Genomic DNA, 57671 nt, shown 5'->3' with positions numbered 1-57671 from the left:
GGCAGCGCCGACGACGGGGCCGAACTCCCCTTCGCCGTCGACCCGACCGCCACGCAGCAGGCCGCCACGGAGCAGGCCACCGCGGAACAGGCCGCCACACGGCAGACCGCCTCGCAGCAGGCCGCCCGGATGCCGCACGCCGAGCTGGCGCTGCCCCCGGACCTCACCCGGCAGGTCCACGCGTTCGCCCGGCGGTACGCCTGCACGGCGCACGCGGTGTGGCTCGCCGCGTTCGCGGCCACCTGGAGCGCGGTCACCGGCGCCCGGACGGCCTCCGTGAGCGTTCCCACCGCCAACCGGGCGGCGGAGCGCTACGACCTCACCGTGGGTGCCTTCGTCTCCGCGATGCCCCTCGCCCTGCCCCTGCCCCCCGCGCTGGGCTTCGCCGCGCTGGCCCGGCGGACCGGCGAGCAGCTCCTGACCGGTTCCCGACACCCGACCCTCCCCCTGACCTCCGACGACACCGCCGTGCCCGTACCCGCCGCCGCCTTCGTCCTGACCCACGAGGACAACCGGCCGCGCCCGGCCGGCCCCCTCACGGTCACCCCCCTGCCGGTGCGCGTCCAGGGCGACCAGGGCGCGCTGACCGTGCAGCTCACGGAACACGCCGACACCGCCGCCGTCCGGCTGACCGGCTCCCCGCAGCACTACACCGACGCGGCCCTCGCCCGGCTCGGGCGGGCCTACGGACGCTGCCTCGCCTCCGTGCTCGCCGCCCCCGACGCGCCGCTGGCCGCGCTCGACGCACGCGACCCGGCCGAGCGCGAGACCATCGCGGCCGCCTCCACGGCGCCGCCCGCGGCCGGGGCCCGCCTGCCCTACGACGCCTTCGCGGACTGGGCGCGGCGCACCCCCGAGGCCTTCGCCGTCTGGGACACCGCCGGCGGTCACCTCACCTACCGGGCGCTGCACGAGCGTACCGAGCGCGCGGCGGCCCACCTCGCCCTGGCCGGGGTCGGCCCCGGCTCGGCGGTGGCCCTGGACGTACCGGCGGGCGCCGACTACCCGGCGCTGGTCCTGGCGGTCTGGCGGCTCGGCGGCTGGATCATCGCGCTGCGCCCCGACGACCCCGTGGAACGCCGCCGCGCCCTGCTGCGCAGCGCCCGGGCGGACTTCCTCGTCCGCACGGCCGACGCCCCCGCACACGATGCCGACGGGGAGCATGCCGACGAAGACCGTGCCGACGGCGGCGCGCCGGGGAGGGCACTCCGGACGATCCGGCTCCCCCGAGGGGGCGCGCGCGAGCTCCCGGCCACCGGGGCGGCGGTGCCGCCCGTGGCCCGCACGGGCCCGCAGGACCTTGCCTACGCGGTGTTCACCTCCGGCACGACCGGTACGCCCAAGTGCGTCCCGGTGCCGCTGGGGGCGCTGGCCAACGAGCTCGCCTGGCGCCGCGAGGCGATCGGCCTCGCCGCCCCCGACCGGGTGCTCCAGACCATTCCCCTGGTCTTCGACCCGTCGCTGTGGCAGTGCTTCGGACCGCTGGTCGCCGGGGCCGGCGTGGTCTTCCCCGGCGTCGACCTCGGGGCGCATCCGGCCGCCCTGGTGGAGGCCGCCCTGGAGCACTCCGCGACCGTGGTCGACGTCGTCCCGTCCCTGCTCGCGGCCCTGGACGACGAGGACCTGCGCCGGCTGCCGGCCCGGGTCGTCTTCTGCGGCGGGGAGGCGCTGCCCTCGGCGCAGGCCGACCGCTACCTGCGCGTCGGCCGCGGTGAACTGCGCAACCAGTACGGGCCGTCCGAGACCTGCATCGACGCCACGTCGTACCGGTGCGCGGCGGGGGCCGAGGGCGGCACCGCGCCCGTGGGCCACCCCATCTCCGGCGTGCGCCTGCACGTCCTCGACGGCGCGCTGCGTCCGGTGCCCATCGGGGTCACCGGCGAGCTGTACATCGGCGGCACCGGGGTGGCGCGCGGCTACCGGGGCCGTCCGGCCGAGACGGCGGCCCGGTTCCTGCCCGACCCGGCCGGTCCCCCGGGCTCGCGGATGTACCGCACCGGGGACCGGGTGCGGTGGAACGCCGACGGGAGCGTGCAGTTCGTCGGCCGCAGCGACAACCAGGTCAAGGTGCGCGGCCACCGGGTGGAGCTGGAGGAGGTCGACCGGCACGTCGTGGACGCGCCGGGGGTGCGGGAGGCGGCCACCGTCGTCGTCGGGGAACGCGTCAGCCGCCTGGTGGGCTTCGTCACCGGCGAGCCCGCCCCGGACCCGGCGGCGGTGCGCGCCCATCTGGCCCGTACCCTCCCGCCGTACATGGTGCCCGGCGAGATCCGGGTGCTCCCTCGGCTGCCGGTGACCGCCAACGGCAAGGCGGACCGCCGCGCGCTGCTGGCGATGGTGCGCTCCGCGCGCACGGCGGCGGGCCCCGCCGCCGCCCACGACCGGGTGGCCGCCGCCGTGGTGGAGGCGTTCGCGGCGGCGCTCGACCGGCCGTCGGCCACCCTGGACGACCATCTCTACGACCTCGGCGGGGCGTCGCTGGGGGCGGCCCGGATCGCCTCCGCGCTGAGCCGCCGCCTCGGGGCGGAGGTCCCCGTGCGCACCGTCCTGACGCATCCGCTGGCCGCCGAACTCGCCACCGAGGTCAGGACGTTGCTCGCAGCAGCAGCAGCACCGCCGCCTCCCGCCGACGCCGGAGCCGACGCTTCCCAGACACCCGAACAGCTCCTGGTGGCCCAGCAGGAGCGGGCCCTCGGACACCCCGCTCCCCCGATTCCGCTGCTGCTCGGGCTCGACGCCCCCGTGGATCCGCGGGACGTGGAGCGGGCGGTCCGCGCACTGGTCGCCCGGCACGAGGCCCTGCGGCCGGCGGCCCCGCAGGCCGTGCCCGGGACGACGGAGGCGACACCGGGGGCCGCCGGAACGGGACAGCACGACGCGTGGCAGCCCTGCCCCGTGGCCCCGCTGCCGGACCAGCCCGCCCAGGTCCACTGGGACACCGCACTGATCGAGCGGCCACTGCCCGCAGGATCACCGGGGCTGGAGGTCGTCCTGCTGACCGGAGAGGACGGCACCGTCCGGCACCTGCTGCTGAGGCTGGCCCGCCACCGGGGCGACGGCGCCTCCGTGGGCATCCTCGCCGACGAGCTCCTCGCCCTGCTCGCCGGACGCGACCTGCCCCGGCCGGCCCCGCGCTACAGCGACTACGCCCGCGCCAGGGCCTCCCGCCGCACGGCCCGGCGCGCCGAACTGGAGCGGTACTGGCGCACCAGCCTGGGCCCGGTCCCCCCGGACCCGTTCGCCGAGCGCCGCACCGGCCCGAGGACCTTCCGCAACCACGGGGTGCGGAAGGTCCTCCCCGCCGACGCGTACGCGCGCCTCCAGCGGGCGGGCCGGACGGCGGGCACGACCACCACGGCCGCCTTCCTCGACCTGCTCGGCCGGATCGTCTCCCGGATGTCGGGCGGCACGTCCACGGTGATCGGCATGCCGGTCTCCCACCGCTCGGCGGCCACCGAGGAAACGCTCGTCGGCCGCGCCGTCGACCTGCTGCCGGTGGTGCTCGGCGCCACCGGGGCCGGCCACGCCCACCGGGCGCTGCTGTCGGCCCTGGACCACGCCGACCTGCCGCTGCTGCACATCGCCGAGCTCGCCGATCCGGTCGACCCCGCGCTCCGGCCGCCGGTCTGCGCGGCCGGGCTGGTCGTCCACGGGCAGGAGGAGAACCCGGCCGTGGTGCCGGACGACCCGCCCCACGACACCGTGCCCGAGCACTGGGCGGACCTCGACCTCGTCCTCCACGTGCAACCGGCCCGCTCGGGAGGGTGTTCGGTGCTCCTGACCGGAGCCGTCGGCCTCTTCCCGCAGGCCGAGCTGCGCGGGCACCTCGCCCGGGCCCTGGCGGAGCTCGAACCCGACCAGGGCTGAGGCCCGGCCCCGCCGCAGCCCTACGCACCCCAGCCCTACCCGCCCCAACCGCCCGCTCTCCGACACAAGGGGAAAAGTCATGGACGAAGAGCAGAAGTACCTGTTCGACCTGCGCGGCTACCTGGTCCTGGAGGACATCCTCTCCGCGCAGGAACTCGCCTCCGTCAACGCCGCCCTCGACGGCCACGGCCTGTGGGACGGCGAGAACAAGCTCGACTACCCGCTGCTCAAGCGGTACAACCCGTTCATCGCCAACGCCGGCCCCCTCCACACCACCCCGCGCCCGGTGCGCGACCTGATCAGCCACGAGAAGGTGCTGCCGCACCTGGAGGAGGTGCTCGGCCCCGACCTGCGCTACGACGAGGGGCAGGTGCTCTACGCCCGCAAGGGCGCCGGAGCGCTGATCCTGCACAACGGGAACACCCCGTGGGAGTACCCCCCGCTGACCTACCAGGTCCGCGACGGCCGGATCTACGGCGGACACCTGATCGTCGCGTTCTGCCTCACCGACGCCCTCGCCGACCAGGGCGGCTTCGCGGTGGTCCCCGGCAGCCACAAGTCGGCCTTCGAGATCCCGGAGGACTTCCAGACCTGGCAGAAGGTCGGCGACTGGGTCTCCCGCGTCCCGGTCAGGGCCGGCTCGGTGGTCCTCTTCGCGGACACCGCCACCCACGGCAGCTGGCCCTGGGCCGCCGACTTCGAACGCCGGGTCGTCTTCTGCCGCTACACCGCGGGCATGGTGCAGCACACCGCTCCCGCGCCCGTGCCCGAGGACCTCCCGGGCGAGGAGTGGACCCCGGTCGAACGCCGGCTGCTCCGCCCGCCGTTCGCCTGGCACTTCCACGACCGGGGCAGGGGCTACACGGAGCAGCAGCGCACCTCGGTGCGCACCGCCGAGGGCTGGACGATGAACGACCACTCCCAGCAGATCATCACGCTCGCGGAGGACGCGGAGAAGTCCGCCGAGGGGCGGGGCTAGCCATGGCGAGCATCACCGTGAGTTCGGTCGGCTACGAGGAGTTCGACCAGGAGCTCGGCAGCGACCCCCTGGGGCTGATGACGCGGCTGCGCGACGAGGGGACGGTCAGCTCCGTCCCGCTGGACGACGGCACGCGGCTGATCGTCGCGGCGGAGCCCGCCGTCGCCGCCGCGGCCCTCGCCCACGGCACCCGCAACCACCGCGGGCTGCTGCGCGAACTGGTGGGCAGCGGACTGTTCGTGGTCGCCTCCGGGGAGCAGTGGCGCCATCGCCGCGCCCTGCTGCGCCCGATGTTCTCGGCCCGGGCCGTGGCGGAGTTGCACACCCTGGTGCTGGAGAGCGCGGAGGACTTCGTGCGCCGTCGGCTGCTGCCCGCGGCGGGCCGCGAGTTCGACCTCGGACACACCCTCCAGCAGCTGAGCATCGAGATCATCCTCCGGCTCGTGGACCCGGAGCTGACCGGCGCCGAACTGGCCTCCCTGGCCTCGACGGTGGACACGGCCGTCCACTACCTGGACCGGCGGCTGTTCGCCCCGCAGACCGTCACCGACGCGGACGGCGAGGCGTTCGCGCGGGACAGGGCGGTGCTGGAGGAGTTCATCGCGCACCGGGCGGCCCAGGTACCCGCGGCGGCCACGGCCGACGGGGTCCTGCCGTCGCTCGTCGCCGCCCTGCACCAGCGGGGGGACACGCTCGGAGACCGTCCCGAGGACGTGCTGCGCGAGGAACTGATGTCGATCTTCGTGGCCGGCGTGGAGACCATGGGCACCCTGCTCACCTGGACCTTCCACAACCTGGCCGGCTCGCCCCCGGCCCTCGCCCGCACCCTCGACGAGGTCCGCTCCACCGACCTCGGCGCCCTGCGCGCCGCGCCGTCGATCCCCCAGGGGACCTTGCCGTACACCCTGGCGGTGGTCGAGGAATCCCTGCGGCTGCACCCGCCCGCGTGGGCGCTCTTCCGCCGCATCGACACCCCCGTCGAAGCGGCCGGCGTACGGCTGGAGCCCGGCGACCTCGTCCTGGCCAGCACCTACGCCATCCACCGCGCCCCGGCCCTGTGGGAGGCACCCGAGGAGTTCCGCCCGGATCGCTTCCTGGGCCGGCGCCCGCCCGTCCAGCAGTACTTCCCCTTCGGGGCGGGCCCCCACCAGTGCCTGGGGCGGCAGTTCTCGCTGCTGGAGGCCCAGCTCGCCACGGCGACGATCCTCGCGCACGGCCGGTTCACCCTGCTGGGCGACCGGGCCGCGACCGGGCTCCGACCGGCCATCGCCCTGACGCCGGACCCCAGCCCGCGCGCCGTGTTCACCCCGCACCCCGGCACCGACACCGACACCGACACCACCAACGACACCGACACCGACACCGACACCGACACCGACACCGGCACCGGCACCGCAACCATCGGCCTCAGCAACACCCGCAAGCACCCCTCGGGGGCACGATGACGACCGCGCCGCACGCCCGGATCGAGCAGTGCTTCACCGCCGTCGCCGAGGCGTTCCCCGAGCGCGTGGCGTTGGCCGACCGGTACGGCGAGATCCGCTACGGGGAGCTCCTGACGCGGGCGCGCACCGCGGCGGCGTCGCTGCGGGCGAAGGGCGTCGACTCCGGTACCGCCGTGCTGATCGTCGGGCACGGCGACCGCCGGACCGTCCTCGCCATGCTGGCCGTCCTGATGGCGGGCGGCTGCTACGTGCCGGTGGACCCCCGGTACCCGGCGGACCGCGTCCGGCTCATGGCCGGCACGGCCCGGGCGGCCCTGGCCCTGCACGCCGACGACGGCGGTGACAGCGCCGACAGCGCGACCGTGGCGGACCTGGGCATCCCCGTGCACGGCATCGCCTCCCTCCTCGCGGAGCGGACCACCACGGCGGTGCCGTCCTCACCGGCCGGCCCCGACGCCCTGGCCTACGTCATGTTCACCTCCGGCACCACGGGAGCCCCCAAGGCCGTGGGCGTCACCCACCGGGGGGTCACCGGGCTGGCGCTCGGGGCGGAGTCCCTGCGGCTGGGCCCCGGCGACGGCGTGCTCCTGCACTCCACCCTCGCCTTCGACGCGTCCACGTTCGAGATCTGGTCGCCGCTGCTGGCCGGGGCCCGGATCACGGCTGCGGACCGCCACCCCCTCGCACTCCACGAACTGGCCGCCCTGCTGGCCCGGCCGCAGATCACCACGGCCTGGCTGACGGCCCCGCTCTTCCGCCTCATGGCCACCCACCACGGTCCGGCGCTGGGCACCCTGCGCACCCTCGTCACCGGCGGTGACACCGTCCCGGCCGGCACCGCGCGCTCCTTCACCGCCGCCCACCCCGCCACCCGGCTGGTCAACGGCTACGGCCCGACCGAGAACACCACCTTCAGCACCCTGGGGGACGCCTCCGCGTGGGACCGCGAGCACTCCGCCGCGTTCCCGATCGGCACCGCCGTCGCGGGAACGACGTGCCACGTCCTCGACGAACGGCTGCGGCCCGTCGCCCCGGGCGCGGTGGGCGAGCTCTACCTCGGCGGCCCCCGGCTCGCCCGCGGCTACCTGCACGACCCCGCCGCGACCGCCGCGCGGTTCGTGCCCGACCCCTTCTCCGCGCGGCCCGGTGCCCGCATGTACCGCACCGGTGACCGCGTACGGCACCTCCCCGACGGCGCCCTGGACTTCCTCGGGCGCGCCGACGACGAGGTGAAGGTCCGGGGCTTCCGCACCGATCCGGCGGAGGCGGCGGCGGTCCTCGCCGCCGACCCCGCCGTCGACGACGCCGTGGTCATCGCCGGTACCGGTCCCGACGGCGCCGTCCTGACCGCCTTCCTCACGCCGGCGTCCGTCGACACCGACGCGGTGCGCCGGGGCGCGTGGCAGCGGGCGCCGCGCCATCTGGTGGCCGAGCGGATCATCGCGGTCGACGCCCTTCCGCTGGGGCCCACCGGAAAGGTGGACCGCGCCGCCCTCGCCCGTCTCGCGGACGCCCGGACGCACGACGCGGACGACGCGGACGACGCGAATCCCCGGACGCACGACGCGGACGCCCGGACGCACGACACCGCCGCCCCGGGCCACCCCGCACTCGCCGCGGCCTGGGAGTCCCAGACGGGGCACCACCCGCTGCCCGACTCCGACTTCTTCGCCGACGGCGGCACCTCCCTGGGGCTGATGCGCCTGGTCGAACAGGTGCGCACCCAGCTCGGACCGACCCTCGACTTCGCCCAGCTCTACGCCGCTCCCACGTACGCCGATCTGTGCCGGCTGACCGCCCCGAGCGCCACCCCGGCACCCCCCGGCGACCGAGCCCAGGAGACCGTCGCATGACGCAGGTGATGCAGGATCAGGACAATGATCTGGCCAGAATGGACGGCCTGTGGATCCGGGTGATCGAACCCCAGTCACCCGCCCGGCACGCCCGGGACTTCGCCCAGGTCCACACCTGGCTGCGCCAGTACATCAGCCGGCCCCACGACGAGCTCGGCCGCACCGGGCCGGTCTGCCCCTTCATCCCGCCCGCCCTCAGCGGCAAGGACGCCCAGTTCAGCTTCCGCTACGACGTCACCGGGAAGGACGAGCGGCAGCTGCGCGAGGCCCTGGAGGCGGAGATGTCCACGTTCGCCCTCGGTACCGAACGCAGCCGTACGCACACCGGAGCCTCCCTCGACTGCCGCATCGTGGTGCTGCCGGCCACCGGGCCGGAGGGCTGGCGGGTCCTCGACGAGGCGTACGAAGACCTGAAGAACAACGCGGTCGCCCACGGGCTGATGGTCGGTCAGTTCCACCCGCACTGCGACGAACGGGCCGTGCGCAACCCGCTCTTCCCCGTCTCCGTGGCCCCCGTCGGCCTGTTCGCGATCCGCCGGATGGCGCCCCACGATGTGCTCTTCTTGTACAAGCACCGCGCCTGGTTCAGGATTTACGATCAGAACTTCCGCGCCCACTACGAACGGGGCCGCGTACGCGACCCGCTCCTGCGCGAGTTGTACGTGACCGCTGTGGAACGTCACGGCCTGCCCGAGCTCGCCCCGAAGGCAAAGGAGAACGACGCGCCGTGACCGAGGACCAGTACCGCATCGTCGTCAACCACGAGGAGCAGTACTCGATCTGGCCCACCTACCACGACGTCCCCCAGGGGTGGCGGACGGTGGGCGAGCCGGCGTCCCGCGAGGACTGCCTGCGCAGGATCGAGGAGGAGTGGGACGACATGACCCCGAAGTCCGCCCGGCGCGAGGCGGCCCCCGCCGCACCGGCCCCCGCGGGCCCGGCCGGCTCCCCGGAGTCCCCGTGACCGACACGCTTCCCACGGTCGCCGTCGTCTACGGCAGGGGGTCGGCGGGGCCGGCCGAGATCCTCGGCGCCGCCCGCGGCCTGTGCGACGTGGTCTTCGTCTGCGACCCGGCCGTACCGGGCGTGGCGCCGCTGCTCGCGGGGATGCGCCGGCGGGCACGGGTCTGCGAGATCAGCGGACACGACACCCCCGCCGCCGAACTGCTGCGCGAGCACGGCCCCGCGGGCATCGTCACCTTCAGCGAGTACTGCCTCGCCGGCACCGCGCGGCTGGCCCAGGCCCTCGGCCTGCCCTACCACCGGCCGGACACCGTCCGGCTGCTCACCGACAAGGCCGACCAGCGCGCGGCGTTCGCGGCGGCGGGGGTCGACCACACCCCGAGCGTCGTGGTGCGCTCCGCCGCCGAGGTCGACACCGCCGTGGCCCGCCTGGGCTACCCCGTGGTGCTCAAACCCCGTACCGGGGCGGGCAGCCAGGACACCGTACGGCTGGCGGACCCCGAGCAGCAGCGGCGCGCCCTGGCCGACGTCGGCCTCGCCCCCGGGCCCGGTGACGGGCCGGCGGGCCCGGGCGGCGGCCCGCGCGACTTCGTCGTGGAGAAGTACCTGCCCGGGGACCCCGCGGTGGCCGGACCGGACTGGGGGGACTACGTCTCCGTCGAGGCCGTCGTGCAGCACGCGGAGGTCACGACCCTCTGCGTCACCGGCAAGTTCGCCCTGGCGGACCCGCTGCGGGAGACCGGACTGTTCCTGCCCGCCACCCTCACGCCCGCCGTGGAGAAGGACGTCGCCGAGCTCGCCGCGGCCGCGGTCCGGGCCCTCGGCGTGACGACCGGGGTGACCCACACGGAGGTGAAGCTCACCCCGGACGGCCCCCGCGTCATCGAGGTCAACGGACGCGTCGGCGGGCGCGCCGTGGGCCTGCTGGACCGGGCGCTGGGCATCGATCTGCTCGCCCTCGCCTTCGAGCTGGCCCTGGAGCGCGGCGTCGAGCCCGTCACGGCCCCCCGGCCGGCGGCGGTGACCTTCGAGTACTTCATCGTGCCACCGCGCACGGTCGGCACCGTCCGGGCGATCGACGGCGCCGACGCCGTACGGGCCCTCCCCGGCGTCGGCGAGGTCGACGTGGCGACGGCCCCGGGGCAGCCCGTCGACTGGCGCCACCCCGCACAGCGCCTGGCGTTCGTCCGGGGCGCCGTCGCCACCCATGACGAGCTGCTCCGGCTCGTCACGTCCGTCCATGACAGATTCCACCTGGAGTTCGCACCCCAGTGAAGAGAACGTTCCCCACCACAGACCGGCCGCGCGCGCCCCGCCGAGAGCGTCGAAGAGCAGGTGCCCCGCAGTGTCCCCCAGTCCTTCATCGTGGAAAAGTGCAACAGCAGAGAGGTAGTCGATGCTCGACAAGGTGCGACAGCCGCTGAAACACCGGCCCTTCCGGCGGGTGTGGCTGGGCGAGACCGTCTCCCTGGTGGGGGACTACAGCTTCGAGGTCGCCTTCATCTGGCTGATCCTGAACGAGACGGGATCGACGACCACGCTGGCCACGATCCTGCTCGTCCAGGCCGTCCCCCGGGGCGTGCTGATGCTGGTGGGCGGCGCGGTGACCGACCGGCTCTCCCCGCGCGCCGTCATGTTCTGCTCCCACACGCTCAGGGGGCTCGCCGTCGCCACGCTGGGGCTGGTCGCCCTGACGGACCACGTGAGCACGTGGCACCTCTACGCCCTCGGCGCGCTCACCGGCGTCGCCGAAGCGTTCTTCTGGCCGGCCGCCGGCAGCATCATCCCCTCCCTCCTGCCGCCCGAGCACCTCGCCCGGGGCAACGCACTCGTCGGCTTCGGGGAGCAGGGGGCCCGGCTGCTGGGGCCGATCCTGGGCGGCGCCCTCGTGGCTGCGGTGGGGACGTCGACCACCATCCTGCTCAATGCCTTCACCTTCTTCTTCGCCGCCCTGACGGTCTTCGGCGCACCCCGCAGACAACCGTCCGACCAGGCGGGCGACCAGGCCTCCGACCAGGCGGGCGAGGCCGACGAGGGTGCCAAGTCGTTCACGGCGATCCGGCGGGAGATCGTCGAGGGGCTCCGCTACGCCGGACGCAGCAGGGAGATCCGTACCGTCCTCCTGCTGATCGGCGCGGCGGCCCTCAGCTACAGCGGCCTCTTCAGCGTGGGGCTGCCCGCGCTGGCCAAGACCTTCCCCCAGGGCTCGCTCGCACTGGGCGTCCTGCTGTCCGCCTGGGGACTGGGGCAGCTGATCGGCACCATCGGCGCGGTCTTCACCGGGCTGCCGCGCCGCTGGGGACTGCTCATCATCGGGATGACGCTCTGCGAGGGGACCGCCTTCGTGCTGCTGGGCTTCCTTCCCAGCGTGTGGAGCGCGGCGGTGGTGCTCACCCTGCTGGGGATCGGCGTCGCGTACTCCAGCGACGTCGCGCTGCCGACGTTCATCCAGACCAGGACCCCGACGGACGTGCTGGGCCGGGTCAGCAGCGTGATGGAACTGCCCCGGGCCACGCTGGAACCGCTCTCCATCGCGGCCATGGGCCTGCTGGTCGGCTGGGACATACAGTGGGCGTTCGTGCTCGCCGCGATTCCCATGCTGGCCGTCGGCCTCCACCTGGCCCTCGACCGCGAGGCCCGCGCGCTGAGCACCACGGTCTCGGAGGAGCATCCGGCGGCGAAGGATCCGGATCCCCTCGTCTTATAGGCCCTGTCCGCCGGTGGTGGCCGGCGGCCGGCGTCTCGTCGACCACCTCATAGCCTGGGACCCGTCCATCTGGGACGCGACGGGGCGCCGCCTTGTGCACCCGAGGACGACGTGGGGAGGGGACGGGAGTCGATGAGTCTTCGTCAGTTCGAGTACGCCCTGGCCGTTGCCGAGGAGGGTTCGGTGACGGCCGCGGCGGAGCTGCTGCACGTCGCCCAGCCGTCGGTGTCCCAGCAGATCCGCGCCCTGGAGCGGGAGCTCGGTGTGGAGCTGTTCGCCCGCACGCCGACCGGGCTGGTGCCCACCGTGGTCGGCCGCGCGTTCCTGCGGGAGGCGGAGGCCGCGGTGAGCGCGGCGCGGCGGGCGAGGGCGACGGCGCGGGCCGGCGCCGACGAGCTGGTGGGCGAGCTGACGGTCGCGGTGCAGATGGGCTTCGGCACCCGGCAACTGCCGGGTGCCTTGGGCGCGCTGCGCCGCCGCTTCCCCCGGCTGGAGGTCACCGTCTTCGAGGAGCCGAGCTCCGCCGAGATGGAGCGGCTGGGCCGCCGGGGCACGCTGGACCTCGCCCTGATGGCGGTGTGCGAGCGGAGCCCCGCCGACGCCCACCACCTCGGCGACGAGGAGTTCGTCGTGGTGCTGGGCGCCGGGCACCGGCTGCTCGCCACGGACCGGGTCGAGCTGCGCGACCTGGACGGGGAGCCGTGGGTGCGGTTCGACCGCGACAGCGCGCTCGACGGCGTGCTGCTGGACGTGCTGCTCGAGAACGGGCTGACCCCGGCCACCGTCGCCCGGGTGTCCCAGACGGCGACGGCCGTACGCTGGGCCGCCCACGGGCTGGGGGTGACACTCGTCCCGGCCTCCGCGGTGCCCCACGGCCACGAGCACCTCGCGCGCCCGGTGTCCCCGCCCGTCTCCCATCCCGTCATCGCCGTCGTCCGCCACGCTGCGGGCCCGGCGGAAACGGCCCTGCTCGAACTCCTGCGCCAGGAGACCTGGTCCGAGCCTTTCTTCGCTCCACCGCCTGGGCTCATTCCCGCGATCGGCACACTGGGAATCCACCCAGGCCGGTGATCTCGCATGGCCGCGCTTTCCGGTCGCAACCCCGGATTCCTCGGACAACGCGACAGAATATCGCTGTCGAACCTCCTCCGGAACGGGTGCGGCCACAGCCACCATCGAGCCGGTGGTCGCCCGGGCCAACGGACGCAGCGGCTCACGGGTTCACGATCCCGAGCAGAAGATTCGGGAAAGTAATTTCCGCTGGTCAAAGGAGTGCAGCAAATACCAGAATTGTGAAGTGTGCATGGCATTTGCCCTTGCTTACTTGATTCGCCCAGATCCCTTCCGTTCCCGGAACGAATCTGACAGCATCGTCCGCTATCCGGCGACCGAATGTCGGTGATCACTGCGCCGGTGCGCCCGCGGGTGTCCGTCCACGGCCGATATGTGCCTGGATCGGATCAATGGGGTGGGCCGGGATACTCCCGGGGGGAGAACCTGATGCTCGGCTTCGTCGTGCGCCGACCGCGCGGGCGACCGCCGCTGGCGGCTGCCGCCCCGCTGCTGTCGGCCTTCCCCATCGGACGCCGCCGTCGGGACGTGGCCACCCGGCTGCGCCACGTGGAGGAGCGGTGACCCCCCGGACCGGCACCACCGTACCCACCACCGCGCCCACCACCGGGACCGCCCACCGCCCCGCGCGCTGGGTCCACACCAGGCTGCGGGCGAACCCGCTGGCCGCGCTGCTCATGGCGGCCCTGGCGTTCGTCGCCGTCTTCCTGGCGGCGGCCTTCCCCCGCATCGCGGACCGGGGCGCGGACACGGCGCTCCAGGACTTCGTCGGTCACAAGGGCCTCAACCAGACCAGCCTGCAGACCACGTCCAAGACGCGGGACGACGACAAGGCCGCCGAACTCGACCGGGTGCAGCGGCAGCTCACCGAGCTGGTCGGTCGACAGCTGACGCTGACCCAGTCGGGCCAGGCCTACGGCGCCCGCGCCCTGGGCGACCGCGGCATGGGCAATCCGGAGTACGACCGGTTCGCGGAAAGGAGGACCGACCCGGTCCTCGGCCTGCTCTACCTGCACGACCTGGCCGCCCGGGCCACCCTCACCGACGGCACCTGGCCGACCCCCGGCGCCGTCGGCGGTCCGCTGCCGATCGTGATCAGCGAGAAGGCCGCCGAGAGCATCCACATCAAGCTCGGTGACGTCATCGACAACGGCACCGAGGGCTCGGGCGCCAAGCGGACCACCGTGGTGGTCGGCCTCTACCAGGTCAACGACCCCCAGGACCCGTTCTGGGAGGAGCTCGGCTGCCCGGCCCGCGCCTGTCTGAGGACCGACCCCGAGCACGAGCACTGGATGACCAGCGGATTCGTCGACGGCGACAGCCTGCCCGCGATGGCCCGCTGGGGTTCGAACGCCGAGAACTTCTGGCAGCTGCCCGTCGACGCCGCCTCGCTGCACGCCGACCAGCTCGACCGCACCCGCGGCATCCTCAGCTCCTTCCTGACCGGGCGCGACGCCACCGCCCTGGCAGACGCGACCCGGCGTCCCGACCTGCACACCTCCTCGGGCCTTCCCGAGATCCTCGGCCGGGCGGACGACCGCTACCAGGCCTCGCTGCCGCTCAGCACGATCGGCCCGGCCGCCGTCGCGGGCGTCGCCACCGTGGTGCTGTTCCTGGCCGCCGCCCTCACCACCGACCGGCGCACCGCCGAGATCAGGCTGCTCCAGGCCCGCGGCGGCTCCCGCGCCGGGGTGCTGCGACGGCTGATCGCCGAGGGTGCGGTCACCGTCCTGCCGGCCGCCGTGCTCGGAACGGCCCTCGCCCTGGTGCTGCTGCCCACCCCCCGCTGGGACCGCTCGGTGCTGGCGGCCCTGGCCGCGGCCCTGATCACGCTGCTGGCCTTCCCGGCCCGCGCGGCCCTGCTGTGGGCACGCCGGCGGCCCGCCGGCGGCCGCCGCCGACTGGTCGGCGAACTCGCCGTCCTCGCGGTCACCGCCGCGGCTGTGGCGGAGGTCCGGCACCGGGGCGTCGGCACCGGCTCCGGGCCGGATCCACTGCTGGTGGCCGCCCCGCTCCTGCTCGCCGTCACCGGCGGCCTGCTGCTGGCCCGGATCGAGCCGGTGGTGGTCGGCCGGCTGGCCGCCCTCGTCGGCCGGGGCCGCGGCCTGATCGGCTTCCTCGGCCTGGCCCGCGCCGCCCGCGACGACTCGGGCCGCCACCGGCCCTCCGCACTGCCGCTGCTCGCCCTGGTCATCGCCGTCACCACGACCGGCTTCGGCGCCACCGTGCTCGACACCGTCGATCACGCCCGGACCCGCGCCGCGCGCATCGCCACGGGCGGGGACATCGGCGTCTCCCTCCCGGGCTACGCCACCCTGTCCGAGTCGTTCACCAAGGCCGCCGACGCCCTGCCGGGCGTGCGGGCCTCGACCGCGGCCTGGGTCGAGCCCAACGCCCGCATCGTCGGCGCCGACCAGCGCTACACCGAGGCCTACCTGATCATGGTGGTCGATCCGGCGGCGTACGCCGAGATCGCCCGGACCCTCGGGGCCGGCGAGTTCGATCCGGCGAAGCTGGCCGGGGCGGCCGGCGGCCGGGACACCCCGGTGCCCGCGCTGGTCAGCCGCGACCTGGCCGAACACCTGGCCGCAGGGTCGTCCCAGGTGCGCACGCCCAACGGCAACGACCTGCGCCTCGCCGTCGCCGGGACCGTCGGCGCCACCCCCGCCCTGCCGGACCCGGGCAAGCCGTTCGCCGTCGTTCCCGCCGGCCCCGCCTGGGAGCGGCTGCCGGACGCCAAGCGGGTGAACCAGTGGTTCGCCGTCGGCGAGATCGACCCCGAAGGGGTCAGGACGGCACTGCGGGACAACGGCGGGGTCCGGCCGACCGGCCTGGCCAAGATGATCGCGGACGACGCCGCGGCCGTCGGCAAGGCCGTCCGCGGTCTGCCCGCGGGATACACGGTGCACAGCAGCCGGGAGACCGTCGCCGAGCTCGGCGACGACCCGCTGCAGCACGCCGCCGGGCGGCTGTTCCGGTACTCGGGTGCCGCCAGCGCCGGATTCGCCCTGCTCGCGGTGCTGCTGACGCTGTTCCGGGCCGCGCCCGACCGCACGGCCGTGCTCGCCCGGCTGCGCACCATGGGCCTGCGGCCCCGCCAGGGGCTGGCGCTGATCGTCGCCGAGGCGCTGCCGCAGACCCTGGCGGCCGCCGTCGGCGGCGGGCTGGTCGCGGTGGCGGCGGTCGCCCTGCTGGGCGGCGCGTTCGACATCTCGACCCTGGTCGGTGCCAGGGTCGGGGAGGTCGTCACCCCCGCGCTGATGCCGGTGCTGCTGCCCACCGCGGGCCTGGCCCTGCTGGTCGGCCTCGGGGTGGTGCTGGAGACGCTGGTCGCCGGCCGGCGCCAGATCGCCACCGAACTGCGGGCGGGGGAACAGTCGTGACACCGCGACGGCGGCTCTCCGCGATCACCGGATGACCGGATGACCGGCCCTCGACCCCGTGGTCGAGGGCACGCGGTGGCGCCTCAGTCCTGGTCCAGCTTGGACAGGGCGTCGGTGATCAGGCGGGTGGCGAAGTCGTGGTCGTCGCCGGACACCCGGTTGACGTGCTCCGCGAGCAGGGTGGCCGTGGCTTCCAGGGGGTTCATCTCGGCGTCGGTCCAGGGCCCGTACTGCGCGCGCCACAGGTTGGGGCTCAGGCCGCTGCCCGCGGCGATCACCAGGCCGGCCATGGTGGGGATGACCTCGGGGCGGAAGGTCCTGGGCATCATCCGCATCGTCGCCACGAGGGTGGGCACCACGTGCTCGATGACGTCCTTGTCGTGCTCCTCGCAGGCCGACCGCAGCCAGTTCATGAACAGGTAGATGAGCGTGCACGCGCCGTCCAGCAGCGCGTTGAACTCTTCGGGGCCCACGGATGCGGCGAACTCGTCGACCAGCCGCTGCTGTTCGGGGTCCGTCCCGGTCCTACCGTCGTAGACGGCCTTGAGCCGGGAGTCGATCATCATGAGCGCGGTGCTCACATCGCCGACGGCGGCGTATCGGGGGTCACAAGGCGATGACACGGGACTCCTTCTCACACGGCCGCGGCGGGTGCGCGGCGGGTCCGGTCGCAGGGTTCTTCGGCCGGTCGGGTCACCCGCCCGACGGTACCGCTCCCCGTTGCGGCCGGGCGCCCGTTTCCGCCCCTCGCCCACGCCCCGGCGGGCCGCCCGCGCTCACCCGTCCGCGGCGGCTTTCCGCAGGTCCCGGTGGTACGGCGGAACGCCGGGGGAGGTGGTGCGGCCCCCGGCGATCCGGTTCCACTCGTCAACAGCGCGCCCTCAGTACGTCATCAGTACGGGTGAGCCGTCCGCGCGGTCGCGGCGGCGCTCGGGGCGGCGGAGGATGAGGGTACGGGCGGGACGCGATGCGGAAGGGGCGTGGCGCCATGGACGTCGGACCGGTCGAGTACGCCGTCATGGCCTTCCCGGGCAACCGGTTCCGGGGGGCGATCCTGCCGGAGCTCAAGCGCCTGACCTCCGAGGGGATCATCCGCATCCTCGACCTCACCTTCATCAAGAGGGACGAGCGGGGGACGGTCCGCGTCCTCGAACTCGACGCCCTGGACAGCGACGAAGCCGCCGTGTTCGCCGAACTGGACGGCGAGATCATGGGCCTGCTGAGCGACGAGGACCTGGCCAGCGTCTGCGACGAGATCCCGGCGGGGTGCTCGGCGGCGATCATCGTCTGGGAGCACCGCTGGGCCGCGCCGCTGCTGCGGGCACTCGACGACGCGGACGGGGTCCTGGTCACGCGCGAGCACGTGCCGCACACCGTGGTGGCGGCGGCCGACCTCGCCGCGATCGGTCTCTGAAAGATCGGACTCCAAAAGGGGAGCCGGACTCCGAGAAGGAGCTGTCATGATCGGCCGTCGTCTGTCGCGCAGCGGACGCCCGGGGCTCATCGGCACCGCCGCCCGCACCGCCGTCATCGCCGGGACCGCCACGTCCGTGTCGAGCAGGGTCGCCGCCCGGCACCAGCAGGCCACCGCGCAGGCGGCCCCGGCACCGCCGTCGCCCGCACCCGCGTCTCAGGCCGTGCCGGGCGCCGCGCCGAACGACCAGACGCTCGCCCAGCTCGAACGCCTCGTCGAACTGCGGCAGAGCGGGATGCTGACCGACGACGAGTTCACGGCGGCCAAGCAACGCCTCCTCACCTCGTGAACCCCCTCCGCCGGACGGCGCCCGCACGAGGGCAGGGCCCGACCGGGCCCGCGCGCTGCGCCGCCGTGGTGCGGTGATGGAGCCCGTGGCGGCGGTGCTCGCCGAACTCGTCGAACGGCACCGCGCCGATACCGCCGGTGACGTCGCCCGCTACATCCCCGAACTCGCCCGCGCCGACCCGCACGCCTTCGGCCTCGCCATGGTCAGCGTCCAGGGCCACGCCTATCAGGCCGGTGACGCGTCGGCCGCCTTCACGATCCAGTCGGTCTCGAAGCCCTTCGTGTACTCGCTGGCACTGTCGGAGCTGGGGCTGGCCGAGGTGGCCAGGAGGGTCGGGTTCGAGCCGAGCGGGGAGCCGTTCAACGCGATCAGCCTGGAGGCCGGCACCGGGCGCCCGGCGAACCCGCTGATCAACGCCGGGGCGATCGTGACGACCGCGCTGATCGGCGGCGACTGCGAGGCCGCGTTCGAACGGATCCGCGACACCCTGTCGGGCTTCGCCGGCCGCCGGCTGACGGTCGACGAGGACGTCTACCGGTCCGAGGCCGCCACCGGGGACCGCAACCGGGCGCTGGCCTACCTCACGCTCTCCCAGGGTGTGCTGGAGCGCCCGGCCCAGCAGGCCTGCGACGTGTACTTCCGCCAGTGCGCGATCGAGGTCACCGCCGTCGACCTGGCCGTCATGGGCGCCACGCTGGCCAACGGCGGGCGCAACCCGGTGACCGGGCGCCGCGTCGTGGACGCCGACGCGGCGAGCGCGACGCTGTCGGTCATGGCCACCTGCGGCATGTACGACCACAGCGGGGAATGGATGCTGAGGGTGGGCCTGCCGGCCAAGAGCGGCGTCGGCGGAGGGGTCTGCGCCGTGGGCCCCGGCCAGTTCGGCGTCGGCGTGTTCAGTCCCCCGCTGGACCCTCGGGGCAACAGCGTCCGCGCGAGCGCCGTCCTGCGGGAGCTGTCCGCCGAACTGGGCCTGCACGTCCTGCGGCACACCGAGCGTGCGCGCTCACCGCTCCAGGTGGTGCGCACCGACCACGGCGCGCACCACCTGGAGCTGTTGGGCGACCTCGGTTTCGCCGCCGCCGAGGAGATCGTCCACTGCGTCCGTCGCCTGGCCCGCGATCAGCCCCGGCCGCTGGTCACGGTCGACCTCTCCCACGTCACCGCCGTGCGCCCGATCGCCCGCAGGCTGCTGGCCGACTGCGCCGCCGGGCTCCGGGCCCGGACGACGGTGCGCTTCGTCGACCCCGCGGGCCTGGTCCGAAGGCCGTCCGCAGACCGGAGCGACACCCCGGCCGAGAGAGCCGAGAGAGCCGAGTGAGCACCGGCAAGCACGCGTTCACAGCTTGACGGGCGCGCCCGGCCCCATCGGGATGCCGATGGCGTACCAGGCGACGAAGAACAGCAGCCAGGCCACCGCCACGACGACCGTGTAGGGGATCATCAGGGAGATGACGGTGCCGACACCGGCCTGCTTCCTGAACTTCTGGCACTGCAGGACGATGAACGGCAGGTAGACCATCAGCGGGGTGACGACGTTCGTCGGGGAGTCGCCGACCCGGTAGGCGGCCAGCACGGTCTGCGGCGCGACGCCGAGGCGGATGAACAGGGGCACGAAGATCGGCGCGAAGATCGCCCACTTGGGGATGATCCCGGGGATGATCAGGTTGATGACGTAGGTCAGCAGGATGAAGGCGATCAGGAGCCAGATCGCACCGATGTTCGCGCTCTCCAACTGGTCGGCGAGCTGCACGGCGACCACCGTGGCGATGTTGCTGTAATTGAAGTACGAGATGAACTGGGCGATGATCAGCAGCAGGAAGATCAGGCCGCCGAGCCCGGCGAAGGTCTTGGTGATCGCGTCCATCGCGGCGGCGCTGCCGCGCAGGGTCTTCGCGCCCGCGCCGAAGGCCAAGCCCATCACCAGGAACGCGATCATGATGATGACGATCAGGCCGTCCATGAACGGCGAGTCCTCGAACAGGCTCCCCGTTTCCGGGTTGCGCAGCGGCGCGCCGGGGATGAACGCGAGCAGCGTGACGGCCACCACGAGCGCGATCAGCGAGAGGCCGGCGTAGCGCAGCCCCCGGGCCTCGGCCGCGGTGTCGACGGGGGGTTCCTCGCTGTCCGCGACGGCGGCGGTGTCCCGCGGCTGCCAGGGGCCCAGGCGGGGTTCGATGATGCGTTCGGTGATGAAGGTGATGACGATGGTGAGGAACAGGGTGGAGCCGATCGCGAAGTAGTAGTTCGCGGTCAGGTTGAGGGACTGCCCGGGGTTGACGAGCCTGATCGCCTGGTTGGTGATCTCGGTCATGATGCCGTCGATCGGGGCGATGAGCAGGTTGACGCTGAAGGCCGCGCTGACTCCGCCGAAGGCCGCGGCGATCCCGGCGAGGGGGTGGCGCCCGGCGCTGATGAAGGCGACCGCTCCCAGCGGGATGAGGACGAGGTAGCCGGCGTCGGAGGCGATGCTGGACAGGATGCCGGCGAAGACGATGATCGCGGTGAGGGTCTCCGGTGGTGAGATCCTGACCAGGCGTCGGATCACGGCCGCGATCAGTCCGGCCTCCTCCGCGAGCCCGACGCCGACCATGATGACGAGGATGACCGCGACGACGCCGAAGTCGTTGAAGTTGTGCGCCGCGGAGGTGAACAGGAACCGGACGCCGTCGCCGGACAGCAGGCTCTCGACCTTCGTCGTCTCGACGACGGTCTCGTAGTGGTGGGTGTACGTCGACTCCGGCGGCAGGTGGGTGCCCGCGTACTCGGTGCCGCCCTCGTGGACCTGCGTGGCCGGGTAGGGAACGGACTTGACCGTCTCGCTGGTGACGTGGACGTCGAACGCGGCCAGGACCGCCGACAGCACGATCACCAGGACGCACAGCAGCAGGAAGATGATGGCCGGGTGCGGGACCTTGTTCCCGATCTTCTCGATGGCGTCCAGGACGCGCCCCGACCCGCCGCCGGACTTTCCGTTCCCGGAGGCGGTGGCGCTCTTGTCCTGCGGGCCGTCGGCCTGGGCGTGGGCGAGGGCGCTCACCGGCCGGCCTCCTCACTGATCGAGCGGGTGGAGTCGGTCCGCGCGGCCGTCGACGGAGGGGTGAAGGCCAGCGCGAGCTCTGCGAGCAGGCGCGCGCCGAAGCCGGTGCAGCCCTTGGTGCGCCAGCCGCTCGGCTTGTCGTTCTGGGCCGGCCCGGCGATGTCGATGTGCGCCCAGGGGCGGCCGGCGACGAACTCCTCCAGGAACAGCGCGGCATGGATCGCCCCGCCGTTGGGGCCGCCCATGTTCTTCAGGTCCGCCACCTCCGAGTCCAGCTCCGGCCGGTAGCGCCGCGACAGCGGCAGCTGCCAGGCCGGCTCGCCGGTGCGGGCGGCGGCGTCCAGGACCTGGTCGACCAGCGGCTGGGCGTTGCCGAACACGCCCGCGGTCTCGGCGCCGAGCGCCCGCAGACACGCGCCGGTCAGGGTGGCGATGTCCACGATCGCGTCCCCCGGCTCCTCGCCGGCCAGGACCAGGGCGTCCGCCATGACCAGGCGGCCCTCCGCGTCGGCGTTGACCACCTCCACGCTCGTGCCGCCGCGCATCCACAGCACGTCGCCCAGCTTGAGCGCCGAGCCCGAGGGCATGTTGTCCGTGCACATCAGGTAGCCCGTCACGGCCGTCCGGCAGCCGAGGCCGGCCAGGACGCACAGGGCCGCCAGGATCGCCCCTGCACCGGACATGTCGTTCTTCATCGTCGCGTGCACGGCGTCGGCGGGCTTGAGGCTGATGCCCCCGGAGTCGTACGTGATGCCCTTGCCCACCAGGGCCAGCCGGGGCGTCCCGTCACCGGCGCCGGAGGGCAGGTAGGTGAGCTTGACCATGCGGGCTTCGTCCACGCCGCCCCGGTTCACGCCCAGCAGGCCGCCGCAGCCCAGTTCCTCCAGTTCCCGCTGCCCGAACACCTCCACCTTCAGGCCGCACTGCGCGCCGAGCCGCACCGCGACCTCGGCCAGGTCCGGCGCGGTCAGCAGGCTGGGCGGCGCGCTGGCCAGGTCCCGGGCCAGCATCGTCGCGCGGGCCAGCCACACCCCGCGCTCGACGCCCCGCTCGACGGCCTCGCGCGAGTCCGAGTCCGAGTCCGAACCCGCCACGACCGTGACAGCCTCCAGCGCCGTGCCGGACGGCTCGCGCTTGAGCGGATCGAAGCCATAACGGGCCAGCAGCACCCCCTCCACCAACGCCTGCGCCGCCTCCGCCGGCTTCGCACCCGCCCCGGACGGCACCACGACGGCCAGCCGCGAACGGCCCGGCACCGCGAGCGCCACGGCCGCCCCGGCGTCCCTCAGCACATCGGGACCTGCCGCACCCTCCGGCCCCGTCCCGTAGAGCACGACGTCCGGCCCGTCCTCCCGGGGCACCAGCAGCACCCGGCCCGCCGCCCCCGTCATGCCGGCGGCCTCCACGGCCCCCGGGCCCAGCCCGATCCACGCCGGCACCGCCACTGCCCCTTGGACCACCGGCAGCCCCACCGCCTCCGGATCTCGCACCGCCTCCGGATCCCGGGCCGGCGCGACGTCAACCCTCGGAACGCGGCTCCACGAAGGAATGAGATCGAGGGCTGCCATGCTCTGCGCCACTGTGCTCTCCTCTGCTGGGGCGGCGGTCCAGAGGCCGCCGGTCCCAGCAGCCGCTCCCCAGTAAGACGCACGGTCAGGGCGCTTCCAGGACACGCCACGCGCTGTGCCCCCCGAACGCACGAACGCCCGAGGCCCCCGCCCGGACGCGCGGGCGGAGGTGGGAAGACACCCCTAGGCTTGAGGCCGCACTGGTCCGAGGGACGGGGAGTCGGCTGCCGTGACCGATCGCAGCACAGAGGATGATCAGTCGAAGCCGAGCATCGCCCGGGTCTACGACTATCTGCTCGGCGGCAAGGACAACTACGCCGTCGACCGCGAGATCGGCGACTTCTTCATCAAGGACCTGCCCGGTTCGCGGGCGATGGCCTTCGCCAATCGCGGGGCCCTCGTTCGCGCCGTGGCGGCCATGGCCCGCGACGGCGTCTCCCAGTTCGTCGACATGGGCAGCGGTCTGCCCACCGCCGACAACGTGCACCAGGTCGCCCAGCGGCACCGTCCGGACGCGCGCGTCGTCTACGTCGACCACGACCCGGTCGTGGTCGCCCACAGCCGGGCCCTGCTGGCCGCCGACGACCGCACCACCGTGATCCGGGCGGACCTGCGCGCGCCGGAGGAGCTCTACCACGACCCCGGCCTACAGGAGTTGATCGACTTCGACGAGCCGGTGGGCGTCGTCTTCAGCGCCGTGCTGCACCACCTCACCGATGCCGAACGCCCCGCCGAGCTCGCGCGCTGGTGGGTGGACCGGGTGCCGTCGGGCAGTCAGGTCTACATCTCCCACTTCCGCTCCGGCGGGAACGAGGAGACCCGGCTCATGGAGCAGAAGCTGCAGAGCAGCTTCGGCCGCGGCCGCTGGCGCACCGACGAGGAGATCACCGGCCTGTTCGACGGCCTTGAGCTCCTCGAACCGGGCCTGGTCCCCTGCTCCCTGTGGCGGCCGGACCCCGCGCCGGACGACGACGGCACCGGGAACGGCGTGGACAGGCCCGCTCCGACGGTGTGGGAACAGCTGATCTCCTGCGCACTGGCCCGCAAGCCGTAGCCGGCTGTTGGCCCGCGCGCCCCGTACGTCTCGTACGCCGTGCGGGCGGACCGGGAGTGTCAGTGGCGTGTTGTTGAGTGTGCGCCATGACTGTTCACCACCTGCTGGCCGCCCTGCCCGGGCCCGACGAGCTGCGCGCCCGCTGCCGGGCGCTCGCGCTGCTGGACTCGATCGTCTCCGCCCCCTACGCACCCGACCACTCGTACGTGGCCGGGTGGCGTCCGGGCGTCGATCTGGCGTGCATGGACAACGGTTCCGGTGACCAGTACGCGATCGTCTTCGACCCGGCCGGGGTGTTCCTCTACGGGTTCGACCACGAGAGCGACGCCACCCCGTGGCGGGAGGAGGACCGTGCGCACTGGCCCGGCCTGCTCGACGGACTGCCCGGCCCGCTCGCGCACTACGCGCAGGCGCCGGAGTTCCAGCTCGACGGCTTCTTCGACGCGACCGTGTGCGCCTGGCGCGAGACGGGCGGCACCGACTGGCGGTGCGGGCCGGTCGAGTTCGCCGACGGCGAGACGGACGGCGCCGACTGGCTGTTCGGCCTGCTCACCGGCGCCGACGGTACGGAGGCGTTCGTGGACTACGCCGAGGACTACCACGAGCAGTCCGTCGACCGGGAGGCGGTGGCGGCCGTGCTAGCGGACGCCCCGCTCGATCGCCGAATAGTTTCCGCGCTCTCGCCCACCGCGAACTTCGACACCGTCGCCGCGTTGGCCCGCGCGCTGGGTTACCGCACCGTTCGGGAGGACGGCTGAGAAGTCACCGGTCAGCTAAGTCGCGTCGGCCAGGTCCGCCCGCAGACGCGACCGGCGTGGGCTAGAGCGACACCGTGTGGCTCGGGGGTTGGAGGCGTACGGGGAGGGTCTTCAGGTGCCAGTTGAGCGGGTTGGTGCCGCGTTGCAGGTGCCCCGGGTCGACGGCGAGTTGCAGGTCGGGTACCCGGCTGAACAGCGCGGCCAGGGCGACAGCGGCCTCCTCCTGGGCGAGGTGCGCGCCCAGGCAGCGGTGCGCGCCGTGTCCGAAACCGAGGTGGGGCTCCTTGCTGTGGCGGGTGCGGCCGAGGTCGAGGCGGTCGGGGTCGGCGAAGGCGGCGGGGTCCCGGTTGGCCGCGGACACGATCGGGAGGACGGCTTCTCCGGCGCACACCGGGGTGGCGCCGACGGTGGTGTCGCGGGTGGCGTAACGGGGCAGCGCGCGCACGACGGGCCCGCAGTAGCGCATGAGTTCATCGACGGCGTGCGGCATGAGGGCGGGGTCCTCGCGCAGCAGGGCGAGCTGGTCGGGGTGGGCGAGGAGCGCTTCGGTGCTGTTGGCGATGAGGTTGACGGTGGTGATGTGCCCGGCGACGACCAGGTTGGTGATGAGCGAGACGAGCTCGTCGGTGCTCAGGCGGTCGTCGTGGTGGGGCGCGAGCAGTTCGGAGATGAGGTCGTCGCCCGGGTCCGCGGTGTGGAGGCCGACGAGGAGGTGGGCGTCGGCGACCATTCCGGCGAGCGCGTCGCCCAGTTCCTCGCCGCAGGTGCCGGCGGCCAGGGTGGCGCTGCGGCTCCGCCAGCGGTCGCGGTCGGCTTCGGGGACGGCGATGAGTTCGCAGATGACGGTGATGGGCAGCGGTCGGGCGAAGTGTTCGATCAGGTCGACGACGCCGTCCTCGGCGTGGTCCGGCAGGCGGTCGAGCAGGTCGGCGGCGATGGCTTCGATCCGGGGGCGCAGCGCGGCCACGCGGCGCGGGGAGAACGCGGCGGCGACCAGGCCGCGCAGACGACGGTGGTCGGAGCCGTCCGAGTCGAAGATCCCGGCACGCAGGTACTTCTCGTGGCCCGCGTACATGCCGCGGGCTTGCCAGGTCTGTTCGGTGCGGTGGGCCACCTTCGCGCCGGGGACGGTCGCGGCGTCGATGGTGAAGTCGGGATCGCTCATGATCGTGCGGATGTCGTCGTGGCGGGTCGCCACCCACATGGGGTCGACGCCTCGGACGCGGCCCCGCACCAGGTGCTCGCGTTCGCGGATGTGCGCGTAGGAGGTGAACGGATCGCGGACCAGCTCCTGATCCGCCAGGTCCAGTGGTTCGTCGCCGGACTCGGTGGTGGTCCGCCCTTCCGTCGTCATGGTGAGGCGCTCCCAACGGGTGGTCGTTCCGTGACGGCATCATGGCGGCCGGACCGCGCCCCACCTGCCGCTATCGGTGCCAATCCACCCGAACGAATGCATTCGCCCCCGACCCCGGAGACGAGGACGCCCGGTCGTCGTCCGGGGCCGCGGTCGATGTCCGTTCGGGTCGGTGTCCGTTCGGGTCGGTATCCGTTCGGGTCGGTATCCGTTCGGGTCGGTGTCAGCCGCGACCGGCGGTGGAAGCCCGGACGTGGAGTTCCCAGGCGTGGGTCCGTACCACGCCCGGTTCCGCCGCGCCCGACAGCAGGTCGCTGAGCAGGGCCGCGCATTCGCGGCCGTACTCCGCCGCGCGCAGGTCCACCGCCGTCACCTGCGGGCTCGACCCGCGTGCCGCGGCGCCGTCGACGCAGGCGGCCACCAGCACCTCGGTTCCGGCCCGCAGGCCTGCCCGGGCCACGGCTGCCAGCACGCCGGGCACCGCGCCGTCGGGGGCGCAGACCACGGCGTCCAGGCCCGGGGTGCCGGCGAGCAGGTCCGTGGTGGCGGCCTCGGCCTCGGTCGGCGTGGCCGCGAACGGGACCGTTCGCACGGCGACCTCGACGCCGTGGCGCCCGGTCCAGTCGGCGGCGGCGGCCCGCAGGGCGGTCGCCCAGTCGGATCCCGGGCCGGGGGCCAGCAGTGCCGGGCGGCGTGCGCCGCGCTGCGCGAGGTGGTCCAGCAGGGCGGCGAGCGAGGTGGCGTTGTCGCACACCACCGATCCGCTGGGTGCGGCCCCGCCTCCGAGGTAGCGCTCCCCGGTGACCACGGGTACGCCGGCGGCCAGCAGACCGGGCACGGCCGGGTCGTCGACCTCCGGATCGATGACCATCAGCCCGTCGACCCGGGCGGCCAGCCCGCCCTCCGCCGCCTTCCCGGGGGCCAGCAGCACCACGTCGAGGCCGTCCTCGCGGGCTCGCTCGACGGCGCCGAACGCCAGCTTCATGTAGTAGTCGAGGCGGGTCGCCGTGCGCGGCAGGTACAGGCCCACTGCCCCGGTGCTGGAGCGGCGCAGGCTGCGCGCCGCCGAGTTCGGCCGGTAGCCGAGCTCTCGGGCCGCGGCCTGGACGCGTTCACGCGTCGCCTCGGCCACCCGGCCGGATCCGAGGAGGGCGTCGGAGGCGGTGCTCTTGGACACCCCGGCCGCCCGGGCCACGTCGAACAGGGTCACGGATCGGCTGGTCACAGCCCGGAAGTCTAGACGCAGAACCGGAGGCCACCCGTGGTCCGGGCGCCTGCGATGCTCCTCGCACCCCCTTGCCGGAACGTTCCGGCAACGCTTAGGGTCACCCGTGCCGGAACGTTCCGGCACGGCTTCGGCCTGCTCCCGACACCATGACCCGAGATGACCCGAGGACCCGCCATGCGCCTGATCACCGCCCTGAACCCGCCCGCGTCCCCGGCCCGCACCCGCGCGCCCCGGCGCGCCGCCCTGCGGGTCGCCCTCGTCCAGCAGCGCTGGCACGCGGACCCCGAGCAGCACCGGGCCGGCCTGCTGGAGGGAATCCGCCTCGCCGCCGAACAGGGCGCCGCCCTCGTCGCCCTCCAGGAGCTCACGCTCTCCCCGTACTTCGCCGTGCTGCGCCAGTCCGACCACCCGCAGGCCGTCGAGCCCGAGGACCTGCGCACCGGCCCGACCTTCGCGTTCGCCGCGGCCGCCGCCCGCGAGCACGGCATCCACGTGCACGCCTCGCTCTTCGAGAAGGCCGACGGACCGGACGGCCCCGACGGCCTCGGCTACAACACCGCGATCCTCGTCGCCCCCGACGGCACCCTGGTGCAGCGCACCCGCAAGCTGCACATCCCCGTGACCGAGGGCTACTACGAGGACACCTGGTTCCGCCAGGGCCCGGCCGGCGAGGACGCCTTCCCCCTCGCCGAGGTGGGCGACGCCGCCATCGGCCTGCCGACCTGCTGGGACCAGTGGTTCCCCGAGCTCGCCCGCGCCTACTCCCTCGCCGGCGCCGACGTGCTCGTCTACCCGACCGCCATCGGCTCCGAGCCGGGCCACCCCGGCTTCGACACCCAGCCGCTGTGGCAGCAGGTCATCACCGGCAACGCCATCGCCAACGCCACCTTCATGGTCGTCCCCAACCGCATCGGCACCGAAGGCGAACTCACCTTCTACGGCAGCTCGTTCATCGTCGACCCGTACGGCCGCGTGCTCACCCGGGCACCGCGCGACGAGGCCGCCGTCCTGGTCGCCGACCTCGACCTCGACCAGCGCCACGACTGGCTCGAACTCTTCCCCTTCAACACCACCCGCCGCCCCGACGCCTACGCGCCCCTGACCGCCCAGCGCTGACGCCCCCGGCCTCCCCGGTCAGGAAACGGACCTGCCCCGGGGAGGCCCTTCGGCCTCGCCGACCATGCGACCCGTCCCCACCGGGACACCGGTGCGTGTTCCCCTCACGTTCGCTGCCGGGTTCCGCCACCGAGGCGCTCCCGGTTCAGGCGCGCCTCGGCAGGGTCTCGTCGAGGAGACGGGCGACGCCCTGGTCACGGAGCCGGTAGCGCACCACTCGCCCGTCCCGCTCGGCCGAGACCACGCCGGAGGCCCTCAGGAGGCGGAGGGCCTGGGAGACGGCGGTCGGGCTGATACCGCAGGCGCCGGCGAGGTCGGAAACCGGGATCGGCCCGGCGGCGTGCATCGCCGCCAGCAAGGCCAGCCTGCCGGGCTCGGCCAACAGCGCGAACCTCTCGGCGACAGCGCGCAGTTGGTCACGGTCGGCCACCGCAGCGACGGCAGCCTGAACCGCTCGGGCATCGATTGCCTCGGGCATGTGCTGCCCTTCCCCCTCGTCACGGCTTTGTCAGCACTTTGCGTTATTGCAACATATGCGCAACTGCGCAGCCTTGTCGACTGACTGTCCGAGCCCCTACGGTGTTCCCCGCCGTGGTGTTCGGGAAGTCCGGTGACAGCTCCTCAGGGGCCGAATCCGGCGCGGCCCTCGCCACTGTGAACGGGAAGTGCCCCCGGCGCGCCCGCAGCCACTGCGGGCAGTCACCGGTGCCGTACGGCGCACGGGAAGACGAGCCGCGGGGTGCGCTCAGCCCTGCCCGGACGCGGGCAGAACTGTCCATCCCCCAGCCAGGAGACCGGCCACGGCGCGCACGACTCCCCCGACCTCGCCGGGGGTGCCCCCATCGAGGAGCTGGAGAGGCCGCCCGTCATGACCCTCACCGACGACACCCCGTCATCCGCCCTGCCCCTGCCCCCGCGCTGGCAGCGCCGGGACACCGTCCGCACCGCCAGTCTGCTCGGCGTCATCCTCGCCATGCACGTGGTCGCCTTCGGCATGCTGTTCCTGCTCGTCGCGCCCAACCACTACACGATCGGGAACCAGGCCTTCGGCGTCGGCCTCGGCATCACCGCCTACACCCTCGGCATGCGACACGCCTTCGACGCCGACCACATCGCCGCCATCGACAACACCACCCGCAAGCTGATGGCCGACGGCCAGCGCCCGGTCTCGGTCGGCTTCTGGTTCGCCCTCGGCCACTCCAGTATCGTCATGGCGATGGCCGCCCTGGTCGCCGGCGGCGCGCAGATCGCCGGCACCCTGGTCGACGGCCAGTCCACCGCCCACCAGTGGCTCGGCGTCATCGGCACCAGCGTCTCCGGCACCTTCCTCTACCTCATCGCCGCGCTCAACCTGATCGCCCTGGCCGGCATCTACAAGGTCTACAAGGCCATGCGGGCCGGCCAGTTCGACGAGAGGCAGTTGGAGAAGCACCTCGACGAGCGCGGCTTCATGAACCGCATCCTCGGCAAGCTCACCAAGTCCATCCGCCGCCCCGGCCAGATGTACCCGGTCGGCGTGCTCTTCGGCCTCGGCTTCGACACCGCCACCGAGGTCGCCCTGATGGTCATGGCCGGCTCCGGCGCCGCCTCCGGCCTGCCCTGGTACGCCATCATCTGCCTGCCGCTGCTCTTCGCCTGCGGCATGAGCCTGTTCGACACCCTCGACGGCACCTTCATGAACTTCGCCTACCACTGGGCGTTCTCCAACCCGGTCCGCAAGGTCTACTACAACCTCACCATCACCGGCCTGTCCATCGCCGTCGCCTTCGTCATCGGCACCATCGAACTGGTCGGCGTGCTGCACGAGAAGCTCGACCTCACCGACCCCGTCACCGGCTGGATCGCCGATATCAGCCTCGACAACGTCGGCTACATCCTCGTCGGCATGTTCGTCGTCGTCTGGGCCTGCGCACTCGCCTACTGGCGCTTCAGCAACGTCGAGCAGCGTTGGGCCACCCGCGTCGGGAAGACCGGCTGACCCGCCCGCCCGGGCCGGCTCCTCCTTCGACCAGGAACGGGGTCGGCCGCGTCCGCCCCGTCCTGCGCCCTTCGTGGCCCGACCACCGTCGGGCCACGAAGGGCGTTCGCGTTCCTGGCGAGGACGTCAGTCAGAGGGCGAGTCAGACTCATCAGCAGAACCACCAGTCACATCATCACTGTCAGAGGGCCAGGGCGGGGCGGTGGTGGTCGAGCCACAGCGCGAGGTCGACGACCCGCTCCAGGCGGAGCCGGTGGCCCCACGGCAACTGCTCGGCAGGCGTGTCGAGGGCGGCCCCGACGACCGTCTCGTCGGCGATGTCCCGGACGTGCGGTGCGTCCAGCGCCTCGCGGGCCAGCCGCTGCAGACCCGCGTTGTAGTCGGGGTGGTGGGTGGCCGGGTAGTGGTTCTTCGGCCGCCACAGCACCGACTCGGGGGCGATGCCCCGACCGAGGTCGCGCAGCAGGCTCTTCTCCCGGCCGTCGTGGTTCTTCATCGCCCAGGGGGTGTTGAAGGCGTATTCGACGAGGCGGTGGTCGCAGTAGGGCACGCGCACCTCCAGGCCCTGGGCCATGGAGAGGCGGTCCTTGCGGTGCAGGAGTTGGCGCAGCCAGCGGGTGAGCGAGAGGTGCTGCATCTCGCGCAGGCGGTGTTCGGCGGCGCTCTCGGAGTCGAGGCGGGGGACGGCGGCCACGGCGGTGCGGTAGGTGTCGGCGCGGAACTCGGGGATGCGCAGCCGGGCGGCGAGGTCGGGGTGGAGCGGCATGGCGGCCTGGTCCCCGGTCACCAGGAGCCAGGGGAAGGCGCGAGCGGCGAGCGCCTTCGGGTGGTGGAACCACGGGTAGCCTCCGAAGACCTCGTCGGCGGCCTCGCCGGAGAGGGCGACGGTGGAGTGCTTGCGGATCTCTCCGAACAGCAGGTAGAGCGAGGTGTCCATGTCGCCGACGCCGATCGGCGAGTCCCGGGCGGCGACCACGGCGCGCCGGTTGTCCGGGTCGAGCAGGGCGCGGGGGTCGAGGACGACGGTGGAGTGCTCGGTGCCGATGAACGCGCCGGCCTCGGCGGCGAAGGGGGTGTCGTGGCCGGTGCGCAGCACGTCGCCGGTGAACCGTTCGGCCTGGTCGCTGTAGTCGACGGCGTAGGAGCGCAGGGTGGCCTGCGGCCCTTCGCGGAGCCGGAGTTCGTCGGCGATCAGGGCGGTGACGACGGTGGAGTCGAGGCCGCCCGAGAGCAGGCTGCACAGCGGGACGTCGGCCTCAAGCTGGGTGCGGGCGGCGCGGTCGACCAGGCCGCCGATCAGCTCGGTGGTGGTCTGCGGGTCGTCGGTGTGCGGGCGGGCGGTCAGCTCCCAGTAGCGCCGTTCGCGGATGCCGTCGCGGTCGAGGACGAGCAGGCTGCCGGGGTGGACCTCGCGGACGCCGGCCCAGACGGTGGGGCCGGTGTTGAACAGGAGGCTGTAGGCCTCGCGCAGGCCGTCGGCGTCCACGGTGGGGGTCACCTCGGGGTGGGCGAACAGGGCCTTGGGTTCGGAGCCGAAGGCGAGGCCGCCGTCGGTTTCGGCCCAGAACAGCGGCTTGACCCCGAGCCGGTCGCGGACCAGCAGCAGGCGCTGCTCGCGGTCGTCCCAGACGGCGAAGGCGTACATGCCCTCCAGGTGGTCGACCAGGGCGTCTCCCCACTCCTGGTAGGCGCGCAGGACCACCTCGGTGTCGCTCCGGGTCTCGAACCGGTGGCCCTTGGAGGCGAGTTCGGATCTCAGCCGGTGGTGGTTGTAGACCTCGCCGCTGTAGGTGAGCACCACCTGCGGGTGTTCGGGGCGGTCGGTCATGGGCTGGGTGCCGCCCTCGATGTCGATGACGGCGAGGCGGCGGTGGCCGAGCGCGGCGTGGCGGCCGAGCCAGACCCCGCCGGCGTCGGGTCCGCGCCGGGCCATGGTGTCGGTCATCGCCTGGATGACGGAGGCGGCGCCGTGGCCGATGTCCTGGTGGAAGGACTGGTGGAAGGACACCCAGCCGGTGATCCCGCACATGCTCGCGCTCCTGGGGTGAAGGGGTGTGCTCTGCCGGACGCTGTCGGCGACGGCGCCCGGCCCAGAAGTCGGGCCGGACGTCCGGGAAGTTCCGGGCAACCGCAGGATTCCGGGGGCGGGTCGGGCGGTGCCCGCGCGAAGCCCGTCGGGGGTGAACCGTTGGGCGTCGGGCTCGGACGGAGGGGCGTCGGGCTCGGTCGGCCGGGTCGGTACGCCGGCCGGCGGCGTTCAGTTCCGGGGATCGGGCAGCGCGGGGTAGGGGATGAAGGTGCTGGTGTGCTCGTCGAGCGCCAGCGGCCGGCCGATGGCGGGCGCGGCGCGCTGCGGGCACGCCGGGCGTTCGCACACCTTGCAGCCGAGCCCGATCGGGGTGGCGGCCGCCACGTCGCCGAGGTCCAGTCCCGCCGAGTACACGAGCCGTGCGGCGTGGCGGAGTTCGCAGCCGAGGCCGATGGCGAAGGTCTTGCCGGGGCGGCCCCAGCCGCCGGGTGAGCGGGTGACGGCGCGGGCGGTCCAGAGGTAGCGCCGGCCGTCGGGCATGGCGGCGACCTGGACGTGGACCCGGCCGGGGGCGGCGAAGGATTCGTAGACGTTCCACAGCGGGCAGGTGCCGCCGGTGCGGGAGAAGTGGAAGTCGGTCGCGGACTGGCGCTTGGAGACGTTGCCGGCCCGGTCGACCCGGACGAAGGAGAACGGCACGCCGCGCAGCCGGGGCCGCTGGAGGGTGCTGAGCCGGTGGCAGACCGTCTCGTAGCCGACGCCGAAGTGGTCGGCGAGGTGCTCGATGTCGTAGCGCGCCGATTCGGCCTCGGCGTGGAAGGCGGCGTACGGCAGCACGAGGGCGGCGGCGAAGTAGTTGGCCAGGCCGATCCGGGTGAGCGACCAGGCGGTGGAGCCTTCCGGGCTTTCCTGGGCCGCGAGTTCGGACAGCAGCGGATCGTGTTCCAGGTAGGCGAGTTGGGTGGCCATCCGGAACGCCTGCTGGCCCGGGCGCAGCCGGTCCGACAGGCTCAGGACCCTGCTGCGCGGGTCGTACCGGTGCAGGTGCTCGCCTCCGGCGACGGTCCGTACACCGTGGCCGGAGGCGAGCCGGTCGGCCAGCACCGCCCTGACCTCGCCGCGCCGCAGGCCGATGGATCTCGCCAACTCCTCGGCTGCGGTGTCGAGTTCGTGGAGGTAGTTCTGGCGGCGGTAGAAGAACTCGCGGACCTGTTCGTGCGGGGTGAGGGTGTCGGGCGCCGGGCCACGATCCCCGGCGAGGACGGCGAGCTGCTCGGCGACCGCCCGTCGGCCGCGGCCGAGGTCCATGAGCAGCCGCGCCACGGCGGGCAGGCGCGCGGCCACCTCGTCGAGGTCCCCGGCGGTGACCCGTCCGGCCGCGAGCTCCTCGCCGAGCGCGTCGCGCAGTTCGGCGGTGAGCCGGGCGCTGTCGGGCGGGGCGAAGTACCCGGCCTCGACACCGAAGGCCTCGGTGAGGCGCAGCAGGACGGGCACGGTGAGCGGGCGGGCGTCGTGCTCCAGCTGGTTGAGGTAGCTGGGTGAGAGGTCGATCAGCCGGGCGAGGGCGGCCTGGCTGAGTCCGCGCTCCTCGCGCAGGCGGCGCAGCCGGGCGCCGGCGAAGGCCTTTCCCATCGTGTCGTTCTCCCCCACTGCGCGCATCGACCGACCCGGTGCGGGAAGCCTAGCCGCACCGCGGGGGGTCAAGTCGTCGCAACCTTCGCAGATGTGCCGAAGACCGTTCGCAGAAGTTGGCAGTGGTCCATCGGTGACGGCGGCTCCGCGGGGTGCCAGAGTCGGTGGTGCGGCCGGGAGGTGCGCAGGACAGCAGCGGAAGACCAGCCCGGTCGCGGCCGGGCAGGCTGTCCGGGCGTCCACGTCCTGCGGTGTTACGCCGCCGCCCGGCACCGCCCGGCCGCCCACTCGCCCTCGCGGTGAGGTACCTCACAACCTTCGCAACGAGCACCCCTGGGGAGCAGACCCATGACTCAGTCGGTCCGGCAGCAGCAGGAGCAGCAGGCGGCGGCGCTGGCCGCCCGGTGGGCGTCCGACCCGCGGTGGGCGGGCATCGAGCGCACGTACTCGGCGGCCGAGGTCGTGCGGCTGTCCGGCACCGTCCGCGAGGAGCACACGCTGGCCCGCCGGGGCGCCGAGCGCCTGTGGCGGCAGTTGCACGAGCAGGACTACGTGCACGCCCTCGGCGCGCTGACGGGTGGCCAGGCCGTGCAGATGGTGAGGGCCGGGCTGCAGGCGATCTACCTGTCCGGGTGGCAGGTCGCGGCCGACGCCAACCAGGCCGGCCAGACCTACCCGGACCAGAGCCTCTACCCGGCCAACTCCGTTCCCCAGGTGGTGCGTCGGATCAACAACGCGCTGCTGCGCGCCGACGAGATCGACGCGGCGGAAGGGGCGGACGGCGGGCCGGACTGGCTGGTGCCGATCGTCGCCGACGCGGAGGCCGGTTTCGGCGGTCCGCTGAACGCCTTCGAGCTCACCAAGGGCATGATCGCGGCCGGCGCGGCGGGCATCCACTACGAGGACCAGCTCGCCTCGGAGAAGAAGTGCGGGCACCTGGGCGGCAAGGTGCTCGTCCCCACCGCCCAGCACGTCCGCACCCTCAACTCCGCCCGCCTGGCCGCCGACATCGCCGACGTGCCGACCCTGATCGTGGCCCGCACGGACGCGCTCGCCGCCAACCTGCTGACCAGCGACGTCGACGAGCGCGACGCCCGGTTCTGCACCGGCGAGCGCACCGCCGAGGGCTTCTACCGGGTCGAGCCGGGCATGGCCCCGGTGATCTCGCGCGGCCTCGCGTTCGCCCCTTACGCGGACCTGATCTGGGTGGAGACCGGCACCCCGGACCTCGCCCAGGCCCGCGAGTTCGCCGAGGCGCTCAAGGCCGAGTACCCGGACAAGATGCTCGCCTACAACTGCTCGCCGTCCTTCAACTGGAAGGCGGCCCTGGACGACGACCAGATCGCCAAGTTCCAGCGGGAGTTGGGCGCGATGGGCTACCGCTTCCAGTTCATCACGCTGGCCGGCTTCCACGCGCTGAACCACTCGATGTTCCAGCTCGCCCGCGGCTACGCCGAGCACGGGATGACGGCCTACGTCGACCTCCAGGAGGCCGAGTTCGCGGCCGTGCCGCAGGGCTACACCGCCGTGAAGCACCAGCGCGAGGTCGGCACCGGCTACTTCGACCTGGTCTCCACCGCGCTCAACCCGAACGCCGAGACGCTCGCCCTGACCGGCTCCACCGAGGCCGAGCAGTTCCACTGAGCCGCCCTGGCGGCCTCCTTGGGGAGAGACCGCCCTTCACCCCGCCGCCCGGGGCCTCGTTGAGGGACGAGGCCCCGGGCCCACTCTCTTGGAGAAACCGGATGAGCCAGCCCAGCCGCATCGACGTCCTCGGCGAACACGAGGACCGCTTCGACGAGATCCTCACCCCTGCCGCCCTGGACTTCGTGGCACGCCTGCACGAGGCCTTCGCCGACCGCCGCGCCGAACTCCTCGCCGAGCGCCGCCGCCGCAGTGCGCTCCTCGCCGCCGGAGGCACCCTGGACTTCCTGCCCGAGACCCGCGCCGTCCGTGAGGACCCGACCTGGCGGGTCGCCGGCGCCGGCCCCGGCCTGGCGGACCGGCGGGTGGAGATCACCGGCCCGCCCGAACGCCGGATGGCCGTCAACGCGCTCAACTCCGGCGCCAAGGTGTGGCTGGCGGACTTCGAGGACGCCACCTCCCCCACCTGGCACAACCTGCTCTCCGGCCAGCTGAACCTGCTCGACGCGATCGAGCGCCGGATCGACGACACCACCCCGGAGGGCAAGCGGTACCGGATCGGCGACACGCCCGCCACCATCGTCGTGCGCCCGCGCGGCTGGCACCTCGACGAGCAGCACCTCCTGATCGACGGCCGCCCGGCGATCGGCGCGCTGGTCGACTTCGGCCTGCACCTCTTCCACTGCGGCCGGCGGCAGATCGAGCGCGGCAGCGGCCCGTACTTCTACCTGCCCAAGCTGGAGAACCACCTAGAAGCCCGGCTGTGGAACGACGTCTTCACCTTCGCCCAGGACGAACTGGGCATCCCGCACGGAACGATCCGCGCCACCGTGCTGATCGAGACCATCACCGCCGCGTTCGAGATGGACGAGATCCTGTACGAGCTGCGCGAGCACGCGGCCGGCCTCAACGCCGGGCGCTGGGACTACCTGTTCAGCCTGATCAAGAACTTCGCCACGCACGGCCCCCGCTACGTCCTGCCGGACCGCGCCACCCTCACCATGACCCAGCCCTTCCTGCGCGCCTACACCGACCTGCTGGTGCGCACCTGCCACCGCCGCGGCGCCCACGCCATCGGCGGCATGGCCGCCGCCATCCCGCAGCGCGACCCCGCCGCCAACGAGGCGGCCCTGGCCAAGGTCCGCGCCGACAAGGAGCGCGAGGCCGGCGACGGCTTCGACGGCTCCTGGGTCGCCCACCCCGGCCTCGTCGCCACCTGCCGGGCCGCCTTCGACACCGTCCTCGACGGCCGCCCGCACCAGCTCGACCGCACCCGCGAGGACGTCGAGGTCACCGCCGCCGACCTGCTCGGCGTGCACAGGCTGTCCGTCGGCCTGCCGACCGAACAGGGCCTGCGCTCCAACGTCGCCGTCGCCCTGCGCTACCTGACGGCCTGGCTCGGCGGCTCCGGGGCCGTCGCCGTCTTCGGCCTGATGGAGGACGTCGCCACCGCCGAGATCGCCCGCTGCCAGATCTGGCAGTGGCAGCACCACTGCTCCCGGCTGACCGGTGGATCGCTCGCCACCCCCGACCTCGTACGGCGGCTGATCGACCGCGAACGCGCCGCCCTGCTCGCCGAGGGCGCCGACCCGGCGCTGGTGGACGACGCCGTACGGATCCTGGAGGAGACCGCCCTCGGCGCCGAACTGCCCGCCTTCCTCACCACCGAGGCCTACGCCCGCCACCTCGTGCGGATCCGCACCGCGGCCTGAGCCGCCCGACCACGGAGGCAGCACCCCATGAACGACATCCGCCGCGTAGCGGTCGTCGGCGCCGGACAGATGGGCTCCGGCATCGCCGAGGTCTTCGCCCGCGCCGGCCTGGACACCGTCGTCTGCGAGGCTGGCCGGGACGCCCTGCGCGCCGCCCGCAGCCGGATCGACCGCTCCCTGCACCGCGCCGTCGACCGCGGCCGGATCAACGAGCAGCAGCGCACGGACGCCTGGGCCCACCTGCTGTTCGCCGACGACCTGGAAGCGCTCGCCGACCGCCAACTCGTCGTCGAGGACGAACGGGTCAAGACCGAGGTGCTGAGCACCCTGGACAAGGTGCTCGTCGCCGACGACGCCGTCCTGGCCACCAACACCTCCGCCATCCCGGTCACCCGCCTCGGCATCACCACCGACCGCGCCTCCCACGTCCTCGGCCTGCACTTCTTCAACCCCGCCCCCGTCATGCCGCTCGTCGAACTGGTCGCCTCGCTGCACACCGCCCCGACCGTCCTCGACCGGGTGGAGGCCTTCACCCGGGACACCCTCGGCAAGCACGTCATCCGCTCCCGCGACCGGGCCGGCTTCGTCGTCAACGCCCTGCTGGTGCCCTACCTGCTCTCCGCCGTCCGGATGGCCGAGGCCGGCCACGCCAGCCCGGCGGACATCGACGCCGGCATGGTCCACGGCTGCGCCCACCCCATGGGCCCGCTCCAACTCGCCGACCTCATCGGCCTGGACACCGTGCAGGCCATCGCCGAGTCCATGTACGAGGAGTACAAGGAACCGCTCTACGCGCCGCCGCCCCTACTCTCCCGCATGGTCGAGGCCGGACTGCTCGGCCGCAAGAGCGGCCGGGGGTTCCACGTCCACCACGCCGCGAGCGCCTGAGCCGCCGGGCCCTGCTGAACCGGACGCCCGGGGCGACGCGTTGTAGCCCGTAAGTGCGTGTACACGAGAAGCGCAATCGTCCCGACAGGCAGGAAAGTTGATGACACATCATGGCCGACGGCTGGCTGCGTTGCTCAGCGGGGTTTCCTTGGTCCTCTCTGCGCCGTTGATGTCGGGGCCGGCCTTCGCCGCGTCGGCCGATCCGGCGACCGGCTCCACCGCCGAGGCCTTCGCCGAGGCCCAGGAGCGGATAGTCGAGGCCGCGGACGAGGTCAACCGGCAGGCTCACCTGGACCCGGCCACCGGGTACGGCAACATCGTCGTGTCCGTGAAGGACGAGGGGTACACCCTCTACTGGAAGGGGGAGGTTCCCCAGGACATCGGTGGTCTGGTCGCCGCCCAGCGTGCCCGAGGCGTCGCCGTCTCGGTCGTTCCCTCGCGCTACAACGCCGAGGAGCTGAAGGAACGGGCGCACGCGATCATCACGTCCGACCTCCGCGTCAACGGCGCGGAGATCATCAGCGCGGGGCCGAGCAACGACAGCAACTCACTGAACATCGGCGTCGACGCCGCACAGCTCGCAGCCCAGGACAACGCTCGGGCCTCCCTGCAGAGCACGGCCTCGATCCCGGACAGCCTCACCCACGGCATCCCCGTCACCGTCGCGCCGGAGGAAGCCGCCCACAACACGGGTCTGCGGGAGGCGGACGGCTCCCCCTGGTTCGGCGGATCCCTCATCAAGACCACCGTGGGGGGTCTGAACGCGACCTGCACGTCCGCCTTCGGCGCCAAGTGGCCCAAGGAGCACAACCCCGCGGGATACGACCAGTACTACCTGATCACCGCCGAGCACTGCGTGTCGTCCGGCACCACGGTCAAGAGCGGCAACGGCCTGGTGATCGGCAAGGTGGCGGACGAGATCGTCCGTCACGACAGTGCGTTCATCTCGGTGGACAAGGCCTCGCCGTGGTTCTACACCGGCGGGCCGGTCAAGTCGACGACCCAGACCACGTCGAAGTTCACCGGCCCCGGCACCCTCTACGCCGGCATGGAGTTCTGCGTGAGCGGCGCGCTCACGGGGGAGGTCTGCGGCGGAAGGGCCGTCAGCACGGACCAGGAGAAGAAGATCGAGGGATCCACGCGCGTGGTGAGCGAGCTCGACCAGGTCGCCGGCAAGAACATGGCGGGGAAGGGGGACAGCGGCGGCCCCGTGTACTCGTACGGCACGCAGGGGAACAAGTTCGCCGCGGGAATCCTGTCCGCGAGCATCAAGGGAGAGAACTGCAAGAATCCGCTCGGTGGGACACGCCCGTCCTGTTCGCCCAACATCTACGTGACGGACCTCGCGTCGACCCTGCGCCTGTACAACGGCATGGTGATCGGCAACTTCGTGTAGCCGGATTCCTCCCGCCTGCGTGCGCAGGCCGGTGATCGGGGCGGCGCCGGCACGAAGTCGGCGTGGCCCCTGATCCTCTGGTGCAGGGGCGACGCCTGCCTGGTGCTCCCCTCAGCACCGCCCGGCGTTCCTGCGTTTCGCAGGTTTCGCAGGTTTCGCAGGTTCGCAGGAATCCGCCGTACGGATTCCACCGGTTGGCATGCTGGATCATCGGCCGTCCGACGAGCAGGCTCGGTCATGCAAGACCGAGAGCCGTCGAGCGCCCCCGAGGAGTCCCGTGATCGAGCACCACGTCCGCGTCCACCCCAGCGCCGACCGGCTGCCGCCTGAGGAGCAGCTCGCCTGGAAGCTGGCCGCCGTCGCCACCGGCACCGAGGAGCTGGACCCGGCCGGCGCGGGCATGGCCGTCAACCGGGTGATCGACAACGCGGCGGTGGCCGTCGCGTCGCTGCTGCGCCGGCCCGTGGCGGTGGCCCGGTCCCAGGCGCTCGCCCACCACGGCGCGCCGGGCGCCCGGGTGTTCGGCAGCACCGCCCGGGTCTCGCCGGAGTGGGCGGCCTGGGCCAACGGCACGGCCGTGCGCGAGCTGGACTTCCACGACACCTACCTCGCCGCCGACTACTCCCACCCCGGCGACAACATCCCGCCGCTGCTGGCCGTCGCCCAGCACACCGGCCGCAGCGGGTCCGACCTGCTGCGCGGCATCGTCGCCGCCTACGAGGTCCACGTCGCCCTGGTGCGGGGCATCTGCCTGCACGCCCACCGGATCGACCACGTCGCGCACCTGAGCGCGGCCACCGCCTGCGGGCTCGGCGCGCTGCTGCGGCTGCCGACCGAGACCGTGTACCAGGCGGTGCAGCAGGCCGTGCACACCACCACGGCCACCCGGCAGTCCCGCAAGGGCGAGATCTCCAGCTGGAAGGCCTTCGCCCCCGCCTTCGCCGGCAAGGCCGCGATCGAGGCGGTGGACCGGGCTATGCGCGGTGAGACCTCCCCGTCCCCCGTCTACGAGGGCGAGGACGGCTTCCTCGCCTGGATGCTCGACGGCCCGCGGTCCGACTACACCGTGCCGCTGCCCGCGCCCGGCGAGCCGAGGCGGGCGATCCTGGACACCTACACCAAGGAGCACTCCGCCGAGTACCAGGCCCAGGCGATCATCGACCTGGCCCGGCGGTTGCGCGAGAGGACCGGGCCCCTGGACGGCGTCCGCTCGGTCGTCCTGCACACCAGCCACCACACCCACCACGTCATCGGCTCCGGCTCGGGCGACCCGCAGAAGTACGACCCGACTGCGAGCCGGGAGACCCTCGACCACTCGATCCCGTACATCCTCGCCGTCGCCCTGGAGGACGGTGCCTGGCACCACGAGCGCTCCTACGCCCCCGAGCGGGCCCAACGCCCGGAGACCGTGGCGCTCTGGCAGAAGATCACCACGGTCGAGGACCCGGAGTGGACCGCCCGCTACCACGACCCCGATCCGCAACGCCGGGCCTTCGGCGGGCGCGTGGTGATCACCCTGGACGACGGCACGGTGATCGAGGACGAGCTGGCCGTCGCCGACGCCCACCCGGCCGGCGCCCGCCCCTTCGACCGCCCCGCCTACCAGCGGAAGTTCCGCACCCTGGCCGAGGGCATCGTCTCCCCCGCCGACCAGGACCGCTTCCTGGCAGCCGCCGCCGATCTCGCCGAGCTGAAGGCCGCAGACCTGGACGAGCTCTTCCCGGCCGTCGACACCGAGGCCGTGCGCGCGTTCGACGCACTCCTCCCGAAGGGCCTGCTCTGATGCTGCACACCCGCACCACCCCCGCCCAGCGCCGCCGCGCCCTGCGCGAACGCCTCGCCACCGGGCGGCTGTTGACGATGCCCGGCGCGCTCAACCCGCTCTCCGCCCGGCTCATCCAGGACCTCGGCTTCGAGGCCGCCTACCTCTCCGGCGCCGTCCTCGCCGCCGACCTCGGCCTGCCCGACATCGGCCTCACCACCGCCACCGAGGTCGCCGCCCGCGCCCAGCAGACCACCCGGGTCACCGACCTCCCGGTGCTGATCGACGCCGACACCGGCTTCGGCGAACCCATGAACGCCGCCCGCACCGTCCAGCTGATGGAGGACGCCGGCCTCGCCGGCCTGCACCTGGAGGACCAGGTCAACCCCAAGCGCTGCGGCCACCTCGACGGCAAGGCGGTCGTCCCCCGCGAGGACATGACCCGCCGCCTGCGGGCCGCCGTCGACGCCCGGCGCGACCCCGACTTCCTGCTGATGGCCCGCACCGACGCCCGCTCCGTCGAGGGACTGCGCGCGGCGATCGACCGGGCCAAGGCCTACGTCGACGCCGGAGCCGACGCGGTCTTCCCCGAAGCCCTCGCCGACGAGGCCGAGTTCGAGGCCTTCCGCAAGGCCGTCGACGTCCCGCTGCTCGCCAACATGACCGAGTTCGGCAAGTCCCCGCTGCTCGACGCCCGCACCCTCCAGGACCTCGGGTACGAGATCGCGCTCTACCCCGTCACCCTGCTGCGCCTGGCCATGGGCGCGGTGGAGGAGGGTCTGCGCACCCTCGCCGCCGAGGGCACCCAGGAGTCGCTGCTGCCGCGCATGCAGCCGCGCTCCCGGCTGTACGAACTCCTCGGCTACGAGCAGTACGCGGCCTTCGACTCGGCCGTCTTCGACTTCACCCTCCCGCCCGGCGCCTGACCCCGCATCGGAGACCAGCCATGCCCACCACCGCACCCGGGATCCACCGCGGACTCGCCGGTGTCGTCGTCGACACCACCGGGATCTCCACCGTCATCCAGGAGACCAACTCCCTCACCTACCGCGGCTACCCCGTCCAGGACCTCGCCGCCCAGCGCTCCTTCGAGGAGGTCGCCTACCTGCTGTGGCACGGCGACTCCCGCGTCCCGATCATGCAGGCCGCCCTGGACGCCCTGGTGGCCCGCAGCGCCGACCCCCGGACGGCCCGGCTGGCCGCCCTGCACGCCGCACTGCGCGAGGCGATGCTGGAACGCAAGGGCATCCACCCCAACCTCGACTACCCCGCCGGCCTCGCCTACCATCTGATGGGCTTCGGCACCCCCGTCTTCACACCCGTCTTCGTGATGAGCCGCATCACCGGCTGGACCGCCCACATCACCGAACAGCTCGCCCACAACTCCCTGATCCGCCCGCTCGCCTGCTACGACGGCCCCGGCCAGCGCCCGGTGCCGGGGCTGTCACCGAGCACGGCGTAGGGAACGCGGCTGCGGCTGTCCGGCTCGACCGCCAGGCGCCCGCCCGCCGGCGGGCGGGCGCGCTGGACGCAGTCGCGGCGCTCGCAGATCCGGCAGCCCAGCCCGATCGGGGTGGCCGCTCCCGGAGCGTCGAGCGCGACGCCCTCGGCGTGGACGAGGCGGTGGGCGTGGCGCAGCTCGCAGCCGAGCGCGACGGCGAACTCGCTGCGCGGTGCGCGGTGCCCGAAGCCGCCGTGGGAGACGGTGCGGGCGATCCAGAAGTAGCGCTTCCCGTCCGGCATCTCGGCGACCTGGGTCAGGATCCGGCCGGGCGCGGAGAAGGCCTCGTAGACCGTCCAGAGCGGGCAGGTGCCGCCGAGGCGGGAGAAGTGGAAGTCGGTCGCGGACTGGCGCTTGGAGATGTTGCCCGCCCGGTCGGCGCGCAGGAAGGAGAACGGGACGCCGCGTCGGCCCGGACGCTGGAGGGTGCTCAGCCGGTGGCAGACCGTCTCGAACCCGACCCCGAAGCGGGCCTGGAGCAGCTCGACGTCGTACCGCAGCTCCTCGGCGGCCGTGTGGAAGGCGGTGTACGGCATCAGCAGGGCGCCGGCGAAGTAGTTGGCCAGGCCGATCCTGGCCAGGTCGGCGGCCTGGGGTGAGGTGAGGCCGGGCCCGGCCGCCGCCACGAGCGTGTCGAGCAGCGGCCGGTGCTCCAGCAGGGCCAGTTGGGTGGCGAGTTGGAAGGCACGCCGGCCGTCGGCCAGCCACGGTGAGAGCCGCAGCGTGCCGGCCGCCGGGTCGTAGCGCCGCAGGTCGCCGGGCCGCCGGTGGTCGGCGTCCAGCACCCGCACCCCGTGCCGCTCGCCGAGGCGGGCGGCCAGCGCGGCGGCGGTGCGGCCCGCGGTCGTCGTCGCCAGGCACCGCGCGGTCCGCTCCGCCGCCTCGTCCAGGGCGGCGATGTGGTTGTGGTGGGTGTAGAAGAAGTCCCTGACCTCGTCATGGGGTTCGGCCGGGCGGATGCCCGCCCCGGTGCCGGGCTCACCGAGGTCGACGACGCGCGCGAGCGCCTCGCGGTAGCCGCGGTGCAGCGCGACCAGGGCCCGTGCCACCTCCGGGTGGTTCCGGCTCACCTCCGCGATCTCCTCCGTCGGCACGGCTCCGCCACAGGCCTCGTCCGCGAGCGCGGTGCGCAGGTCGGTGCCGAGGCGTTCCTCCTCGGCCTCGGAGAAGAACTCCGGGTCGACCCCGAGCACCTCGGCGATCCGCAGCAGCACGGCGGCGGTCAGCGGACGCTGGCTGTGCTCGATCTGGTTGAGGTAGCTGGTCGAGATGCCGAGCTCGCGCGCCAGCTCGACCTGGTTCATGCCGTGCTCGCGGCGCAGTCGGCGCAGCTTGGCGTGGGCGTAGATCTTCCGCCCGGTCGGACGTGGCATGGCCCGCACTTCCTCTCTCAGACCCGGTTGGTTCGGATCGCGGCCTCGACCCGGACTGCGTCGGCGGTGTCCCGGACCTCGTGCACCCGCACCGCCCACGCGCCCTGCGCGGCGGCCAGGACGCTGGCCGCCGCGGTGGCCGCGTCGCGTTCCCGGGCCGGACGGGCCTCGCCCGTCCGCGGGTCGGCCAGCAACTCGCCCAGGAAGCGCTTGCGCGAGGCCGCCACCAGGAGCGGGCGCCCCAGTACGCGCCAGGCGTCCAGCGACGCCAGCAGCGCCCAGTCGTCCTGCCGGCGTTTGGCGAAGCCGAGGCCCGGGTCCACGATGACCTGGGCGGGGTCGACCCCGGCCGACACCACCGTGTCCATCTGCCGTGCGACCTCACGGATCACCTCGGCCGCGACGTCCTCGTACGCGGCCAGTTCGTCCATGTGGGCGGACTGCCCGCGCCAGTGCATGACGACGAAGGGCACTCCGGCCCTGGCCGCGGCGCGGGCCATGCCCGCGTCGGCCCGGCCCCCGCTGACGTCGTTGATGATCCGGGCGCCGGCCTCCACCGCCGCTTCGGCGACCCGGGCCCGCATCGTGTCGATGCTGACCAGGACGCCCTTGTCGGTGAGCGAGCGCACCACCGGCAGGACCCGGCGCAGTTCCTCCTCCTCGGACACCCTGGTCGCTCCCGGCCGGGTCGACTCCCCGCCGACGTCCACGATGTCCGCGCCCTGCTCGGCCAGCAGCAGTCCACGGTCCACCGCGCGCCCCGGGTCCAGCCAGCGGCCGCCGTCCGAGAACGAGTCGGGGGTCACGTTCACGACTCCCATCACCGCGCACCGATCCCATCCGGGCAGTCCCGACAATACCTGCGAAGGTCTTTTCATGAACTCATTGTGCCGCCCGCCCCACCCGTCTCCCAACTCGCACCCCCGAGAGAATTCGTATCACAGAGTGGACACTTGAGGACTACCGCGAGCCCGGCTGGTTAACCTCCTGCCATGACACTCGGAATTCCCTCCACGCGGACGGATCGGGCGACCTCCATCCGCGAACTCCTCGCGACCGGCAGGCTTTCCTATTCGTTCGAATTCATGCCGCCCCGGAGCGCCGAAGCGGAGGTCGGCCTGTGGAATGCGATCCGGCGCCTGGAAGCGCTGTCCCCCACCTTCGTCTCCGTGACCTACGGTGCCGGCGGGTCCACACGGGAGCGGACGGTGAACGTCACCGGCCGCATCGCGCAGGAGACCACCCTCACGCCGACCGCCCACCTGACCGCGGTCGGCCACAGCGTCGCCGAACTGCGGAACATTCTCGGCCACTACGCCGACCAGGGCGTTCGCAACATCCTGGCGCTGCGCGGCGACCCGCCGGGCGATCCGCTGGGCACCTGGCACCGCCACCCCGACGGAGTGGAGTACGCCGCCGACCTGGTGCGGCTGATCAAGGAGTCCGGCGACTTCTGCGTCGGTGTGGCCGCCTTCCCGGACCTGCACCCGAGGTCCCCCGACTGGGATTTCGAGATCAGGCACTTCATCGAGAAGTGCCGGGCGGGAGCCGACTACGCCATCACCCAGATGTTCTTCGACGTGGACAGCTACCTCCGTTTCCGGGATCGACTGGAATCGGCCGGCTGCACCGTTCCGGTCATTCCGGAGATCATGCCGGTGACCAGTATCCGGTCACTTCGGAGGATTCCGGCACTGACCACCGCCGCCATTCCCGACGAGCTTTCCGAAAGCATGCTGAAGCAGCAGGACAACCCGAAGGCCGTCCGGTCGATCGGTATCGATCACGCCACCGGAATGTGCCGACGCCTGCTCTCCGAGGGAGTTCCCGGGCTGCATTTCATGACCATGAACTTCTCCACGGTGACGACGGAGATCTACCAGAACCTCGGGCTAACCGGGTCCGGGTGAAACGGGCCGGGCCGCCGTTGCGGCAGCCCGCCCGGGGACGGTCCCGGGCCGACCCGGCCGGGCGCCGCACGGCGTGCGGGGCCCGGCCGGGTCGCGTCACCGGGGGGTCAGCCGGCGAGCTCCGCGCGCAGGTGGCGGGCGGCGCCGACGAGGCTGTCGAGCGAGGCGCGGGTCTCGGTCCAGCCGCGGGTCTTCAGGCCGCAGTCGGGGTTGACCCAGAGCCGCTCGGCGGGGATGGCCGCGAGGCCCGCGCGCAGCAGGGCGATGGCCTCGTCGGTGCTCGGGACGCGCGGGGAGTGGATGTCCCAGACGCCCGGGCCGACCTCGCGCGGGTAGCCGGCCCCGGCGAGTTCGCCGGCGACCTCCATGTGCGAGCGGGTGGCCTCCAGCGAGATGACGTCCGCGTCGAGTTCGTCGATCGCCGTCATGATCGCGCCGAACTCGGCGTAGCACATGTGGGTGTGGACCTGGGTGTCGGCCCGTACCCCGGAGGTGGCGAGGCGGAAGGACTCGGTCGCCCACGCCAGGTACGCCGGGCGGTCGGCGGCGCGCAGCGGCAGGGTCTCGCGCAGGGCCGGCTCGTCGACCTGGACGACGGCCGCGCCGGCGGCCTCCAGGTCGGTGACCTCGTCGCGCAGGGCGAGGGCGACCTGGCGGGCGGTGTCGCCGAGCGGCTGGTCGTCGCGGACGAAGGACCAGGCGAGCATCGTGACGGGGCCGGTGAGCATGCCCTTGACCGGGCGGTCGGTGAGGCCCTGCGCGTAGCCGAACCAGTCGACGGTCATCGGGTGCGGGCGGGAGATGTCCCCGGCCAGGACCGGCGGGCGCACGTACCGGGTGCCGTAGGACTGCACCCAGCCGTGCCGGGTGGCGAGGTAGCCGGTGAGCTGTTCGGCGAAGTACTGGACCATGTCGTTGCGCTCGGGCTCGCCGTGCACCAGGACGTCCAGTCCGGCCTTCTCCTGGAAGGCGATGACCTCCCGGACCTCCGCCTCGATGCGCTCCCGGTAGGCCGGGGCGTCGATCCGGCCCGCCGTGAGGTCGGCCCGCGCGACCCGCAGTTCGGAGGTCTGCGGGAACGAGCCGATCGTGGTGGTCGGCAGCAGCGGCAGGCCGAGCCGGGCGCGCTGGGCCTCGGCCCGCTGCGGGTAGGCCTGGGCGCGGCGGGTGTCGTCGGCGGTGACGGCGGCGGTACGGGCGCGCACCGCCGGGTCGTGGGTGATCGGCGAGTTGGCGCGCGAGGCGAGGTCGGCGCGGTTGGCGGCCAGGTCGGCGGCGATCGCCCCCGTGCCCTCGCGCAGGCCCCGGGCCAGCAGCGCCACCTCCCTGGCCTTCTGCTTGGCGAAGGCGAGCCAGCGCAGGATCTGCGGGTCGACGTCGCGTTCGGCGGCGGCGTCCAACGGCACGTGCAGGAGGGAGCACGACGGCGCGACGTCGACCCGCTCGGCGAGGCCCAGCAGGGTCGCCAGGGTGGCCAGCGACTTCTCCAGGTCGTTGATCCAGATGTTGCGCCCGTCGACCACCCCGGCGACCAGCCGCTTGCCGGGCAGCCCGCCGACGGCGGCCAGATCGTCCAGGTTCGCCGCGGCGGGCCCCGTGAAGTCCAGCGCCAGGCCCTCGACCGGGGCCTTGGCCAGCACCGGCAGGGCCTCACCCAGGCGGTCGAAGTAGCTCGCGACCAGCAGCTTCGGACGGTCCGCCAGGCCGCCCAGCTCACGGTAGGCGCGGGCGGCGGCGTTCAGCTCGGCCGGGGTGCGGTCCTGCACCAGCGCGGGCTCGTCCAGCTGCACCCACTCGGCGCCGGCCGCCTTCAGGTCCGCCAGCAGCTGCGCGTAGACGGGCAGCAGCCGGTCCAGCAGGGTGATCGGCTGGAAGTCCTCGGCGACACCGGGGGCGGGCTTGGCGAGCAGCAGGTAGGTGAGGGGGCCGACCAGCACGGGGCGTGCGGTGTGGCCGAGCGCCAGCGCCTCCCGGAACTCCCCGACGGCCTTGGCCGGGTCCGCGGTGAAGACGGTGTCCGGGCCGAGTTCGGGCACCAGGTAGTGGTAGTTGGTGTCGAACCACTTGGTCATCTCCAGCGGCGCGACCTCCTGGGTGCCGCGCGCCATGGCGAAGTAGCCGTCCAGCGCGTCCGCCTCGACGGCCGCCCGGTGGCGGGCCGGGATCGCGCCGACGGCGACCGTGGTGTCCAGTACGTGGTCGTAGAGCGAGAAGTCGCCGGTGGGCACTTCCGAGGCCCCGGCCTGGGCGAGCTGCGCCCAGTTCTCCCGGCGCAGGCCGACCGCCGCCTCCCGCAGGGCGTCGGCGGTGACCGTGCCCTTCCAGTAGCCCTCGATGGCCTTCTTCAGCTCCCGGCCCTGGCCCTGCCGGGGGTAGCCGTACACGGTGGCCCTGGTTGCCGCGGCCGCGGACTTCGTGGTCAAGGGACTCTCCTTCGCGAGTCTGGCTCCTCAAGTACCCGGGGACGGGACGAGAGCGCGAAGGGATGACGAACCGGGCGGCGGCTCACGTCGATGCACGTGCCGGACCCGCCTGGTATGGTCGCCGACCCGCCCACGAGGTCACCGGGATATCCGCACGCGGAACGGTCCGCGGGCGGGCAACGGGCAGGTCTTCGGACTCGTGGGCGCACCGTGCCTGTCGGCGTCCGGTACCTACTGGCCATCGCTTCCCAGACCCGTCCCGGGTCCAGTGCGTATGACGGCGGTCGTTCCCACTCACCGCTGCGGGGCAGTCCCGGATTCCCACCGGGTTCCCTCTTGCGACGTCCTGCCTGGCGGGCAGGACGAACCAGCTGCGTCGCCAGCTTAGGGGCAAACCGCCGGGGCCGACGCGGAATTCACGGAAGCCGTCCGCATGGTGAGACTCCCTCACCGCTCGCGGAGCCGATGGCGGTGCCGCGTGGGCGGCAGCGGCCGTCGGGAGGACGGTGGCGAGGGCGAGCGCGGGTATCGCGAAGAGGCGCAGGGGGCGTCGGAACGAGGACACGGTGGGCCTTTCCGGGCCCGCACGCAGGGGCCCGGAGGACGGCGGCAACAAGCCGGGCAGCCCTCGGAGCTCCGGCCCGCAGACCACGACGGGAGGAGGGGACGACACACCTCCGCCGCCGGGTACCCGGGCTCGCCGCCGACATCGGATCGGCGGCCTACCGTTGCGGGTCGGCGCCGGATTCGGACCGGACTTCCCCCAGCGGCGGAGTCACAACATGACGGCCCGTCACGGCGAGACGGAGAAGATCCGGTCAAGGGATCGTCCGCCGCATCGCGCCACATCGCGCCGCGAAGCGCTCGGACCGTCAGCGGTGAAGGAACTCCGGCGGGCGCTTCTCGGCGAAGGCCGCCATGCCCTCCTTCTGGTCCGCCGTGGCGAAGGCGGCGTGGAACAGGCGCCGTTCGAAGCGCACGCCCTCGGCGAGCGTGGTCTCGTACGAGCGGTTGACGCTCTCCTTGAGCATGACCGCTGCCGGGGTGGACATCGCCGCGATCGTCCCGGCCACCGTCAGGGCCTCGGCCAGCAGTTGGCCCGCCGGGACGATCCGGGAGACCAAGCCGGCCCGCTCGGCCTCCTCGGCGCCCATCATCCGGCCGGTCAGGCACAGTTCCATCGCCTTCGCCTTGCCGACCGCCCGGGTCAGCCGCTGCGAGCCGCCGATGCCCGGGATCACGCCGAGCTTGATCTCCGGCTGCCCGAACTTCGCGGTGTCCGCCGCCAGGAGGACGTCGCACAGCATCGCCAGCTCGCAGCCGCCGCCCAGCGCGTAGCCCGCCACCGCCGCCACCACCGGCTTGCGCAGCGCGGCGAAGCGGTCCCAGGCGGCGAACCAGTCGCCGAGGTAGGCGTCGACGAAGTCGAGCGACTGCATCTCCTTGATGTCGGCGCCGGCCGCGAAGGCCTTCTCCGAGCCGGTGATGACCAGCGCGCCGATCTCCGGGGCACGGTCGAACTCCGTTGCCGCCTGCACGACTTCGTTCATCAGCTGGGTGTTGAGCGCGTTGAGCGCCTTGGGCCGGTCGAGCGTGATCAGCCCCACCCGGCCCTTGCGCTCGACCAGGATCGTCTCGTAGCCGGTCACTTGCCGTCCTCCCGCAGGGTGGTGATGATCGCCGAGAAGTCCAGGCCGGCGCCGCCGTCGGCCTGCGCGAAGTCCGCGTACAGCTGCGCCGCCCTGCGTCCGAGGTTCGTGGGCAGGCCCGCGGCGTCGGCGGCCCCGGCGGCGAGTCCGAGGTCCTTGGCCATCAGGGCGGCGGCGAACCCGGCCGCGTAGTCGCGGTTGGCCGGGCTGGTCGGCACCGGCCCGGGGACGGGGCAGTTGGTGGTGAGCGCCCAGCACTGGCCGGAGGCGGTCGAGGCGACGTCGTAGAGGGCCTGGTGGCTGAGTCCGAGGCTCTCTCCGAGCACGAAGGCCTCGCTGACCGCGATCATCGAGATGCCCAGGATCATGTTGTTGCAGATCTTCGCGGCCTGCCCCGCTCCGGGGGATCCGCAGTGCACGACCTTGCGGCCCATCGCCTCCAGCACCGGTCGGACCGCCTCGAAGTCCGGCTCGGCGGCTCCGACCATGAAGGTGAGGCTCGCGGCCGTGGCACCGACCACCCCGCCGGAGACCGGCGCGTCCACCGCCCGGTGCCCGGCGGTCACGGCCAGGTCGTGCGCCGCCCGGGCGTCGGCGACGTCGATCGTGGAGCAGTCGACGAAGAGCGTTCCCGGGCGGGCGGCGGGCAGCAGGTCGGCGTAGGCGGCCAGCACGTGCCGGCCGGCCGGCAGCATGCTGATGACGACGTCGGCCTCCCGCACCGCCTCGGTCGCGGACCGCGCCGGACGGACGCCGCCCTTCTCCGCCCGCCGCAGCGCCTCCGGCGCCAGGTCGTAGCCGGTCACGGTGTGCCCGGCCTCGGCGAGGTTGGCGGCCATCGGGCCGCCCATGTTGCCGAGGCCGATGAATCCGATGACTCCGTTGAATCCGTTGACTCCGTTGAATCCGTTGACTCCGTTGCGGTGGGTCACCAGCGCTCCAGGGGTGTGGTGGGGGCCAGGCCGAGTTCCCGGTCGCCGAGCGGGGCGAAGTAGCGGGCCACCGCGGCGGGCCCGACGGCGCTCAGCGTCGACGGGTTCCACCGCGGGGAACGGTCCTTGTCGATCACCTGGGCGCGGATCCCCTCGGCCAGGTCCGGTGTGGAGAGCGCCGCGCAGGAGGTCCGGTACTCCTGGTCGAGGACGGCCTCCAGCGGGCCGAGGGTGCGGGCCCGGCGCAGGGCGGCGAGGGTGGCCTTCACGGCGGCGGGCGAGTTGGCGGCGATCCGGTCCGCGGCCTTCTTGGCCTCCGGTTCGCCGCTGTCCCGCAGGCGGTCGAGGATCTCCTCCACGGTGTCGGCCCCGTAGCAGTGGTCGATCCAGGCCCGCCGGCCGTCCAGCACGCCGGCCGGTGCGGGCCCGACGTTGCGTTCGAGGGCGTCGTGCACGGGGAGTTCGGCCAGGTCGTCCAGCAGCGCGGGCAGCCGCTCGGCCGGGGCGAAGTGGTCGGCGAGGCCGCACAGCAGCGCGTCCGCGGCGCCGACGGAACCTGCGGTCAGGGCCAGGTGGGTACCCGACTCGCCGGGCGCGAGGGCGAGCAGGTAGGTGCCGCCCACGTCCGGGACGAAGCCGATGCCGGCCTCGGGCATGGCGATGCGCGTGGTCTCGGTGACGATCCGGACGCTGCCGTGGGCGGAGACCCCGACCCCGCCGCCCATCACGATGCCGCTCATGAGCGCGACGTAGGGCTTGGGGTAGCGGGCGATGCGGGCGTTGAGGCGGTACTCGTCGCGCCAGAACTCCTCGACGGCGCCCGGGTCCGCGCCGGTGGCGGCGCGGTGGATGGCGACGATGTCGCCGCCGGCGCAGAAGGCCCGCTCACCGGCGCCGGTGATGACCACGGTTTCGACCCGCTCGTCCTCCTCCCACGCGTCCAGGGCGTCGGAGATGCTCCGCACCATGCCGTGGGTGAGGGCGTTCAGGGCTGCGGGGCGGTTGAGGACGATCAGGCCCGCCCGGCCCTCGCGGTGGACCAGGACCTCGTCGAGGTCGGTCCCCGCCATCACGCGGCCCCGATCAGGCCGCGGGCGACGATGACGCGCATGATCTCGTTGGTTCCTTCCAGGATCTGGTGCACCCGCAGGTCGCGGACGATCTTCTCAATGCCGTACTCGGCCAGGTAGCCGTAGCCGCCGTGCAGTTGGAGCGCCTGGTTGGCGACCTCGAAGCCGGTGTCGGTGGCGTGCCGCTTGGCCATCGCGCACAGCTCCGGGGCCCTCGGGTCCCCCCGGTCCAGGGCCGAGGCGGCCCGCCAGAGCAGCGATCTGGCCGCCTCCAGCTCCGTGGCCATGTCGGCGAGCCGGAACTGCAGCGCCTGGGCGTGCAGGAGCCGGGCGCCGAACGCCTCGCGGTCCGCCAGGTAGCCGGTGGCCCGCTCCAGGGCGTCCTGCGCTCCGCCCAGGGAGCAGGCGGCGATGCCGAGCCGGCCTCCGTTCAGCCCGTTCATGGCGATCCGGAAGCCTTCGCCCTCGGCTCCGAGGAGGCGGTCGGCCGGGAGCCGGACGCCGTCCAGGAGCACCTGGCGGGTGGGCTGGGCGTTCCACCCCATCTTCTTCTCGTCGGGACCGAACGAGACTCCGGCGTCCTCGCGTTCGACGACGAACGCGGACACCCCGCCGGCCCCCGGTCCGCCGGTGCGGGCCATCACCAGGTAGACCCGGGAGACGCCGGCGCCCGAGATGAACTGCTTGACGCCGTCGAGGACCCAGTGGTCCCCGTCCCGGCGGGCCCGGGTGGTCAGTGCCGCCGCGTCCGAGCCCGCGCCGGGCTCGGTGAGGCAGTAGCTGGCGGGGGTCGCCATGGCGCTGAGACCCGGCAGCCACCGGGCGCGCTGGGCGTCGTCGCCGTAGCGGTCGATCATCCAGGCGACCATGTTGTGGATGGACAGGTAGGCGGCGATGGACGGGCAGCCGGTGGCCAGCGCCTCGAACACGAGCACGCCGTCGGCGCGGGTGAGTCCGGAGCCGCCGGACTCCTCGCGGACGTAGACACCGGCCAGGCCGACGTCCGCCGCCTTGCGCAGCACGTCCACCGGGAAGTGCTTGGCCTGGTCCCACGCGACCGCGTTCGGCGCCAGGTGTTCGCGGGCGAAGGCCCGGGCGGTCGCCGCGATGGCGAGCTGGTCCTCTGTGAGGTCGTGCACGGCGCCCTCAGCCCATCGTCGGGATGGTGAAGCTCGCGCCCTCCTTGACCCCGGAGGGCCAGCGCGAGGTGACGGTGCGGGTGCGGGTGTAGAAGCGGATCGAGTCCGGCCCGTGCTGGTTGAGGTCGCCGAACCCGGAGCGCTTCCAGCCGCCGAAGGTGTGGTACGCGACCGGCACGGGGATCGGCACGTTGACGCCGACCATGCCGGTGTTCACCCGGCGCGCGAAGTCCCGTGCCGTGTCGCCGTCCCGGGTGTAGATGGCCACGCCGTTGCCGAACTCGTGCTCGCTGGGCAGGCGCAGCGCCTCCTCGTAGTCGGCGGCGCGGAGCACGGTCAGGACGGGGCCGAAGATCTCCTCCCGGTAGATCCGCATGTCCGCCGTGACGCGGTCGAACAGCGAGGCGCCGAGGAAGTAGCCGCCCTCGTGCCCCTCCAGCCGGAAGTCCCGCCCGTCGACCACGAGTTCGGCGCCCTCCTCGACCCCGAGGTCCAGGTAGCCGCGGACCCGCTCCAGCGCGTCGGCGCCGACCAGCGGGCCGAAGTCCGCCGCCGGGTCGTCCGAGCGCCCGACCTTCAACGCGGCGATCCGCTCGACCAGTTTGGCCACCAGGGCGTCGGCGGTCTCCTCCCCCACCGGGACGGCCACCGAGATCGCCATGCAGCGCTCGCCGGCCGAGCCGTAGCCGGCGCCGATCAGCGCGTCCGCGGCCTGGTCGAGGTCGGCGTCCGGCATCACGACCAGGTGGTTCTTGGCACCGCCGAAGCACTGTGCCCGCTTCCCGTGCGCGGCGGCGGTGGCGTACACGTACCGGGCGATCGGCGTGGAGCCGACGAACCCGACCGCCTGCACCCGCGGGTCCTCCAGCAGGGTGTCCACGGCGTCCTTGCCGCCGTTGACCACGTTCAGCACGCCCGGCGGCAGCCCGGCCTCCAGGAACAGTTCGGCGAGGCGCAGCGGCACCGAGGGGTCGCGCTCCGAGGGCTTGAGGACGAAGGCGTTGCCGCAGGCGATGGCGGGTGCGGCCTTCCAGAGCGGGATCATCGCCGGGAAGTTGAACGGCGTGATGCCAGCGACCACGCCGAGCGGCTGGCGCATCGAGTACACGTCGATGCCGGTGCCCGCGTTGTCGCTGAACTCGCCCTTCAGCAGGTGCGGGATGCCGGCGGCGAACTCCACGACCTCCAGGCCGCGCTGGACGTCCCCGTGGGCATCGGCCACGGTCTTGCCGTGCTCGGCGGACAGCAGCCGGGCCAGTTCCTCCTTCTCCTGCTCGACGAGTTGGAGGAAGCGGAGCAGGACGCGGGCGCGTCGCTGCGGGTTCCACGCCGCCCACCCGGGCTGGGCCTGCGCGGCGTCGGCGATCACCGCCTCGACCTCGGCCCGGCTCGCCAACGGCACCCGGGCCTGCACCCGGCCGGTGTTGGGGTCGTACACGTCGCCGAAGCGACCGGAGGTGCCGGCGGTGGGCTTGCCGGCGACGAAGTGGGTCAGTTCTCGGACCATCGGGTTCCTTCTCTCGACAGGGTGGGGAGAGGAGGAGGATCGGAGGCCGCCGCGGGTCGGCGGGCGCACGGTGGTGCGCCCCGCGGCACGGGCGTGCGGCGGCGGAACGGAACGTCAGGGCGTGGACGCCCCGGCGGCCGTGGGCACGGGACGACCAGGAGCGGCAGTGGAGCGGGAGCAGCCCGGAGTCATGCGTGTCGTCTCCATCCTCGTGGAAAACACGGAACACCCGCGGCCGGTATCCTGACTCCCGGATCACCGCACGCCCCCAGGCCTTCCCGGCTGGCTGCCAGTGGCCTTCGTCTGCGAGGACGAACTCCCCGGTCACAGTGGCGGGACCGTGCCGGACTCACACCGGCTTCCCTGACACCGCGGACCTGTCGTCGACCATATAGTTGGACGTCCTAGTAAGTCCAGAGGCCCGCACGCGCGTTGCGCCATCGGGTTTCCGCCGCGCCGATCTCCTGCCCGACGCGGTCGCCGCACAGCCGCACAGCCGCACAGCCGCACACCATTCGCCGGCCACCCCTTGCCGGAACGTTCCGGCGTGGCTACATTTTCACCACGCCAGCAAAGCTGACTGAACTTTCAGTTATATCGCAGGGCCTTCACCGGCACCTCCGTATCAGCGCCAGAGAACAGAAGGAACACCCGTGACCTCGTACGCCGTCCTCACCTCCTTCGGCTCCCCGCTCGGCTCCCCCGGCCGCACCAGGCCGGCCGAACGCGCGCCGCTGCGCGTCGGGCTCGTGCAGATGCGCTGGTACGCCGACCCGGCCGAGCACGACGCCCGGCTGCGCGAGGGCGTGGCACTCGCCGCCGCGCAGGGCGCGACGATGGTGTGCCTGCCCGAGCTGACCCGCAGTCCCTACTTCTGCAACACCGACGACCCGCTGGGGGAAGGCGCCGCCCGCCACCTGGAGGACGTCGAGACGGGGCCCACCACCCGCCTCGCCGCCGAACTCGCCGCCGAACTCGGCATCAGCGTCCACGCCTCCCTGTACGAGCGCGCCGAGGACGGCGGCCTCGGCTACAACACGGCCGTCTGCGTGGACCGCGACGGCACCCTCGTCGCCAGGACCCGGAAGAACCACATCCCGGCCTTCCCCGGCTACCGCGAGGACCTGTGCTTCCGCCCCGGCGACAGCGGGTTCCCCGTCCTGGCCCACCAGGGCGCCGCCTTCGGCTTCCCCACCTGCTGGGACGAGTGGTTCCCCGAACTCGCCCGCGCCTACGCGCTCGGCGGCGCCGAAGTCCTCGTCCACCCCACCGCCATCGGCTCCGAGGTGGACCTCCCGGACTTCGACACCCGGCCCATGTGGGAGCACGCCATCAGCGCCAACGGCCTCGCCAACGCGCTGTTCATGATCGTGCCCAACCGGATCGGGACGGAGGGCCGGTCCACCTTCTACGGCTCGTCGTTCATCTCCGACCCGTACGGCCGGATCCTGCTCCGCGCCCCGCGCGACCGGCCCGCCGTCCTCGTCGCCGACCTCGACCTCGACCAGTGCCGGGACTGGCGGGAGTTCGGCCTGCTGCGCACCCGCCGCCCCGAGCTGTACGCCCCGCTGACCGCGGCGAGCCGCACCGACGCCTGACCGGACGCCCCGGCGCACCCACGCCGGGGCGTCCCGCCGCCCCGAGTCGACGTGCCGGGACTGACGCCAACTACCTTTTCCAGTAGCGTAGTTGACGTAACCGCCGCGCCGGCCTCAGGTGGTGGCCGTCGGAGCGGGCGAAGCCGCACCGGCGGACGGCGGGGCCTGACAGGGCAGGACGACCATCACACTCACACCCTGGCCGGGCTTCGACGCGCCCGCCGAAACGGTGTAGCCGTCGGACTCGTGGACGGCATCGAACTCCCAGGTGGGCGGGGTGGACTGAGCGTCCGCACCGGACGCCGACGAGGTGATCTTGAAGCCCTCGCCCGCCAGCTTCTCCCGCAGCGCCCGCAGCACCTCGGGACGCTGGTCGTCCGTGGCCTTCAACAGGTTCCCCGAACTGAGCTGGTACGCCTCGCCCTCATCGGCGATACCCAACCCCCGCCCCTTGCACCTGTAGTAGCCGATGAGCTTGCCCCACGGATCCCGCTCGAGGCCCGTCAGCTCGCGCACGTGGTCCTGGACCCGATCCGCCCGGGCCAGCGCCTCCTCCCGGGACTCGACACGTGTGGGCTCGCTCGGCGTTTCCCGCCCTCCACCCGGCGACCCCACGGATGAGCACGAGCCGAGCACCAGGGCGCCCGACACCATCAGCACGACCGCGCAGGCCGCCCGTGCGGCCGCCCCGGCCGGCACGGCCGTCGATCTCTTGAACAAGTGCAGTACTCTCCCCCGCTGACAGGTGTGTGTTTTGCCATCCGGATGCTACGGCACCACCGGAGAGGCTCCGCATGTGCCGAAGCGTGACAGCCGCCACCAAGGCGCGCGGGGTCGCCTGCCAAGCGCTACCCCGGTGAAGGCGGAGGGCTGGATGAGGGCGAGGGAGCGGACGGGGCGGGACAGGTCCGGCTCCCGCGAGCCGAGCATCCGTCAGCGGCATCGGCCGAACGGGTGGGCACCAGTGGCGTCGGACATCTTGTGCGTGCACGACGGCAAATCGCCGTGCGTAACTGTGCGCGGGTCCGGCGGCCACACGGTCCGCCGTACGCGCCGACGGCCGCAACCCGCCCAGCCCCCTCCCCGCCCCGCACCCCGAACGGAGCCGCCCGCCCATGCGCACCCCCACTCTCGCCGCCCTCTCACTGGCGATCGCCCTACCCCTGACGGGGCTGGCCGCCACCGGCACCGCCGCCGCCCAGTCCTCCGCCTCCCGAGGGGTTCCGATCACGGAGTGCGAGGGCGTCCCCAAGGTCCGCGATGCCGGCGCCGAGAACTACCTCTGCACCCGGAAGGAACTCGGCCCGGTCACCCTGCCGACGGACTCCGTGCTGACCAAGCTGCTGGCGGGCTACGACCGGCTGGGCGGAGTGACGCCG

General features: G+C 73.2%; 45 protein-coding genes and 4 riboswitches (2 of these 49 running past the window's edge). Of the genes, 28 read left to right on the top strand and 17 right to left on the bottom strand.

The window, feature by feature from the left end; translation table 11 throughout:
• From AB0O19_RS15120 to AB0O19_RS15070, 11 genes are all read left to right on the top strand, one after another.
• On the top strand, positions 1–3867 hold the 3' portion of the coding sequence (locus tag AB0O19_RS15120) for an amino acid adenylation domain-containing protein (RefSeq protein ID WP_363619763.1). 744 nt of this gene lie to the left of the window's left edge; 3867 of the gene's 4611 nt are visible here — the last part of the coding sequence; its start codon lies beyond the left edge, outside the window; it ends in the stop codon at positions 3865–3867.
• Positions 3868–3946: 79 nt separating this feature from the next.
• The gene (locus AB0O19_RS15115; RefSeq protein WP_363619761.1) at positions 3947–4846 is read left to right on the top strand and encodes a phytanoyl-CoA dioxygenase family protein; all 900 of its coding nucleotides are present in this window, start codon (positions 3947–3949) and stop codon (positions 4844–4846) included.
• A gap of 2 nt (positions 4847–4848) precedes the next feature.
• Complete coding sequence (locus tag AB0O19_RS15110; RefSeq protein ID WP_363619759.1) at positions 4849–6291, top strand: cytochrome P450; 1443 nt, start codon at positions 4849–4851, stop codon at positions 6289–6291.
• Positions 6288–8144 (top strand): non-ribosomal peptide synthetase, encoded by a 1857-nt coding sequence (locus tag AB0O19_RS15105; protein ID WP_363619757.1) that lies wholly within the window; start codon positions 6288–6290, stop codon positions 8142–8144. The genes AB0O19_RS15110 and AB0O19_RS15105 overlap by 4 nt, the downstream gene beginning before the upstream one ends.
• Positions 8141–8875, top strand: a complete 735-nt coding sequence (locus AB0O19_RS15100) for a DUF6875 domain-containing protein (protein WP_363619755.1) — start codon at positions 8141–8143, stop codon at positions 8873–8875. Before AB0O19_RS15105 ends, AB0O19_RS15100 begins: the two co-directional genes overlap by 4 nt.
• A complete protein-coding gene (locus AB0O19_RS15095; RefSeq protein ID WP_363619753.1) occupies positions 8872–9108 on the top strand; it encodes an MbtH family protein in 237 nt (78 codons plus the stop codon). Before AB0O19_RS15100 ends, AB0O19_RS15095 begins: the two co-directional genes overlap by 4 nt.
• Positions 9105–10382, top strand: a complete 1278-nt coding sequence (locus AB0O19_RS15090; protein WP_363619751.1) for an ATP-grasp domain-containing protein — start codon at positions 9105–9107, stop codon at positions 10380–10382. Before AB0O19_RS15095 ends, AB0O19_RS15090 begins: the two co-directional genes overlap by 4 nt.
• Before the next feature lie 121 nt (positions 10383–10503).
• Positions 10504–11814 (top strand): MFS transporter, encoded by a 1311-nt coding sequence (locus AB0O19_RS15085; protein WP_363619749.1) that lies wholly within the window; start codon positions 10504–10506, stop codon positions 11812–11814.
• A 132-nt stretch (positions 11815–11946) separates the two neighbouring features.
• The gene (locus tag AB0O19_RS15080) at positions 11947–12885 is read left to right on the top strand and encodes a LysR family transcriptional regulator (RefSeq protein ID WP_363619747.1); all 939 of its coding nucleotides are present in this window, start codon (positions 11947–11949) and stop codon (positions 12883–12885) included.
• Between the two features lie 429 nt (positions 12886–13314).
• Positions 13315–13449, top strand: coding sequence for a hypothetical protein (locus AB0O19_RS15075; protein WP_363619745.1), 135 nt, complete (start codon positions 13315–13317; stop codon positions 13447–13449).
• Positions 13446–16268, top strand: a complete 2823-nt coding sequence (locus AB0O19_RS15070; protein ID WP_363619743.1) for a hypothetical protein — start codon at positions 13446–13448, stop codon at positions 16266–16268. Before AB0O19_RS15075 ends, AB0O19_RS15070 begins: the two co-directional genes overlap by 4 nt.
• A gap of 83 nt (positions 16269–16351) precedes the next feature.
• On the opposite strand, the gene AB0O19_RS15065 is transcribed toward AB0O19_RS15070, so the two are convergent.
• On the bottom strand, positions 16352–16891 hold the full coding sequence (locus AB0O19_RS15065) for a hypothetical protein (RefSeq protein ID WP_363619742.1): 540 nt from the start codon (positions 16889–16891) through the stop codon (positions 16352–16354).
• A 365-nt stretch (positions 16892–17256) separates the two neighbouring features.
• Here AB0O19_RS15065 and AB0O19_RS15060 point away from each other — a divergent pair, with 365 nt between their 5' ends.
• The 3 genes from AB0O19_RS15060 (at position 17257) to glsA (ending at position 19352) form a co-directional block, all read left to right on the top strand.
• Positions 17257–17682 carry a DUF6325 family protein gene (locus AB0O19_RS15060; RefSeq protein ID WP_363619740.1) on the top strand — a complete coding sequence of 142 codons (426 nt, stop codon included), beginning with the start codon at positions 17257–17259 and terminating at the stop codon, positions 17680–17682.
• Between the two features lie 46 nt (positions 17683–17728).
• Positions 17729–18031 carry an SHOCT domain-containing protein gene (locus tag AB0O19_RS15055; RefSeq protein ID WP_363586172.1) on the top strand — a complete coding sequence of 101 codons (303 nt, stop codon included), beginning with the start codon at positions 17729–17731 and terminating at the stop codon, positions 18029–18031.
• 76 nt (positions 18032–18107) lie between these two features.
• On the top strand, positions 18108–19352 hold the full coding sequence (gene glsA / locus AB0O19_RS15050) for a glutaminase A (protein WP_363619738.1): 1245 nt from the start codon (positions 18108–18110) through the stop codon (positions 19350–19352).
• A gap of 18 nt (positions 19353–19370) precedes the next feature.
• Here glsA and AB0O19_RS15045 read toward each other — a convergent pair whose 3' ends face one another.
• On the bottom strand, positions 19371–21071 hold the full coding sequence (locus tag AB0O19_RS15045) for an AbgT family transporter (RefSeq protein WP_363619736.1): 1701 nt from the start codon (positions 21069–21071) through the stop codon (positions 19371–19373).
• Positions 21068–22510, bottom strand: a complete 1443-nt coding sequence (locus tag AB0O19_RS15040) for a leucyl aminopeptidase (protein WP_363619734.1) — start codon at positions 22508–22510, stop codon at positions 21068–21070. The genes AB0O19_RS15045 and AB0O19_RS15040 overlap by 4 nt, the downstream gene beginning before the upstream one ends.
• Positions 22511–22868: 358 nt before the next feature.
• Between AB0O19_RS15040 and AB0O19_RS15035 the strand changes: the two genes are divergently transcribed.
• Together AB0O19_RS15035 and AB0O19_RS15030 are read left to right on the top strand one after the other, a co-directional pair.
• Positions 22869–23693, top strand: a complete 825-nt coding sequence (locus AB0O19_RS15035; RefSeq protein WP_363619732.1) for an SAM-dependent methyltransferase — start codon at positions 22869–22871, stop codon at positions 23691–23693.
• Positions 23694–23779: 86 nt separating this feature from the next.
• Positions 23780–24451 carry a hypothetical protein gene (locus tag AB0O19_RS15030; protein ID WP_363619730.1) on the top strand — a complete coding sequence of 224 codons (672 nt, stop codon included), beginning with the start codon at positions 23780–23782 and terminating at the stop codon, positions 24449–24451.
• A gap of 61 nt (positions 24452–24512) precedes the next feature.
• Here the strand turns inward: AB0O19_RS15030 and AB0O19_RS15025 are convergent, their stop codons facing one another.
• Both AB0O19_RS15025 and AB0O19_RS15020 read right to left on the bottom strand, forming a co-directional pair.
• Positions 24513–25805, bottom strand: a complete 1293-nt coding sequence (locus AB0O19_RS15025) for a cytochrome P450 (RefSeq protein WP_363619729.1) — start codon at positions 25803–25805, stop codon at positions 24513–24515.
• Between the two features lie 223 nt (positions 25806–26028).
• The gene (locus AB0O19_RS15020) at positions 26029–27030 is read right to left on the bottom strand and encodes a LacI family DNA-binding transcriptional regulator (protein WP_363619727.1); all 1002 of its coding nucleotides are present in this window, start codon (positions 27028–27030) and stop codon (positions 26029–26031) included.
• Positions 27031–27207: 177 nt separating this feature from the next.
• Here AB0O19_RS15020 and AB0O19_RS15015 point away from each other — a divergent pair, with 177 nt between their 5' ends.
• Positions 27208–28149: a nitrilase-related carbon-nitrogen hydrolase gene (locus tag AB0O19_RS15015; protein ID WP_363619895.1), complete on the top strand. Its 942-nt coding sequence runs from the start codon at positions 27208–27210 to the stop codon at positions 28147–28149.
• Between the two features lie 145 nt (positions 28150–28294).
• On the opposite strand, the gene AB0O19_RS15010 is transcribed toward AB0O19_RS15015, so the two are convergent.
• Entirely contained in the window at positions 28295–28627 is a 333-nt protein-coding gene (locus tag AB0O19_RS15010; RefSeq protein ID WP_363619725.1) for a metalloregulator ArsR/SmtB family transcription factor, read from the bottom strand.
• Positions 28628–28724: 97 nt separating this feature from the next.
• Positions 28725–28967, top strand: a riboswitch (cobalamin riboswitch).
• A gap of 50 nt (positions 28968–29017) precedes the next feature.
• Between AB0O19_RS15010 and AB0O19_RS15005 the strand changes: the two genes are divergently transcribed.
• On the top strand, positions 29018–30127 hold the full coding sequence (locus AB0O19_RS15005; protein ID WP_363619723.1) for a HoxN/HupN/NixA family nickel/cobalt transporter: 1110 nt from the start codon (positions 29018–29020) through the stop codon (positions 30125–30127).
• 181 nt (positions 30128–30308) lie between these two features.
• Here AB0O19_RS15005 and asnB read toward each other — a convergent pair whose 3' ends face one another.
• Both asnB and AB0O19_RS14995 read right to left on the bottom strand, forming a co-directional pair.
• Positions 30309–32156: an asparagine synthase (glutamine-hydrolyzing) gene (asnB, locus tag AB0O19_RS15000; RefSeq protein WP_363619721.1), complete on the bottom strand. Its 1848-nt coding sequence runs from the start codon at positions 32154–32156 to the stop codon at positions 30309–30311.
• 228 nt (positions 32157–32384) lie between these two features.
• Positions 32385–33788 (bottom strand): short-chain fatty acyl-CoA regulator family protein, encoded by a 1404-nt coding sequence (locus AB0O19_RS14995; protein ID WP_363619719.1) that lies wholly within the window; start codon positions 33786–33788, stop codon positions 32385–32387.
• A 348-nt stretch (positions 33789–34136) separates the two neighbouring features.
• Here AB0O19_RS14995 and aceA point away from each other — a divergent pair, with 348 nt between their 5' ends.
• The 7 genes from aceA to AB0O19_RS14960 all read left to right on the top strand — a co-directional run bounded on the left by aceA (position 34137) and on the right by AB0O19_RS14960 (position 42652).
• Complete coding sequence (gene aceA / locus AB0O19_RS14990) at positions 34137–35432, top strand: isocitrate lyase (RefSeq protein WP_363619718.1); 1296 nt, start codon at positions 34137–34139, stop codon at positions 35430–35432.
• A gap of 101 nt (positions 35433–35533) precedes the next feature.
• A complete protein-coding gene (gene aceB / locus AB0O19_RS14985; protein WP_363619716.1) occupies positions 35534–37144 on the top strand; it encodes a malate synthase A in 1611 nt (536 codons plus the stop codon).
• 27 nt (positions 37145–37171) lie between these two features.
• Positions 37172–38032 (top strand): 3-hydroxybutyryl-CoA dehydrogenase, encoded by an 861-nt coding sequence (locus AB0O19_RS14980; protein WP_363619714.1) that lies wholly within the window; start codon positions 37172–37174, stop codon positions 38030–38032.
• A 169-nt stretch (positions 38033–38201) separates the two neighbouring features.
• Positions 38202–39428: a hypothetical protein gene (locus AB0O19_RS14975; RefSeq protein ID WP_363619712.1), complete on the top strand. Its 1227-nt coding sequence runs from the start codon at positions 38202–38204 to the stop codon at positions 39426–39428.
• Between the two features lie 277 nt (positions 39429–39705).
• A complete protein-coding gene (locus tag AB0O19_RS14970) occupies positions 39706–41211 on the top strand; it encodes an MmgE/PrpD family protein (RefSeq protein ID WP_363619710.1) in 1506 nt (501 codons plus the stop codon).
• Positions 41211–42116 carry a methylisocitrate lyase gene (gene prpB, locus AB0O19_RS14965; protein WP_363619708.1) on the top strand — a complete coding sequence of 302 codons (906 nt, stop codon included), beginning with the start codon at positions 41211–41213 and terminating at the stop codon, positions 42114–42116. Before AB0O19_RS14970 ends, prpB begins: the two co-directional genes overlap by 1 nt.
• Before the next feature lie 20 nt (positions 42117–42136).
• Positions 42137–42652, top strand: a complete 516-nt coding sequence (locus AB0O19_RS14960; protein ID WP_363619706.1) for a citrate/2-methylcitrate synthase — start codon at positions 42137–42139, stop codon at positions 42650–42652.
• On the opposite strand, the gene AB0O19_RS14955 is transcribed toward AB0O19_RS14960, so the two are convergent.
• Both AB0O19_RS14955 and folP read right to left on the bottom strand, forming a co-directional pair.
• Positions 42598–44064 (bottom strand): short-chain fatty acyl-CoA regulator family protein, encoded by a 1467-nt coding sequence (locus AB0O19_RS14955; RefSeq protein WP_363619704.1) that lies wholly within the window; start codon positions 44062–44064, stop codon positions 42598–42600. The two genes, AB0O19_RS14960 and AB0O19_RS14955, sit on opposite strands and share 55 nt — an antisense overlap.
• Before the next feature lie 17 nt (positions 44065–44081).
• Entirely contained in the window at positions 44082–44942 is an 861-nt protein-coding gene (folP, locus tag AB0O19_RS14950) for a dihydropteroate synthase (RefSeq protein ID WP_363619702.1), read from the bottom strand.
• 114 nt (positions 44943–45056) lie between these two features.
• On the opposite strand from folP, the gene metF reads away from it, so the two are divergent.
• The gene (metF, locus tag AB0O19_RS14945) at positions 45057–45974 is read left to right on the top strand and encodes a methylenetetrahydrofolate reductase [NAD(P)H] (protein WP_363619700.1); all 918 of its coding nucleotides are present in this window, start codon (positions 45057–45059) and stop codon (positions 45972–45974) included.
• Positions 45975–46081: 107 nt separating this feature from the next.
• Here metF and metE read toward each other — a convergent pair whose 3' ends face one another.
• The 6 genes from metE to AB0O19_RS14915 all read right to left on the bottom strand — a co-directional run bounded on the left by metE (position 46082) and on the right by AB0O19_RS14915 (position 54694).
• Complete coding sequence (gene metE, locus AB0O19_RS14940) at positions 46082–48397, bottom strand: 5-methyltetrahydropteroyltriglutamate--homocysteine S-methyltransferase (RefSeq protein WP_363619698.1); 2316 nt, start codon at positions 48395–48397, stop codon at positions 46082–46084.
• 164 nt (positions 48398–48561) lie between these two features.
• Positions 48562–48784, bottom strand: a riboswitch (cobalamin riboswitch).
• 277 nt (positions 48785–49061) lie between these two features.
• Positions 49062–49183: riboswitch (cobalamin riboswitch) on the bottom strand.
• Positions 49184–49269: 86 nt separating this feature from the next.
• Positions 49270–50046, bottom strand: a complete 777-nt coding sequence (locus AB0O19_RS14935; RefSeq protein WP_363619696.1) for an enoyl-CoA hydratase — start codon at positions 50044–50046, stop codon at positions 49270–49272.
• Positions 50043–50978, bottom strand: coding sequence for a 3-hydroxyisobutyrate dehydrogenase (gene mmsB / locus AB0O19_RS14930; protein WP_363619694.1), 936 nt, complete (start codon positions 50976–50978; stop codon positions 50043–50045). The genes AB0O19_RS14935 and mmsB overlap by 4 nt, the downstream gene beginning before the upstream one ends.
• Positions 50975–52048, bottom strand: a complete 1074-nt coding sequence (locus tag AB0O19_RS14925; RefSeq protein ID WP_363619692.1) for an enoyl-CoA hydratase/isomerase family protein — start codon at positions 52046–52048, stop codon at positions 50975–50977. Before AB0O19_RS14925 ends, mmsB begins: the two co-directional genes overlap by 4 nt.
• Positions 52048–53187, bottom strand: a complete 1140-nt coding sequence (locus AB0O19_RS14920; RefSeq protein ID WP_363619691.1) for an acyl-CoA dehydrogenase family protein — start codon at positions 53185–53187, stop codon at positions 52048–52050. The genes AB0O19_RS14925 and AB0O19_RS14920 overlap by 1 nt, the downstream gene beginning before the upstream one ends.
• 7 nt (positions 53188–53194) lie before the next feature.
• Entirely contained in the window at positions 53195–54694 is a 1500-nt protein-coding gene (locus AB0O19_RS14915) for a CoA-acylating methylmalonate-semialdehyde dehydrogenase (protein WP_363619689.1), read from the bottom strand.
• Positions 54695–54909: 215 nt separating this feature from the next.
• Positions 54910–55101, bottom strand: a riboswitch (cobalamin riboswitch).
• 246 nt (positions 55102–55347) lie between these two features.
• Here AB0O19_RS14915 and AB0O19_RS14910 point away from each other — a divergent pair.
• Complete coding sequence (locus AB0O19_RS14910; protein WP_363619687.1) at positions 55348–56292, top strand: nitrilase-related carbon-nitrogen hydrolase; 945 nt, start codon at positions 55348–55350, stop codon at positions 56290–56292.
• Between the two features lie 114 nt (positions 56293–56406).
• On the opposite strand, the gene AB0O19_RS14905 is transcribed toward AB0O19_RS14910, so the two are convergent.
• Positions 56407–56808 carry a hypothetical protein gene (locus tag AB0O19_RS14905; protein WP_363619685.1) on the bottom strand — a complete coding sequence of 134 codons (402 nt, stop codon included), beginning with the start codon at positions 56806–56808 and terminating at the stop codon, positions 56407–56409.
• Between the two features lie 599 nt (positions 56809–57407).
• On the opposite strand from AB0O19_RS14905, the gene AB0O19_RS14900 reads away from it, so the two are divergent.
• On the top strand, positions 57408–57671 hold the beginning of the coding sequence (locus AB0O19_RS14900; RefSeq protein ID WP_363619683.1) for a TNT domain-containing protein. It continues 450 nt past the right edge of the window; 264 of the gene's 714 nt are visible here — the first part of the coding sequence; it begins with the start codon at positions 57408–57410; the stop codon falls past the right edge of the window.

The sequence above is a fragment of the Kitasatospora sp. NPDC091276 genome, assembly GCF_040684355.1.
In the GTDB taxonomy this organism is placed as follows: Bacteria; Actinomycetota; Actinomycetes; order Streptomycetales; family Streptomycetaceae; genus Kitasatospora.
This window is presented reverse-complemented; position numbering and strand designations above follow the sequence as displayed.

Excerpts from the sequence above, each read along its gene's own strand:
- AB0O19_RS15115 (WP_363619761.1), top strand. The coding sequence starts at position 3,947 with ATGGACGAAGAGCAGAAGTACCTGTTCGACCTGCGCGGCTACCTGGTC.
- AB0O19_RS15110 (WP_363619759.1), top strand. The coding sequence starts at position 4,849 with ATGGCGAGCATCACCGTGAGTTCGGTCGGCTACGAGGAGTTCGACCAG.
- AB0O19_RS15105 (WP_363619757.1), top strand. The coding sequence starts at position 6,288 with ATGACGACCGCGCCGCACGCCCGGATCGAGCAGTGCTTCACCGCCGTC.
- AB0O19_RS15100 (WP_363619755.1), top strand. The coding sequence starts at position 8,141 with ATGACGCAGGTGATGCAGGATCAGGACAATGATCTGGCCAGAATGGAC.
- AB0O19_RS15085 (WP_363619749.1), top strand. The coding sequence starts at position 10,504 with ATGCTCGACAAGGTGCGACAGCCGCTGAAACACCGGCCCTTCCGGCGG.
- AB0O19_RS15080 (WP_363619747.1), top strand. The coding sequence starts at position 11,947 with ATGAGTCTTCGTCAGTTCGAGTACGCCCTGGCCGTTGCCGAGGAGGGT.
- AB0O19_RS15075 (WP_363619745.1), top strand. The coding sequence starts at position 13,315 with ATGCTCGGCTTCGTCGTGCGCCGACCGCGCGGGCGACCGCCGCTGGCG.
- AB0O19_RS15060 (WP_363619740.1), top strand. The coding sequence starts at position 17,257 with ATGGACGTCGGACCGGTCGAGTACGCCGTCATGGCCTTCCCGGGCAAC.
- AB0O19_RS15055 (WP_363586172.1), top strand. The coding sequence starts at position 17,729 with ATGATCGGCCGTCGTCTGTCGCGCAGCGGACGCCCGGGGCTCATCGGC.
- glsA (WP_363619738.1), top strand. The coding sequence starts at position 18,108 with ATGGAGCCCGTGGCGGCGGTGCTCGCCGAACTCGTCGAACGGCACCGC.
- AB0O19_RS15030 (WP_363619730.1), top strand. The coding sequence starts at position 23,780 with ATGACTGTTCACCACCTGCTGGCCGCCCTGCCCGGGCCCGACGAGCTG.
- AB0O19_RS15025 (WP_363619729.1), bottom strand. The coding sequence starts at position 25,805 with ATGACGACGGAAGGGCGGACCACCACCGAGTCCGGCGACGAACCACTG.
- AB0O19_RS15015 (WP_363619895.1), top strand. The coding sequence starts at position 27,208 with ATGCGCCTGATCACCGCCCTGAACCCGCCCGCGTCCCCGGCCCGCACC.
- AB0O19_RS15010 (WP_363619725.1), bottom strand. The coding sequence starts at position 28,627 with ATGCCCGAGGCAATCGATGCCCGAGCGGTTCAGGCTGCCGTCGCTGCG.
- AB0O19_RS15005 (WP_363619723.1), top strand. The coding sequence starts at position 29,018 with ATGACCCTCACCGACGACACCCCGTCATCCGCCCTGCCCCTGCCCCCG.
- asnB (WP_363619721.1), bottom strand. The coding sequence starts at position 32,156 with ATGTGCGGGATCACCGGCTGGGTGTCCTTCCACCAGTCCTTCCACCAG.
- AB0O19_RS14995 (WP_363619719.1), bottom strand. The coding sequence starts at position 33,788 with ATGGGAAAGGCCTTCGCCGGCGCCCGGCTGCGCCGCCTGCGCGAGGAG.
- aceA (WP_363619718.1), top strand. The coding sequence starts at position 34,137 with ATGACTCAGTCGGTCCGGCAGCAGCAGGAGCAGCAGGCGGCGGCGCTG.
- aceB (WP_363619716.1), top strand. The coding sequence starts at position 35,534 with ATGAGCCAGCCCAGCCGCATCGACGTCCTCGGCGAACACGAGGACCGC.
- AB0O19_RS14980 (WP_363619714.1), top strand. The coding sequence starts at position 37,172 with ATGAACGACATCCGCCGCGTAGCGGTCGTCGGCGCCGGACAGATGGGC.
- AB0O19_RS14975 (WP_363619712.1), top strand. The coding sequence starts at position 38,202 with ATGTCGGGGCCGGCCTTCGCCGCGTCGGCCGATCCGGCGACCGGCTCC.
- prpB (WP_363619708.1), top strand. The coding sequence starts at position 41,211 with ATGCTGCACACCCGCACCACCCCCGCCCAGCGCCGCCGCGCCCTGCGC.
- AB0O19_RS14960 (WP_363619706.1), top strand. The coding sequence starts at position 42,137 with ATGCCCACCACCGCACCCGGGATCCACCGCGGACTCGCCGGTGTCGTC.
- AB0O19_RS14955 (WP_363619704.1), bottom strand. The coding sequence starts at position 44,064 with ATGCCACGTCCGACCGGGCGGAAGATCTACGCCCACGCCAAGCTGCGC.
- folP (WP_363619702.1), bottom strand. The coding sequence starts at position 44,942 with ATGAAAAGACCTTCGCAGGTATTGTCGGGACTGCCCGGATGGGATCGG.
- metF (WP_363619700.1), top strand. The coding sequence starts at position 45,057 with ATGACACTCGGAATTCCCTCCACGCGGACGGATCGGGCGACCTCCATC.
- AB0O19_RS14925 (WP_363619692.1), bottom strand. The coding sequence starts at position 52,048 with ATGGCGGGGACCGACCTCGACGAGGTCCTGGTCCACCGCGAGGGCCGG.
- AB0O19_RS14915 (WP_363619689.1), bottom strand. The coding sequence starts at position 54,694 with ATGGTCCGAGAACTGACCCACTTCGTCGCCGGCAAGCCCACCGCCGGC.